This is a genomic window from Treponema sp. Marseille-Q4523, assembly GCF_016901105.1.
In the GTDB taxonomy this organism is placed as follows: domain Bacteria; phylum Spirochaetota; class Spirochaetia; order Treponematales; family Treponemataceae; genus Treponema_D.
Map to the genome: position 1 here is coordinate 1 of NZ_JAFEVM010000019.1, position 57,671 is coordinate 57,671.

The following is a 57,671-nucleotide window of genomic DNA, read 5'->3' on the forward strand; positions in this document are numbered from 1 at the left end:
TCGGTCAATTTCTTTTTCGTTTTCATGTCTAACCCCATCTTGCCCTTCCTTCGGGCTTCTATTTTGGGTTAGATTTTTACGTGATGAACAGCTTTTTTTTCGGTTAGATTTAACGTGAGGCAATGCGCCCGCTGGAAATATTCGGGGAAGCGTGTTACAATCGCCTTATGAAAAACACACGAAAACTCTGTTTTGCCCTTGTCGTTTGGGCGTGCGCGTTTGTTTCGGTTTACGCGCAGACTATTTTGGAAAGCACCGTTTTGCAAAAAGTGCAGGCGGCGGTATTTGAAGTTGTCGTCGAAAAACCGGCGGAGGGAAATCTCACATACGAAAAAAAACTTCCGCTTGAGCGCATTCCGTTTGCGATCCGCAACGATGCGTACTTGCCGATCGGTACGGCGTTTTTGATGAACGACGGAAAATTTTATTCTGCGGCGCATGTATTTTCGCTGTACAAAGAAACGCTGTATACGAATTATTTTTTGCGCGGCAAAGACGGTAAAACATGGAAGATTTCGTCGGTTACGAAATTTGCGACCGACCGCGATTTTATCTGTTTCGATGTAGAAAATTTTACTGCGGATAAAAGCAAGGGACTTTCCGTCGCGCCCGATGCGGCGTTGAACTCGACCGTGTTTTCCGTCGGCAACGCACTCGGTGAGGGTATCGTCATCAGAAACGGTGTGCTCACGAGCCGTACGCCAGAACAGGAAAACGGCGCATGGCAGTGGCTCCGCTTTTCGGCGGCCGCAAGCCCGGGAAATTCCGGCGGACCGCTTATCACGGAAAAAGGCGACGTGCTCGGCATCGTCGAAATGAAAAGTCAAAACGAAAATCTAAATTACGCGCTGCCCTTTGCGGAAACGAAAAACGTCGCCGACAACACCGGCGTCGTACACATCCCGTTTTACTATCGGCTGCCGACGATTTTGACGGAACGCTTTTATCATGTTTTCGATGAAAAACTTTCGCTGCCGCAAAATCTCGGATCGCTCCGCGCGGAGATCACGTCGCGCAACAGAAACAATACCGACAAGCTCGTACACGACTTGGGCGAACGCTTTGCGCCCGACGCGAACGAAGGCTTTGCCCGAGCTGCCGGGGCCGCGGAAATGCTTTCGAATTCGTATATGAGCGGCTTTCCGTACACGATTTATCTGTCGGATGCGGGCAAGTGGGATTACGCGAAGCCGAAAGAAATTTCGACGCATCAGCTCGGCGACGACGGTTTTGTCAATTTCGGAGCCATGCTCGGCTATACGTTCGCATATATCGTCAAGCCGGAATCGGTCGCGCTGAAAGACCTTATCGCCTCTCCGAAAACTTACGTCGACTATATCCTCTCGGCGAGCAAAATCACGCGGAACGTTGCCGGCGAAAATATCGCGATCACATCTTTCGGTGACCCGTGCAAAACCGACAAGCACATCGACCGCTTCGGACGCACGTGGCTTGTCAATTATTGGGAACTTCCCTTCGTCGATTATATGGCGATCGCGTACGCGCTTCCGATGCCCGACGGCGTATACGTTATGCTCAAATTCGATTCGTACGGCGACGTTTTAAACGGGCACCGACAGGATATGGCCTTTATCACCGACTACGCGTATCCGTCGTATTCGGCGGAATTGAAAAATTGGAAAGAATATCTTGCGCTCTCCGAAGCGGAAGTCGGAAAACGCGATCCCGTTATCGCTTCCGTTTCGCTCGATTATTCCAAAAAGCATATCGCGCTCAAAACCGGCGCGTATTCCCTTGATCTGCCGTCTTCGGTTTTGACTCCGGCGGACGACACGACGCTCGGCCTTTCGATCGGCTATGCGTTCAAAGACGGCAAACTCGTGCAGGAAGAAAGGGCGTTGAGCCTTGATACGAATAAGCGCACGGAAAATTACCGCTTTTTGTTTATTTCCAAACAGCCCAAGCCGGATGCAAGTGCGCTGAAAACGACGACGGAAAGCTGGGAGCAAAAACGTGACGGCATTGCCCCTTATGACGGAAAGCCGTACGACAGTGAACAATACACGATGATCGATAAAATCATCTATCCGCACGGCATCAGCTACAAGACCCGCAGCGGTGCCGACTGCATCTATATCCTCGGCGGAGGATTGGGAGGACAGGGGAAAAAGAGCGAAGCGCTGCGCTTTATCGCCGCTGCTGAAAAGGCTGTCCGAGTACGGTAAGAGTTTTAACAACGTGCAGATCATTCCGAGAACGGATCGATCTGCACGTTTCAGCCGGGATACCTAAAACTCGAAATTGAGTCTATTTAGAAATTAAGTCTATTCGATCGATAGAACGATCCCGCCGCTTTATGTGAGATAATTCTTCGCACGAATACGATTGAGGACCTTTAAATAGCAGTTTTTAGAAGCAACTTTGAAAAGGCGATTCTGCGGCGGATATTTATGCGCTCCCGCTCCACGAATCGACAATCGATTTGATCTGCGCTATATCGGATAGGATATCGCCGCGATTTTTTTCGGAATAAGAGGCGAGTTTTTGCCGGAGCTTTTTTAAAACGGGAACCAGCGTTTGCAAACGTTCGAGCGGCACGCCGTCAGGATCGTATGTGATAAGCACGCTGCCCGTTTTTTCGTTGTACTTCGGATCGGCTGCGGGGCAAATCGAGTGTAATACGGCGAGGGCGGCCGACCGTATCGCTTCGTCGCGGAGAGCGGGATCGCGCAAACGCAGTCTGCCCGGAAAATAATTGATCTGCATCATTCTTTTTTCAATAACGGCTGCATCGCCCGCACGGCAAATGCGATCGTCGACGAATTGTGCAAAACGGCTGCGAGCGACGGCGAAATAAAGCCGAACAAACCCGCTGCTATCAACGCGGAATTAACAATTATTATATTTTTATTGTTGCCGTCGATTTTTTTCATCAAACGCTGACCCATGACCCGCGTTTTCAGCAGCGCCGCAAGTCCGTCGCCCGACGGCAGCACGATGTCCGCCGTCTCTCCGGTGATTTCCGCGCAGTCGCCCATGGCAACTCCGGTATTCGCAGCGGCGAGTGCAGGGGCATCGTTTATACCGTCGCCGATCATGATGACGGTGTGCCCTTCCCGCTTTTGTTTTTCGATGTATGCGACTTTGTCTTCCGGCAGCGCGTGCGCAATATAGTGATCGATGCCCGTAAGCTCCGCGGCAGTCTTCGCCGCACCCGCATCGTCGCCCGTTATCATCGTACAGTTGACGATGCCCGTACCGTGCAGGCGGCGGACGATCTCTTTCGCATCGGCTCTCACGGGATCGGTGATCGCGAAAGCGGCGAGCAGCCCTTTTCCTTCGGCGAGGTACAAAAGCGATTCGCCCCGATCGAGCGCGTCTTTGGCGATCGCATCGAGATGTTCCGGACGCAGTACCTTTTCGTCGTCAAATATAAAGTGCCTGCTGCCGATCGAAAGGCGTTTACCGTTCAGCGTCGTTACGATGCCGTGCGCGACGATGTATTCGACTTTTGCGTGGCGTTCGGGATGCTTGAGTCCTTTGTCGACGGCGGCCTGTACGATCGCATGGGCGACGGGATGAGTAAAATGTTCTTCCAAACACGCGGCCGTTGCAAGCATCTCATCTTCGCTCTCTTTGCCGAACACGATGATGCGCGAAAGTTTCGGTTCCGCCGCCGTAAGCGTGCCGGTTTTGTCGAACACGACGGTATCGGCGCGGGATGCGTCTTCGAGAAATTTTCCACCTTTGACGAGGATGCCGTGCTCGGCTGCTTCTTTCATCGCGCTCAATACCGCAAGAGGAGCTGCGAGCTTCATCGCGCACGAATAATCGACCATAAGCGTCGACAGCACCTTTGTCATATTTCCCGTAAAAATAAAAGTCAAAAGCGAAAGCAAAAAATTATATTTGACGAGCTGATCGGCAAGGTGCTCCGAACGTACTTGCGACGAAACTTTCAGCTGCTGCGACGAATCGATCATTGCGAGGATATTCTGCACTTTCGTCTGACTGCCCGTCGCGCGTACGAGCACGAACAGCTCTCCTTCCTGCACGATCGTTCCGGCAAATACGCTGTGTCCTTTTCGCTTTTCGACGGCGAGCGGCTCTCCGGTGATCGACGCCTGATTGACAAGCGCTTCGCCTTTGACGACTTCGCCGTCCGCCGGAATGAGCGAACCCGTGCGCACCGCGACGATGTCGCCTTTTTTCAGCGTATACAGAGGAACCTTGCGTTCGGTATCCCCTTCGACGAGCTGCACTTGATCGTTTTCGGAAAACAGCGTCGATGCCAGATCTTCATAGGATTTCTTTTTCGTGTATTCTTCGATCGTTTCGCCGATATCGAGCAAAAAATTGATATTCGACGCGGTCGTCATATCGCCTGTCACCGCGGCTGCCGTAATGGCCGTCGCATCGAGAATGTCGGCGCAGAACACTCGTCCGGAAAAAATCCGTTTTCCGCCTTTTAAAACCCGCGGCGCGATCGAAGTGAACTGCAAGATCAATCGTAGCGGCGGAGGTAAAAGTCGTTTTGCATAATGCCATGCCGCCATCGAAATGAGCGATCCCAAGAGGCTTGTCTGTTTCGTGGGGAGTGCGACGGAGGCAAGCATATCGTCGTCGTTGAGATATTTGTCGGAAAGAGCGGCAAACAGCGCTTTGATGCTCTGTTCGGATTGTTTTGTTTCGTCGTAATAGATAAGGAATGAACCCGTGATGTGATTGACCGTTACCTGGTTCATCCCTTCTTGAACGGACAACAAATTCTGCGCCAGAACAGCCTGACGCAGATTCACTTCAGATTTGTCGTACCGTATTCGGATGCGCCCCGGAAGAGAATGTTTTATATAAAAATTCATAAAGTATGATTATGCTTTTGCAGCGGTCTCTTTTTTGTGTTTCGCTTCGGCATCCGCATCTTCGGCGTCTTCTTTTACCGATTCAAAAAAAGCGGAAGCGTCGTCTTTGAGCTGCAAGCCGGCGACCATCAGTTTGGAACAGCCTTTGCGGAAAGCATCCGTTTTGATAAGCGACACCGCTGCCGCACCGACAATCGCACCCAGTAAAAATTTTTTCATGCCTTCTGACATCGTATTCTCCTGCCGAAACCCGCCGGTCTTTCATTTGTATTGAGTTTTATAATGTATGTATATGATACCGCTATGAGTGGGAAAATGCAAGAGTAAATAATTCCGAGCAGTACGCAGGAATTATTTACGTCTCCTATGAGAGAAAAACGTGTTGAGCGTTTTTCGCCTCTCGACTTATATTGATCAAATCCGAGCAGTGCGCAGGAATTATTTACGTCTCCTATGAAAGAAAAACGGCTCGGCCGTTTTTCTCCTGCGGACTTATCAGCGCGATCCCGAGCACGGAGTGCGAAGTTCCCCGCGCGACTTGCAACGAGCACGAAGTGCGAAGTTCCCCGCGCAACTTGCAACGAGCACGGAGTGCGAAGTTCCCCGCGCAGGAATCGCTTTCAGACTTACAGACCTATCCCCTGCCGGTTTGATTAAAAGGCAGCAATTGTTGCAATTAGTCCGAAGATAACGCCGGGCAAATTTGCCGCCGATAAAGGATAGTCGCGTTTCTCTTTTAAAAGTCCGTAAGCCGTCCATATAGTGCAGTTGACCGCGGCAGCTAAAGGTTGTATAAACGGCGTTTTGTGTCCGTGAACGTCGCCCCATATTTGGGGAATGTATGATACATACATAAACACTGAAAGTACCGTTCCGATCCAGCCTAAAATTTTTAATTTCTTTTCGCTCATCTTGTTCCCCTTGCGGATCCTGTGCCCGCATATATGCGCCACTATATCGTAATTGAAAAAAAGACACAATCAACAATCCCGACGCAGAGTGACGGGGTATGAAATCCTCCGCACGAATAAATCGTGTTATCGTTTCGACTCGCACCGGCTGTATGCTCGGCAGCAGTCCTGCCGTTTGCCGCGAAATATTTATTATTTGCTGAATTCGCGGTTTAAAAAACGGTTTTTTCAGCCGATGTCCGAAATTTACACTGGCAAAATATACGATATGATTTATACTGTACGCACAATCAAAGAAACTGTCCGAAAATCGAAGCTTTTGGACAGCCACATCGATCACGTTTTAGGAGAATGATATGCACAAGCGAATCGCAGCCGTATCGGCGGCAATCCTATTGATCGCGGGAATAATCTCGTGTTCGAAAAAAAGCGCGGAATCCTCCGGGAAAGCGACATCTTCGTCGCAGTCCGGATCGGTCATGTTGTATTCGTCGCTGAAAGAAGCGCAGCTCATCGCGGTAAAAGAAGGGTTTACCAAAAAATACCCGAACATCGTTATGGATTATTATGCTGCGGGAACGAGTAAAGTCGCGACGAAGATGGCTGCGGAAAAGCAGTCGGGGCAAATCGCCTGCGACTTGGTATGGGTCGGCGATCCGTCGAACTATATTACGTTCAAAGAGCAGGGCATTCTCGAAGCCTATGCGTCTCCCGAAGCCGCTCACGTCGACGCGTTGTATAAAGATCCCGAAAATTATTATTGCGGCGGCCGCATGGTCGTCATGGGTTTCGCATACAACACGAATACGGTAAAACCGGAACAGGCGCCGAAAACGTGGAACGATCTGCTCGATCCGTTTTATAAAAATCAAATCGTTATGACCGATCCCGGCGAATCGGGAACGACGTTTTACGCGGTTGCGGGCTTGCTCGCCGACGCGAAATACGGCGAAGCCTATTTTAAAAAATTAAAAGCGGCGGGCACCGAACTTGAAAGCGGTACGACGTCGACGCATACGAAAGTCGCTGCGAGCGCATACAAAGTGTGTATCGCCGTCGACTACGTTACTCAGACGCTCGAAAGCGACGGTTCTCCGATCAAATTCGTGTATCCCGAAACCGATCTCGTCGCCATTTCAAGTCCGATCGCGCTCATTAAAAATTCCGCGAATCAGGAAAACGGCAAACTTTTGTACGATTACATCCTGTCGGAAGAAGGTCAGAAGATTTTGAGCGAACACGGCTGTGCGTCGATCAGAGACGACGTTCAAAAAGAGGGCAGTCTCTCTCCGTCGGAAATCGCCAAGCGCGCTATGAAAATCGACGACGCGGAAATTGCAAAGCACAGCGGCGATGTTCTCGCCGTCTTCGACAAAATCTTCAAATAAAAACTGCACGGCGGCGTTGCTCGTTATCGCGGCCGCCGCCGTATGTTGCGGTTTTCCATAAAACCGATTCGGTACGTATATGGCTCAGATAAAATTCGATTCCGTTACATTCAGATACGGAGGGCACACGATATTCGAGGATTTTTCGCTCACGGTGGACGAAAGCCAAATCCTCGGCGTCGTCGGTCCGTCCGGCTGCGGCAAAACGACGCTCATCCGCTGTCTCTGCGGATTTATTAAACCGGAAAAGGGCGAAATCTATATCGGCGACACATGTGTGTTCAGCGCAAAAAAGCGCATCAACGTTGCGCCCGAAAAACGCAATATCGGCGTCGTCTTTCAGGATTACGCGGTGTGGCCGCATATGACGGTGTGGGAAAACGTCGTCTATCCGATGAAAAAGAAAAAGATGCCGAAAGACGAAATACAAAAAAAAGCGGAGTTCGCGCTTTCTCAAGTGCGGATGGAAAAATATAAAAATCACTTGCCGTCGCAGCTGTCGGGCGGACAGCAGCAGCGCGTTGCGATCGCGCGTTCTCTCGTGTCGTCGGACGACGTTATCGTGCTCGACGAGCCGATCACGAACCTCGACGCAAAGCTCCGCGAAGAGATGCTCGTCGAAATACGGCAGATCCAGCGGACGGTCGGTACGACGATTTTGTATATAACGCACGATCAGCAGGCGGCTTTGCAGCTCTGCGATAAAATCGCGGTGATGGATCCCTCCGGTGCTTTAAGCCAAATCGGCACCGACGAAGAGATACTGCTCACCCCCGCCGATAAATTCGTCTTTACGTTTATCGGCGTATCGAATTTTATTCCGGTAAAGAAAAAATCAGACGGCATGTATTTCGATCTGAACGGCAAAGAGATACGCTACGCCGATGTCCCCGAATCCGCTTTGCCGTCCGATGTGACGAACGGCGAATACGATATGGGCATCCGTCCGTCCGACATCGTTTTCGACGAAGCTTCTGCCGTGCGCGGTACCGTAAAGAGTTCAAGTTTTCTCGGAAGCGAAAGCACCTATTTCGTCGATTTCGAAGGCAAGGAAATACGCGTCGAACAGGGTACGCTCGACATGCTCAATTCCCGCGAATATGTGCCCGGCGACGTTGCGGGGCTGAAGTTCATCGATCCGAAATACTACGCGCGGGAAAAAACCGCCCGGGCGGCGGAGGCTGTATGATGTTTAAAAACCGCAATGCCGATTTGGCAAAGCTCGACGGTAAACGTTTTGCCTTGAATCTCGACGGTGTTATGACGGCGCTCAGCTTTGTGATTTTGTTTATCGTTGTCATCATTCCGATCTTTATGATCATCTACAACGCGTTTTTTTACGAACACCGATTCGACTTGGGTTTGTTTGCACGCGTCATCGGCAACAAAGACAATATCGGCGCCATGTGGAATACGATCGTCATCGCGTTTTGGGTGACGGTGCTCGGTACGATCGTGGGGCTTTTTTACGCGTGGCTGCTCGGCAGAAGCGACATCCCGCTCAAAGGCCTCATGCGCAGCCTCTTTACGATCCCGTATATGTTTCCGCCGTTTTTCGGAGCGATGGCGTGGGACTTGATGCTTTCCGCTCGCGGCGGCTATATCAACAATTGGATCATGGCGACTTTCCATTTGCAAAAGGCGCCCGTCAACATCAATTCGGTGTGGGGTATCATATTCGTCGAAGTGTCGTATTATTTTCCGTTCGTGTTTATGCAGGTCGTCAGCGCGCTTGAACGCATGGATCCGACGCTCGAAGAATCCGCGCGCATCGCCGGTGCAAAGCAGGGCTACGTTATCAGGAGGATCACGCTTCCGCTCGTGCTGCCTGCCATATCGTCGGGTGCGCTGCTCATCCTCATTTCATCGCTCGCGCATTTCGGCGTTCCGTCGATCCTCGGATTTTCGCAAAATATCTATACGCTGCCGACGAAGATTTATCAGTTGATAAACCGTGCGGCCGGCGATTTCAACGGCATCCGCGAAGGGGCGGCTCTTTCGGTTTTGCTCGTCATCGTCGTGTCGATCGCTCTCGTTATTCAAAAGCTCGTGCTGCGCTCGGGCAGTTACGATATCATCAAGGGAAAGAGCATGCGCCCGACGCTGATCAAATTGCGCCACGGAAAATATCCGCTGCTGGTTATCGCATTTTTGTCACTCATCGTCATCGTGCTCGTACCGCTCGTCATGATTTTCCTCGTCGGATTTTTGAAAGCGTACGGACTGCCGCTTACGTTTGCAAACTTTACGTTTAAAAATTATGCGAACATATTGTTCGGCAATAAAATGGTGACGGATTCGATCCGCAATTCGCTGTTCCTTTCCGTTTCCGCCGGCGTATTGAGTATGTTCCTCGGCGTTATGATCGCGTACGTTGTCAACAAAATCAAACCGAAGGGCAAGGGCATTTTGGAAATCGTTTCGGTGCTTCCGTATTCGATTCCGGGAACGGTACTCGCCATCGGCGTTATCCTCGCGTGGTCGGGCGTCATCTTCCATATCAATTTATACAATACGATTTGGATCATCCTCATCGCGTACATCGCGCGTTATCTGTCGTTTTCGATGAAGTCCGCGTCCGCATCTCTGCAGCAAGTGCATCCGTCGCTTGAAGATGCTGCGCGTTCGTGCGGGGCGTCTCACAGCGAAGCGCTCAAAGACATAACGCTGCCTCTTATCCGGCCGGCGATGGTGTCGGGATTTTTCCTGATCTTTTTGCCGGCTATGCGCGAACTCACCACGTCGGTGCTGCTCTACGGTCCGTATACGCGGACGCTCGGGGTGGCGATTTACTCGCTGCGCAGCGACGGTTATATCCAGAGAGCTTCCGCGCTCGCTTCGGTAGCCATCATATTGATCATCGTGTGCAATACGATCGTCACGCAGATTACAAAAGAGAGAAAAGGAAGGTAGAGCCGTGGCTCAAGTCGTATTAAAACACGTTACGAAAAAATTCGAAGAAAAATCGATAGAGTCGGTTGTCGCGGTAGACGACTTCAATCTCGAAATTGAAGAGGGCGAATGCTTTTCGTTTCTCGGCCCGTCGGGCTGCGGCAAAACGACGACGCTCCGCATGATTGCGGGCTTTGAAGATTTAACCGAAGGCGAAATTCATTTGTGCGGGCGGCCGGTGTCGGTCAAAAGCAAAAACTTGTACGTGCCGCCGGAAGAACGCGGATTGGGTATGGTGTTTCAAGCGTTCGCGGTGTGGCCGCACATGAACATTTTCGAAAACGTCGCGCTGCCGCTCAAAGTGCAAAAAGTTGCACGGAACGAAATCAAAGAGCGGGTTGCCGCAGCTCTTTCGTATACGAATTTGGACGGATTGGAATCGCTCTATCCGGGAAATCTTTCCGGCGGACAGCAGCAGCGTATCGCTCTTGCGCGCGCGATCGTAACGAATCCGAAAGTCATGCTGCTCGACGAACCGCTTTCGAATCTCGATCCGAAACTGCGCGAGTCGATGCGTTTCGAAATCAAAGAACTGCAGAAAAAATTCAATTTTACGATCATCTTCGTCACGCACGATCAGTCCGAAGCGATGGCACTGTCCGACCGCATGATGGTCATGGACATGGGAAAGATCGTCCAAATCGATACGCCGCGCAATCTTTACAACAAACCGGTGAACAGATTCGTGCACAGCTTTTTGGGAAAATCGACCTTTGTCAAAGTCGAAATCAAAGACGGCAAAGCGTATCCCGACGGCGATTATTCGCAGGCCATTCCGTGCCGGCTTCCCGACGACGCATCGAACGGGGAAAAGCGTTTTATGGCGGCGCGCCCGAATGCGATCAATCTGAATAAATCGGTCGGATATAAAACGAAAATCGAAAAGCGCGTGTTCCTCACCGATTGCACCGAATACTACGTAAAAGTCGGCGGACAGATGCTCCTCGTGCAGACGCCGCACCGCGTCGTATTCAGACAGGGAGAGGAGTGCCGCGTCGATTTGGTCGGCGTCATGTGGTATAAAGACGACGATAAAAACTCCGAAGAAGAGCGCGCTCGGCGTCAACTCGTCTAATTGCGCGGAGTGCTTGCGTAAAGCGCTTCCGACGGCACAGTGCATTTGCATCCAAGTTTACAGCTTTTCCACTTCCGCTTCGCTGAGACCGGTCATTGCGCAAATTTCCGCCACTTGATAATTGTGAGCGCGCATCAACTTTGCCGTTTCAAGCTTTGCTTGGCGCGCGCCATCGGAAAAGCCTTTATCCCGGGCATCCATTTCAAACCCCGACATAAAGCGGTATTCCTGCCGTGCCTGTTCACTTTTTTTTACAGTTTGTATCATCGTTTCTATCCTCCCTGTATATTCCGTATTTGCGGCTCCTGTCTTGAGATATTCCAAAAAACCTTTGAGCTCCGTGTCCTTTGTTTTATTAAAAGCTTCCGCGTTTATTATAATCTTTTTTGTGCCGTCTTGTAAGGGCGTTTGCCGGTTTTCAATGCAGATGTTTTCAAAGGTGTAAAGCGGCCGGCCTTTCCCGACTGCATCGAAAAGGCAGACGAAAATAATGTAGCAGTCGTTTAAGGCTTTGTAATGCGTTCCCTTGTCCAAGAATGCTATGTCAATCGCTGCTTGATAGTATCGCATACGTTTCGGGATATTGTGTTCGTTCGATACCTGCATTTCGATATCGTAAGATTTGCCCGCTTCGTCTTTTACAAGTAAGTCGAGGCGTACCGACTTTGCTGCAACGCCGGTCGCTACGGTGTTTTGCGGCGACAGGTAGGCAATCTTCCCGATTTCGTTTACCAAGACCATTTCGAGGAATTCTTTACAAATACCTTCATCCTGCATGATTTTACAGAACATAAAATCGTCGGCGATAGTCAGATCGTCAAAACTTTTGTGCATAAGCGTCCTCCGTTATATATATCGCGGAGATATTGCGATTTCGGAGTTTTTTGTAAAATGTAAGTTTCCTGTGCCGTACGATCGTTGCAAGCTGCGCGCTCGTCGCCAACTCGTCTAATTGCGCGGAGTGCTTGCGTAAAGTTTATGCGCAAAGCGCTCCCGACGGCACAGTGCCGGATGCGGGAGTCGAGTGCTGAAAAGGCGGCGCGTTTGTGCTATACTTATTAAAAGCAGATTTTTGCTTTCGATGAGTATGAAAAGTTCTACTTCGTATTACGCGGCATTTACGTGGCTGTTTCACTTTCTCACTGCAGCTCTGTCCTTTGTCGTCGTCGTCGCGATTTTGAGCGCGGCGCACGAAAAAATGGTACTGCGCGCCATTTCCAATATGACCGGCGAACTCGTGCAGTATGCCGACAGCACGGCAAAACAAGTGCACACGATGCTGACCGCCTGCACATATCAGAACTTTTACAATCCCCAAGTAACGAAACTGCGCACACAGGCCGACGTTTCCAATTTTGATGCGATACTCGCGATCAGGGTATTGAATTCGTTTACGAGCTCGAACGGCTTTATCGATTCGGTGTACGTGTACAACGCGCGCCGCGCATACGTCTATTCGACAAAGGAAACGGGTTCCGATACGTGCGGCGATTTTCCCGACAGGGGGGCCGTCGAATTGCTGACCTCAAAGGACGCGAGTTATCCGTATTTGATTTGGAGGGGCGATGTGTATTCGCTTATCATTTCGGAAACGGACGCCCGTGGCGTATGCACGAATGCGATGATGGTCAATTTCGACGCAAAAGAATTTAATAAATTGTATTTTCAATTTCCGTACGACAACTGCGTGCTCTACCGCCTCGATACCGATGAAATCGTGTTTCCCGATGTCGTTTCCGAAAATACGGCTTCCTGCGATTTTTCGGCGATACGGAACGCTTCGGCACTTTCGGGCTACATAACGGTAAAACCGCGCGCATCGGGGTATGCGGCGGGAAAGAAGGTGAGAGACACATCGTTTATCTATTCGTATCTTGCAGACCCGCAGCTCTACTATATACGCTGCATCGACGCCGACAGGCTTTCGTACGAACTCGAAAGTTTTCGGACGACCGCCGTACAGGTTGCCGCGATTATTCTCGTAAGCTGGCTTTTCGTTTCGCTGCTCATATTGATACGCTTTTACGTTCCGCTCAAAAAAGTTGTTAATTTTTTTGCCGTACAAACAGGGCAGAACGCTTCCGGTGAAGATGCGGTTTTTAATAATATCGATCAGTACCTTCAAAAAGAGCTCGTAAGCAAAGAAGCATCCGCTTCCATATTAAAGAGGGAATATCTGAAACAGCTGCTTACCTCTCCCGCTCCGGACGATGTCGATTTGCAAACGGCTTTCAGCGGCTGTGAAACCGAGCTCGATACATTGCATCCGCTGTACATCGTTTTGACCGCGTCCGAACTTTTGCCGGGTGTCGAACGAACGGCAGTGCAACCGGCATCGACGGCGGCAGAAAAATCCGCCGCCGAATCTGTAAAATGTGCGCCGGCGGAAACCGCGCGGCAAGGGGATGCTCCGTGTGCAGCGGAACGCGTTGCCGTCGACGATCTCTTTGCGTTTATCGTTCAGTTTTCGAGCGAAGAAAAAGCGTCCGCATATTTTGAGCGCATCGCGGGGAACGAAAAAGCCTTTGCGGTTATTTCCGAAAAAATCTGTGGCGCGTGCGATATGCACCGTTCTTTTACACGGCTTCGGGAATTGTATGCGGCGCGCATCTTTTACCGCGAAAAAGGGGCGGCGTATGAGCGTTATATCGATACGCGGAAAAGCGGCATGCGCTATCCGGAAGCGATCGAAGCAAAATTGATGCAGGCGCTCCGGGCCGGTAACCGTGTGGCGGCGGAAGCCTCTTACGGCGATACGGTACGCGAACTCTGCGAATACCGATACGCCGCGATCGTGTTTAATTTGAAGCGCCTTTATGTAAACCTTACGGCCTCGTTGGACGGTACGCCCTCCGCCGAAAAAGAGGAACGGCTGTACGACAGCGCCGACCGCATCGCTTTAGTCATCGAACAGGCGAAAGATATTTCGGACATAGATGCGGAGTATTATGCGCTTATGGAAAAGATCTGCGCGCAGAGCGAAGAGCAACATAAGCAAAAGCAAAAGAAAACGGCCGAGCGGATCAAACGGATCGTCGACGAGCAATTGTACGATGCACAGCTGTCTTCAAAGGCGATCGCGGACAGTCTCGGCCTGTCCGATACCTATGTTTCGAAATTGTTTAAAGCATCGGAAAATATTTCGATCGCAAATTATATCAATGAAGCGCGGATGGCGCATGCAAAGCGGCTTTTGCTGGAAACCGATTTGACGATAAAAGAGATCGCCGAGCGGATCGGCATATCGAACGGACAATATTTTTACGTGCTGTTTCGAAAATATTTCGGCGCATCTCCGGCACAGTTCAGGATGCGGCCGGAGCAGCTGACGGAAAAAGCGTATGGCGACGATTAAAGACATTGCAAATCTTGCAGGCGTTTCTCACGGAACCGTTTCGAACGTGCTCAATAAAAAAGGAAACGTCAGCGTACAAAAAATCAATCTCGTCGAAAATGCCGTGCGGCAGCTGGGATTCAAACCCAATGCGCAGGCGAAGCAGCTGAAACAGGGAAAGACGAACAGAGTCGCAATCATCGTACCGAAGCTGCATATAAAACGATACGGCGATCTGTATGCGGGCGTCGCCTTTGTGCTGAACGATTCCGATTACGATCTTACGATTTACAGTACCGACGATTCAGGCGAAAAGGAAACGAAGCTCGTCGATACGATATGCGCGGAAAATCCGAGCGCGCTCATCGTCATAAGCGCTTCTCTGCAGCGTATTGCACGGTATAAAGATTCGATGCTTTTTTATGTGGAACGCCGCGTGCCCGATCCCGACGCGTTTTTTTACGCTTTCGATTTTGAGCGTGCGGGTACGGAGCTTGCCGAAAGCGCCGTAAAAAACGGACGGCGGAAGGTTGCCGTGTTTTGCGGCCCGGCACGATACAGCTGCAACGAAGACTTCGTCCGCGGCTGCATTTCGGTTTTAAAAAATGCCGGCTGCCGCTGTTCGGTTTTTTATTCGGAAGAGTCGATGTGTGCGAATACGGCGTTTGCGATCGTATCGGATGATGCCGCGTTCGACGCCGTACTCGTTTTCGGACATGAAAACGAAGAATACGTGAAAACCGCTCATGCGTATTACAATCCTGCTTCTCCTTTGCAAATTTTTACCGTAACAAATAAATCGATGATGCACGGATTCGAAACGTCAGCGTATGAATTGAATTATAAATATCTCGGCTGTCGAATCGCACAGCGTATTTTACATAAAACGTCGGAGACGGAAAAAGAATGTATCCTTCCGGCCGACGGTTTTTTAAATCCGAGCGAAGCTCCTCGCCGCATCGCAAAGCGCGAGCAGATCAATTTGCTTACGCTGAACAGTCCTACGGCCTATGCGCTGAAAGCTCTCGCTCCCTCTTTTGCCGCGAAAACGGGAATCGCGCTGAAAATCATCACGATGCCGTACGACGAATTGTACAAAGCGGCATTGGAGAGCAGGGACAGCAAAGCGTACGATTTGATACGGCTCGATATGGCGTGGCTGACCGAAATCGGCGGAGCGATTTTTTTGCCGCTCGATCTTTCGTCCGATCCGTATAAAACGATCTCCGAATCTTTTTCGACAAAAATTCCGCGCGATTATTATTATTCGGACAATAAAATCGTCGCCTTGCCCTTCGATATAAGCGCGCAGATGCTGTACTATCGGAAAGATCTGTTTGAAGACAGTCTCATACGCCGCTCTTTTTTTGAAACGACGAAGCGGCAGCTCACCCTTCCGAAAACCTATGCGGAATACGATGAAATCGCGTCGTTTTTTACGAAATCGCGGAATAAAAAATCTCCGACCGATTACGGCACATCATTGGTGATCGGTTCGTCCGTAACGGCCGCTTGCGAATTTTTGCCGCGTTATCGTTCATACGGCGGACGATTCTACGACGATGCGGGGCATATAAAGGTTACCGATCCGCTCTTTCGCAAAACCTTGATCGAGCACATAAAAAGTGCCGAGTGTATTCCGAAGCATACGCTGAACTGGTGGTCGGAAGCGATGAACGAATTCGCGTCGGGAAATACGGCTATGACCGTCGTCTTTTGCAATCACGCATCCGCGATCATGCACTATAAAAATTCCGAATTTGTCAATAAAATCGGTTTTTCGCAAGTGCCCGGCGGCTTTCCGCTTTTGGGCGGGGGCAGTATCGGCATTTCCAAAAATACCGTAAAGCTCGATGCCGTCCGCGAATTTTTTTTATGGCTGTATTCGGATCACACCGCTTCGATGATTTCGTATCTCGGCGGCTATATCAACAATAAAAAATTATTGTCCGATATCGATATTTTGAGTTTGTATCCGTGGATAGCGGGGGTCGACGCGGCGATGGCCGACGGACGGCGCCATGACGAAGTGCCGAACGCCGCATTTAACGAATATCGATTTGAAAAGATACTCGGCTCGTCCATCCGTTCGGCGCTGTTCGGTATTTTGGACGTCGATTCCGCGATCGCCGAAGCGCAAAAAAATCTCGATGCCGCATTTAATCGACCGAAATAGCAAAAAACGCAATTTTATATTGAACGTTCCAAATATATTTAAGATATTTATCCGATTTATGCTAGAAAAATCGTAAAAATTTAAAAAATACTATAAATTTATAGATATATTTTAAAAATCGACGATTTTTTAAAATATAATTTGACACGTACCAATTATTAGTATATACTATTCTCATAACGGCAGCGGTACGGATAAAAATCATGAACACGACAAATACTTTATTAAAAGCGGCACAAAAAAATCGCATATTGATTGCGGCGCACAGAGGAATATGCGGCGGCAATATCATACAAAATACGTATCTGGCATATAAAAATGCACTGTTACATAAAGCGGATATCGTTGAAATGGATATTATTAAAAGTACGGATGGCGTGTTTTATGCGTTTCATAACGGTGAAGAAAACAAAGTGCTCGGAACGGAAAAAGATATACGTACGATGAGCGCCGCAGAAATCGATTCGTACCGATGCAAAAATGCGGACGGGCATACTGTCGGTCAACATCTTGAAAAGGTGAAAGGCATTCTCGAAAAATTACGAGGACAGTGTTTTATCAATATCGATCGCTCGTGGTTTTATTGGAAAGAGACGATCGCGTTTCTTGACTCTTTGAAAATGTACAATCAGATTATTTTAAAATCGCCGGTAGAAGAAAAACTCTTGGAAGAACTCGAACAAAGCGGCTCGCCTCTCATGTATATGCCTATTGTCAAAACACCTGCGGAATGGGAAACCGTAAGGCGGTATAGCATCAATATCGTTGCCGCCGAATTGATTTTTACGAATCTCGATTCACCGTTTTTGGCGGACGGGTATATCGAAAACTTACATAAGGAAGGGATCCTTGCATGGGTAAATGTCATAACGCTCAACGATGAAATCGTTTTATCGGGCTTGCTTGATGACAACAGGGCAATTGCCGACGGTGTCAACACGATATACGGTAAACTCCGTGATTACGGGTTTGACATTTTTCAAACGGATTGGCCTTCGTTGGCGGTCGGCTTTCGAGATGAAATCCGTCGCCGTGCGGTACGGATGTAAACGGTGCAATAAAACGCGGAATTAATAATTTTTCAGAGGAGGTATGGTATGAAAAAAATCGGAGTAATTGCGATACTGCTGACGATCGCGGCGACATCGACTTTCGGTATGGGGTCTGCGGAATCGGGAGACGGAAACGCGGCAGCGGACAGAAGCCGGCAGCTGCTCATCTATTCCAATTCGGCTTCCGACGGCAGAGGTGAATGGATTACGGAACTGGCAAAAAACGAAGGCTTTAATATCGCCGTGGTTCCGATTCCGGGAGGAGAGTTGACTAACCGCCTCATCGCGGAAAAAAACAATTCGCAAGCGGATCTGGTTTTCGGCTTGAATAATTTGGAATACGAAAAGCTTAAAAAAGCGAAATTGTTGCAACAATACAAACCGGTTTGGGCAAATGAAGTCGATATGACTCTCGGAGATAAAGACGGTTATTATTATCCGATCGTCATTCAGCCGCTCGTACTTATTTACAACAATCAGCTCAAAGATGTGCCAAAAGATTGGACGGATCTTACAAATCCTAAATATAAAGACAAGTACAATATTTTTTCACTGAACGGCGGTACGGCAAAAAATATTCTTTCCAGTATTTTGATTCGATATAAAGATCCCAAAGGGGAACTGGGGATTTCAAAAGAAGGTTGGAATGTTGCGAAAGCCTATATACAAAACGCGCACATAGAGATAAAAGGCGAAGACTATGTCGGCAATGTCATCAACGGTTCACGCCCGATGACGATGATGTGGGGCAGCGGCGTTTTACAGCATCAAAAAGAACGAAAGTATAAATTCGGTATTATGAGTCCGGCTATAGGCGTACCCTATGTCGTAGAACAGGTCGGCATTATCGCAAACGGCAAAAAGACGGCTTTGGCGATCGACTTTGCGAACTGGTTCGGCTCAAAAGAAGTGCAAGCTGCGTGGAGCAATAAATTCGGAACGATACCCGCTCATCCGAAAGCGCTTGAACAGGCAAGTACGGATTTGAAAGAATTTATGGGCGCAGTACACAGTCAGAATATGGATTGGGCGCTCGTAGCGGAAAATATCGATGCATGGGTTGAAAAAGTCGAATTGGAATTTATCAAATAAGTACATACGGCAGTGTTTTGCAGGCATCCGCAATACGATGCCTGCAATTTTCAATTATCGTAAAGTAGAAAAAAAGGTACCGAAAGATGATAGAATTTAAAGATGTGGAGATATCATACGGAAGTTTTACCGCAATAAAAAATCTGAACCTTGTTATTAAAGAGGGCGAGTTTTTTACATTTTTAGGACCTTCAGGATGTGGAAAAACGACGACACTGCGGGCATTGGCCGGTTTTTTGTCACCGTCAAAGGGAAGCATTTTTATTAACGATAATGATGTGACGTCGATGCCGGTTGAAAAAAGAGGTATCGGTATGGTTTTTCAGAGTTATGCGCTATTTCCGACAATGACCGTATATGAAAACCTTGCGTTCGGCTTGAAGATCAAAAAAAATTCGAAAGAAGAAATTAATAAAAAAATTGCGGATATAGCCGAAAAGATTAAGATCAGCGGAGACCAGCTTAAAAGAAACGTATCTGAATTATCCGGTGGACAACAGCAGCGAATCGCATTGGCTCGTGCGCTCATACTTGAACCGGATATCCTGTGCCTCGACGAACCTTTGTCCAATCTCGATGCCAAGCTTCGGGTTAATTTGCGCGGAGAATTAAAAAGACTTCAAAAGGATTTGGGAATTACAACGCTGTATGTAACGCACGATCAGGAAGAAGCGTTGACACTGTCTGACAGGATCGCCGTGTTCAACGAGGGATGCATTGAACAGGTCGGAACGCCCGTTGAAATTTATAATAATTCGGCTTCCGCCTTTGTGTGCGAATTCATAGGAGATATAAATTCAATCGGAAACCGGATTCTCGGTGAAATCAATAAGAAAACTGCAAGTACGAAATTTGCTCCTGATAAAAAAGCGTTTATCAGATTGGAACGTGTATTGACCGAAGAAAAAGACGGCTTTTTGTCTTTGCCGGCAACCGTTACCGATATCGAATATAACGGAGTTTTTACAAAATATTCTTTGGCGGTATGCGGCGAAGAGATAAAATGTTTGGAAAAGAACGACGGAAGGAATATCCGCGCTCATGATTCGAAATTGACGGTATATGTCAATCCGTCGGATATCATGCAATTCTAAAAAGCCGCTATACGTTTTTTTGCTGCCGGTTGTCGGTTTTATATGATTTTTATTTTGCGAGGAAAGAATGTTAAAACGAACGGGAAAAGATCTAAACGTCGCATTGATCGTATTGAAAGCAATTCTCATTTATTTGATAACCGTCTTTATTTTGTATCCGAATATCAATCTTTTAATAAACGTTTTTTATAAAAACGGCAGCTTTTCCACACAGGCGTTCAGCAAGATTATAAAATCGCAACGGGCTTTGAAAAGTATGACGAACAGTTTTGTTCTTGCGGTATCGATGATCGTTACGGTCAATATCACGGGAATCTTCTGTGTTTTTCTAACCGAATATTGGAAAATTCGCGGCGCAAAGATATTAAAATTGGGTTATATGAGTTCGCTTGTTTACGGCGGCGTAACGCTTGTGACCGGCTATAAATTCATATACGGCAGCAACGGTATTTTAACAAAATTTCTTATAAAGCTTATCCCGTCGCTCGATCCCGGTTGGTTTGTCGGATATTGGGCGGTTATTTTTATTATGACATTCGCCTGTACAAGCAACCATATTATTTTTCTCACCAATGCAGTTCGGGATTTGGACGGACACGTTATCGAAGCCGCAAAAAATATGGGTGCGAACGGTTTTACGATTTTATTTAAAATCGTGCTGCCTATTTTAAAACCGACGCTGTTTGCAATCACTATTTTAACGTTTTTGACCGGCTTGAGCGCGATGAGTGCTCCGTTGATTGTCGGCGGTACGGATTTTCAGACGATCAATCCGATGATTATAAGCTTTGCAAAGTCTCCTTACTCACGAGAGATAGCTGCTCTGTTGGCGGTTATTTTAGGTACGGCGACTGTCATCCTGCTTTCCATTATGAACAAAATAGAAAAAGGCGGGAATTATATTTCCGTTTCAAAGACAAAAATTCCTTTGGAAAAACAACGCATACATAATCCGTTTTGCAATATTCTCGCGCACGCCGTCGCCTTTATCCTTTTTTGTATATATATGGCACCTATTAGTTTTGTCGTTCTTTTTTCTTTTTGCAAGCCGTTGAACGTAAAACAAGGCAGGATCGATTTTTCGGCACTGACATTTGAAAATTATAAAACCCTGTTTACGAGTGCTCAGGCGTTTAAACCGTATCTTGTGAGTATTGCGTATGCATTATCGGCCGCCGTCATTGCCGCAGTGTTGGCCGTTATCGTCGCAAAAATTGTTCACAAAAGCAAAAATAAAGCGGATGCGTTTTTTGAATACTCGATTCTCATCCCGTGGCTTTTACCGAGTACCCTTATTGCTCTGGGCTTGATGCTGACGTATGATACTCCGCAGTTTATTTTGGGAAATAAGGTTTTAATCGGAACGCTCGGTATTATGCTGATAGCGTACATCGTCGTGCGGCTGCCCTTTACGTTTAGAATGATCAAGGCGGCGTTTTTCGGCATCGATGATAATCTCGAAGAAGCGGCTCGGTCTATGGGATCGGGAACACTATACACGATGTTGCACGTTATTGTGCCGGTTATCCTTCCTGCAATAATATCCGTTATCGTTTTGAATTTTAACAGTCTTCTCAGCGATTATGATATTTCTGTGTTTTTATATCATCCGCTGTTTCAGCCGCTCGGTATAGTCATCAAAAGCGCAAGTGATGAAACAGCGACGACAAATGCCGAAGCTATGACATTCGTATATTCGGTTGTGTTGATAATTATTTCATCGGCGGCATTGTATTTCGCTCAGCGATTAATGCAGCGGCATAAAAAAGCGAAGTAAAAACGGCGGTAACTTTCAGCTATAGCGGATTGTATCGCTAGCTGTCGCCGGGCGTTGACGCGCGCCGGAGGATGGGCGTATACTGATCTTGTATGACGATCGACGGATGCAATACGCTGCAGATAATCCGGCACGTTTATATTCCGAATGCGCGGACGGCGTATATTTCATTCGGACTGATTTCGGTCAGTTATCATTGGAATAATTTTTTGTGGCCGCTCATCGTTACGAATTCGGTCGAAAACAGAACGCTTACCGTCGGGCTTGCCCTGTTCGCAAAAAGCAAAGAAGCGGTATTGCAGTGGACAAACGTATGCGCCGCGACGTTTATCATAAGCATACCGCTCGTAGTTTTGTTCTTTGTTTTCCAGAAAAAATTTATTGAAAGCTTCGTTGCTTCGGGAATAAAATAATGGCAAAAAGAAACGTACTTCATTTTACAGGCATCGGTTCGGCATTCAATGCGTCGTTCGGAAACACGAATGCTTATTTTATAGACGGTACGACGCTTTTCATGTTCGACTGCGGCGAAAGCGTATACGCTCGTATGCTGAAATTTTTGCAATCAAAGCGTATTCGACGGGTGATAATAATAATTACGCATCTTCACAGCGATCATATCGGGAGCTTGGGAACGGTTCTTTCGTTTTGTGCTCACATAGTGCCGAAGCCGGTGGACATATTCTATCCGACGCGGGCGATAGAGCGATTTTTAAAATGTATCGGCATAAGCGACGATAAGTATACGCATCACCTTTCGGTACCGGAAGATTGGAACTTGTCCATCACCCCTTACCGTGTCGTTCATTCCGATATGATTGCATGCTTCGGTTACGAAGTTTCGTTTAAGGGCGCGAGCTTTTATTACAGCGGTGACGCGCATGATATTCCCGATCCCGTGCTCAAAAAATTTCTCGATAATAAAATCGATCTTTTGTTTCACGAAGCGACGATCGATACCGCTGCGGCGGGGCATTGCAGTTATACGACGCTCGAACGGAAAATCCCCGTGTCGGAACGGAAACGCGTGTATTGCATGCATCTCGGAAGCGAAAAGCTTGCCGCGCTTTTGATAAAAAAAGGTTTTCAAATTCCGAAAATCGAAGTGCCGTAATTTACGGAAACAATCCTTAAAATTGCACAGCGAGTAAATCTTCGGATTTAGGAGCCGTGCAATTCGTGCGCGCAAGCGCACAGTTAATAAGCGACGTTTGCCGAAAGGCAAACTCGAAGTTAAACGAGACGCGCTATTTTAGCGGCTCGTTTAACCGTTTGTACGATCTCGGTATAAAAAAAGAAAAAGCTGCGGTAATTTTCAGTGCCGCGCCGGTTTTATCGGCGGTCGTTGACGCGTGCCGGAAGAGAGGCGTATACTGATCTTGCATGACGATCGAAGAAGAAATCTTTGCGCGCTCGATCCCCGATTTTGCAAAACTTGTGAAATTCGGTTTTGTTAAAAACGGCTCGAAGTATTCGTTTTCCGGAAAATTTTTGAACGGCGATTTTACGGCCGACGTCGTTGTCACAAGCGGCGGAGATGTCAGCGCTTCGGTGTTCGACGTGCAGGCGGGCGAACGCTATCTTCCGCTCAGGGCGAAAAGCCGACAAAGCGCGTTCGTAAACGAAGTGCGTGAAAGTTACCGAGCGTTTTTGCGGGAAATTAAAAACGCGTGCTTTGTGCCGCAGCCGTTTTTGACGGATCAGGCGAACCGGATCGCGCGCGAAGCGGAAAAGCTTTTCGGCGATAAAATCGATTTTCCGTTTTCGACCGCTCCCGAGTACGGCGTATTCAGAAATCCCGAAAACCGCAAGTGGTACGGAATCATTATGAATATATCGAAAAGCAAAATCGAAAAGCAGGGGCGCGCTGCCTCTCTTTCGGCGGACGATGCGATCGTCGAAATAATCAACGTAAAAATCGATCCTGAAAAAAGTATCGAGCTGAAAAAGCGGCGCGGTTTTTACGATGCGTATCACATGAGCAAAAAAAATTGGATAACGATTGCGCTCGACGGCAGCGTTTCCGACGACCTTATCGTCGATTTATTAAAAAAAAGCCGTGCGCTCGTGTCGCCCCGCCCTTGTCGTGCGCGCTCATAAATACGTATATTTAAAGCATGGAACGATACGACATCGCGATAATCGGGACGGGGCCGGCAGGTTTGTCCGCCGCGCTCACCGCAAAAATCCGCAATAAAAATTTCGTGCTTTTAGGCAGCAAGCGTTTAAGCGAAAAAATCGAAAAAGCGCATACGGTGCAAAATTATCTCGGTTTGCCGAATATTACCGGAAGCGATATGCGAAAAGCGTTTTATGCCCACCTCGATGCGATGGGGATCGAGATTACGGAAGCGCGCGTGCAGGCGGTATATCCGATGGGCACTTATTTCGGCTTACAGACGTCGATCGGTATGCTCGAAGCGGATGCCCTTATTTTGGCGACGGGCGTCGTCGCAACAAAACCCTATCCGGGAGAGGAGCGCTTTCTCGGCAAAGGCGTAAGCTACTGTGCCACCTGCGACGCGCCGCTGTATAAAAATAAAACAGTTGCCGTCATTGCGTTCGGCGCGAATGAAGAGAGCGAAGCGAATTTCCTCGCTGACCTTGCGGCGAAAACGTATTATATTCCGATGTACAAAGGAGATGTGCGCGTGTCGGATAAAATCGAAATCGTGCGCGAAGTGCCGAAATCGATCGAAGGCGATACTTCCGTGCAAGCGTTGGTAACCGACGAGGGAAAGATCCGCACGGACGGCGTCTTTATTTTGCGCGAAGCGATTTCTCCGAGCCGGCTCGTATCGGGCATCGAAGTCGACAACAACCACGTACGCGTAAACCGCCGCATGGAAACGAGCGTCGCCGGCTGCTTTGCGTGCGGCGATCTCGTCGGTCCGCCGTATCAGTACAGCAAGTCGGCGGGCGAGGGGACGATCGCGGCTCTTTCTGCGGTAAGCTATCTCGATGCGAAAAAACGGGGCGCGTAAATCGTACGGTTTTTCGACGCGGATTTCGATATATATCGGCTGTTCGGGAAAATGAAATTAAAAAATATTTTTAATTACAGAGAGGCGATATGACCTCTGCGACTATTCGGTACGGGACGTGAACGGGGACGATATTCCGCTCGATTCCCGCACGATCATCGACGGTGCGTACACGGTGCCCGTTTGCACATCTTTTTTCGAGATGATGTCGAGGAGTTTTTCCGCAGCGGTTTCTCCGATCCGGAATGCGTTTTGCGAAACGGTCGTCAGCGCGACTTTGCACAGTTTTGCGAGCTTTATGTCGTCGTAACCGATGACGGAAACCTGTTCGGGGATCCGTATGCCGCTTTCGATCAGTTTGTGCAGCGCTCCGATCGCAACGTTGTCGTTCGTGATAAAGAGCGCGGTTTTTACCGTATCGATGCGATCCTTTTTTATTAAAATCGGAACGAGATTTTCTCCGTCTTCAAATGTACTTACGTGTTCATAACGGACGGCGCGCTTCGATTTCAGCGCGGCAAGGCAGCCGTTTACTCTGTCCGTAATCGTTTGGTGTTCGAAGCCCGACACGACGATGTACTGCTTTACGCCGAGGGTATTCATGTATTCGCCTGCGAGTGCGCCTCCTGCAAAATTGTCGGATGCGACGTAGGGGCATCGGTGCGAATCCGGGATGCAGTTGAATACGACGAGCGGTATCTTCGCTTTTAACAGCATATTGATGCTTTTGCTCGAACTCGAAAGCGGGGCGAGCAGCACGCCGTCCGCACGTTTGCTTATGAGCGAGCGTATCTGCGCGCTCTCTTTTTCGGCGATCCATTGTGACGAATGGATTTCGAGCGAATATCCGTGTGCGGAGAGCACGCGGTCGACTCCTTCGAGAATTTCGACGAAAAAGAAATTTGCCATTTCGTTGATGACGATGCCCACGGTTTTTGTCGGCGTACCGCTGAGGTTTTGTGCGATCGTACTCGGCACGTAATTTTTTTTGCGGATGACGCGCTGCACTTTTTCTCTCGTTTCCGCTTTGACGATCGACGGATTCGTCATAACGCGGGAAACGGTCGATTTCGATACGCCGGCTATGTGTGCAACATCGTTGATGGTGATCATAGGATTATTATCACCCGTATTTTGCCGTTTTGCAACTTAAAATTTTTTATTGACAGACGGCCGGACATACCCTATGATTTAATGAAACCGGTTTCATTAAAAAGGTGAAAATATGACACTTTCGTTTTTGGATCAATTCGATGAAGCGGCTTTGGAAACCGCATCCGTTGCCGTTATCGGCGATATCTGTATCGATCATTATTATTTTACCGATTCGGCGGTATCCGAAATTTCCGTAGAAACGGGGCTCGAAACGGTATCGGTAAAATCGAGCGAGTATTATCTCGGAGGCGCGGGCAATGTTGCCGAAACGCTTCGGACGCTCGGCGTCGGCAAAGTCGATCTCTACGGCATTTCGGGTTCTGATACCGAAAGTGCGATTTTGGAAGCGCTGTGCAAAGAATGCGGAATTTCGACTTCCGGCATCATCGTACAAAAAACGGACTGGCAGACGAACATGTACCACAAAATCATCAAAGACGGAAAAGAGCTGCCCCGTTTCGATTTGGGAAATTTCAATGTCGTTTCCGAAGCGACGCAAAACGCGCTCCTCGAAAAACTCGATGCGTCGCTTTCCGAATACCGTTGCATCATCGTAAACGAACAGCTGCTTTCCGGTTTGACGACCGACCGTTTTATACGCGAACTCAATAAACGTATCGCTTCGACTTCGGGGCAAATCGTGTGGCTCGTCGATACGCGGCACCGCATCGGAAGTTATGAAAACGTCGTCTACAAGATGAACGAGCGTGAAGCGCTCGCGTATTATAACGGAAAAACCGGAAGCGAACGCTCGGTCGAAAAAGCCGCCGCCTCTCTTTCGGCGCGTTGGAACCGGCCGATCGCCGTAACGCTCGGAAAGGAAGGCGCGCTCGCGGTGCAGGACGGTAAAAGCCGCCGCGCACTCGGCATAGATTTTACGCAGCCGATCGATACGGTCGGAGCGGGAGATGCGTTTATCGCTTCGATGGCCGCGGCCCTCGTTTCGGGGCTTTCGTTTTTCGATGCCGTCGATGCCGCAAACCTCGGCGCATCGGCAAGCGTTTTGACGATGTATCGGACGGGGCATCCTTCGCTTTCCGATATGCGTTCCGTCGCGCACAATGCGATGTTTCGCTATCATCCGGAAATTGCGAATTATACGGAAAAGCCGCGCACGCTTCCCGATTCGCACATCGAAATCATCGACGAGGCGGCATTCGAAAATCGCCGTGTCTATCCGCAGGTTGCGATCTTCGATCACGACGGAACGATCAGCGTACTGCGGCAGGGCTGGGAAAGTGTCATGGAAGCCGTCATGGTCGAAGCGGTGACGCAGGATGCGAGCGCGGATGAAGGTATGCGGAAGCGTATTACGGACGATGTCAAAGAGCTTATCGATAAAACGACCGGTATTCAGACGATCATTCAAATGCAGCTGCTCATCCCGATCATAGAAAAATACGGGCTTGTAAAAACCGTCCGTTCGGCGGAGGATTACAAAGCGATATTCGTCCGGCGCTTAAAACAATCGATGCAGGAAAAAGTCGATGCGCTGAGCCGCGGTGAATTGAACACCGACGACGTAACGATAAAAGGAGCGCGAGATTTTTTGCAAACGCTTTTTGAAGCGGGGACGAAATTGTATTTGGCGAGCGGCAGCGATCACGACGACGTCATGCGCGAAGCGGAACTGCTCGGCTATGCGCATCTGTTTACCGGAGGCATCTGCGGTTCGGTCGGCGATCCTGAAAACGATCCGAAAAAAATCGTCATTCAAAAAATTATTAAAGAGCTTGCAGGACGGGGTATCCGTCCGGAAGGCTGCGCGGTTTTCGGTGACGGGCCGGTCGAAATGCGCGAAGCGCACGAAAACGGATTTTTTGCAGTCGGCGTTTTGTCCGACGAAAAACAGCGCTTCGGCGTCAACCCTGCAAAGAGAGCGCGCCTCGTGCTTGCGGGGGCGGACGTATTGATTCCCGATTTTTCGCAGATACGCCGCATTTACGGCGGGGCGTGATCGGTGTGCGATTTTCGCTATCCGTTTCGTACATCGATTGAATAGCATGATTTGAAAATAAATAAAATTATGCGGAGACAGCGTTGTATCGATTGGGATGATATTTTTATCGGTTAATAATTTTTAATAAGGAATGCCATGAGTGCGATGAAATTGTTCGACAGGTCGGAGATGCGCTATTTCCCGCTGTCGGAAAGGAAAAACAAAGTTTTCATCGAACGCGATTACGTCGATGAAAAAACGTATAAAAGCAACGCGTCTCCCGAATTGCGCCTTCGCGCCGAACGCATTGCGGACGAATTGCGGAAAGCGAAAGAGGCGGGCGCTTCCCGTATGTGCGCATTCGGCGCGCACGCGATCAAAAACGGGCTCGGTCCGCTGCTTTCGAAATTCGTTGCGGAAGGATGGTTTACGCACCTCGCGACGAACGGCGCCGGTGTCATCCACGATTGGGAATTTGCGTTTCAAGGACAAAGCAGCGAAGACGTCCGCGCGAACGTCGTGCTGGGACAGTTCGGCACGTGGCAGGAAACGGGCTTTTCGATCAACGCGGCGATCGCCGCAGGCGCATACGAAGGGCTCGGTTACGGAGAGGCCGTCGGCAAAATGATTTCGAAAGACGGCATCGATATTCCGTCGGCAGAAGAGCTCGAAAAGGTCATCTGCGATAAAAACGCTCCGCTTTCAAAGCGCGCTGCCGCCGCCGATTTTCTCGATGAAATACGTTCCCTCGATCTGCCGGAAGGGCGCTTTTTGGCGATAGCGCATCCGTATAAGCGTTTCAGCGTGCAGGCTGCCTGCTATGAAAACGGCGTGCCGTTTACCGATCATCCGATGTTCGGTCACGACATCATCTATACGCATAAAGCGAATAAGGGAGCTGCGATCGGGAGGACGGCGGAAGTCGATTTTTTACGCTATGTTGCATCGGTGAGCGGTTTGCAAAACGGCGTGTATTTGTCGATCGGATCGGCGGTGATGAGTCCGATGATTTTTGAAAAAGCGCTGTCGATGGCGAGGAACGTTGCGATTCAAAACGGGCAAGAGATCCGGAATGCCGCGATCCACGTATTCGATTTGCAGCGCGAAACATGGGATTGGGGAAAGGGCGAGCCGCCTGCGGATAATCCCGCATATTACCTGCGCTTTATGAAAACGTTCAGCAGGATGGGCTGCCCCGTCGATTACACGTCGGCCGATAATCGCGACGTATTGGTGGAGTTGTACAGGGCGCTGCAACGGTAGCCGGCGATTTGTTTTCCGGCCGCCGATTCGATGTAAAAAAATTCTTTGACTTTTCGAAAATGAAGCCGTATAATTTATGGGAACGGTTTCATAAATCGGAGACTGTTTCAGAGAACGAGGGACTGTGATGGATAAAAAGGTAATTGTGGATATGCAGCATATCTATAAATCGTTTTTCGGCGTGCACGCGCTCGACGATGTGTCGTTCGAATTGCGAGAAGGCGAAGTGATGGCGCTGCTCGGCGAAAACGGCGCAGGAAAATCGACACTTGTCAAAATCATCTCCGGTGTCTACACGCGCGACGAAGGCAGCATGAAGCTTTTCGGCAAAGACGTCGAAATAAATCTTTCGCCGAAAAAAGCGCAGGAACTCGGCGTTACGATCATCCATCAGGAACTAAATATGTGCGGGCATCTGACGGTCGCGCAGAATATTTTTTTGGGGCGGGAACTGTGCAAGGGTTCCGTGCTCAACGAACGGGAGATGAAAAAGCGCACGCAGGAAGTGCTCGACGAACTGCAGATGGACGACATCACGCCGGATACGGTTGTCGGCAATCTTCAAGTGTCGAAGCAGCAGATGGTCGAAATCGCAAAGGCGTTTCACACAAATGCGAAGATTTTGATCATGGACGAACCGACGTCCGCGTTGACGAGCAAAGAGATCGATCGGCTGTTCGGTATTATTAAATCGCTGAAAGAAAAGGGTGTCGGCATCATCTATATATCGCACCGCCTCGAAGAACTGCAGGACATCGCCGACCGCGTGACGATCATGCGTGACGGAAAATTTATCACACGCGGTAATTTTAAAGATATGCGTATGGACGAAATTATTAAAAATATGGTCGGCCGCGAAATCAAAGAAAAATTCCCGCGCATATCGACGCCGAAGGGCAAAAAAATATTTTCAATTAAAAATCTTTCGTCGGGTAAAATGGTGCGCGACGTATCGTTCGACGTATACGAAGGCGAGATCCTCGGCATTGCGGGGCTTATGGGAGCGGGGCGGACGGAATCGACGCGCGCGCTGTTCGGCGTCGACGCGAAAGACGGCGGAACGATCGAACTCGACGGCAAAGAGATCTTCGTCAACTGTCCGACCGATGCGATCAGACAGGGCGTCGTGCTTGCTCCCGAAGATAGAAAAAAAGACGGACTGTGTACGAAGCTTTCGATCAAAGAAAACATCGCGCTGCCGAACCTCGATATTTTGTGCAACCGTTTCGGTATCATCGACCGGAAAAAAGAAGCGGCGATGCTCAACAATGCGGTAAAGCGGCTGTCGCTGAAGATGGCAGGCGGCGATAAAGACGCGGCATCCCTTTCCGGCGGCAACCAGCAAAAGCTCGTTGTCGCGAAGTGGCTGTTGCGGGAAAGCCGCGTTATCATATTCGACGAGCCGACGCGCGGTATAGACGTTGCGGCAAAAGTCGAAATATACAATCTTATGAACAAGCTCAAGCAGGAAGGAAAGGGCGTCGTGTTCGTGTCGAGCGAACTTCCCGAAATTTTAGGCGTGGCGGACAGGATCGTCGTTCTGTGCGAGGGACGTGTGACGGGAGAGATGCCCGCATCGGAAGCGACACAGGAAAAAATATTATATCTTGCGACGCGTTTTCTTAATAAAAAAAGCGAAAAAGAGGAAAAAGCAGTATGAGTGAAATGCAAAAACAAAATCCCGTAAAGCGTCTTTTTGAAATTCGCGGCATGGGACAGGTACTCACTGTCACGGCGGGGCTTATCGTGCTGAGTATCGCGTTCGGCATCGTAAACCCCGTATTTTTCAGCAGCCGCAACGTCGGAAACCTTTTGCGCCAAATCGCACCGATACTGCTTATCGGTATAGGGCAGTCGTACGTACTCATTACCGGCAACATCGATTTGTCGATAGGCTCGCTCATCGGCATGAGCTGTATGATCAGCGCGACACTTATGACCAAAGGTGTGAACCCGTGGGCGGCTGTCGTGATCACGCTCGTGTGCTGCCTCGCCATAGGTGCCGCAAACGGATTGCTCGTCGCGCTGTGCAAGCTGCCTCCGTTTATCGCGACACTCGGTACGATGACGATCGCGCGCGGCATTGCGCAGATCGCGAACGGCAACTACAATACCGATTCGATCGGAGAAGCGGCGGAAGGCTTCCGCAATTTTTTCTATTACGGAAAAACGCTCGGCTTTTACAATACGATTTGGATAGCGATCGTACTGTGGTTCGCTTTTAATTTTATATTGACGCGGACGCGGACGGGCCGCCATATCTACGCGATCGGATCGAATGTCGAAGCGGCGCGGCTTTCGGGCGTCAACATCGTGTCGACGACGCTGAAAGCGTATCTCGTGTCGTCGTTCGTTTCGTGTGTAGTCGGCCTTATCACGTGTGCGACAAGCGGCATGGGTACGATGGACAGCGGAAACGCATACGAATTGTATGCGGTCGCGGCGTCCGTTATCGGCGGCGTGTCGACACTCGGCGGGCAGGGACTTTTGTTCGGTACGGTTATCGGCGCGTCGATTTGGGGCGTGCTGCAAAACGGATTACAGTTTGCGGGTGCACCGGTCGCGATCAGAAATATCGTTATCGGCATTATCGTTATCCTTTCGGTATTGCTCGATATCATCGTGCGTACCGGTCGTCACGTCGGCAAAAAATCGGCAAAGAATTCCGCTGCATAAAATGCAGAGAATATATTATTAATTATTATTAATAATAATAGACAATCAGGAGGAAATTATGAAAAAAGGTATTACCTTTATCATCGCAACGCTTCTTTTGGCGGGATCCGTATTTGCAAACGGCAAACAGGATGCGGGTTCGAAAAAAGTTTATTTGATCACGATGGATCAAATGGACCAGCACTGGGTCAACGTCAATCAGGGTTGCGAAAAGGCGGTAAAAGAAATCGGCGGCATCACGTACAAGTGGCTTGCTCCCGATGTAAAAGACGACAACAAACAGATCGAGTGCATCAACAATGCGGTCGCCGACGGTGCGAATGTTATCCTGCTTGCGGCAAACGGTCCGACGGCTGTGCAGTCCGCGTTGAAAGAAGCGGTCGCGGCGGGCGTTAAGCTCATTTATGTCGACAGCCCTGCGAATTTTCCCGGAGAGCAGACGCTCGCGACGGACAATAAAGCAGCAGGCGTAACGGCGGGCAAAGAGCTTATCAAAGCGCTTTCGGCAAAGGGTATTACGTCGGGCTCGATCGGCATCATCAACACGAATGCAGCAACGACGTCGACGCTCGACCGCGAAAACGGATTCCGCAGCGCATTTGCCGGAACGCAGTTCAAGATCCTTGCAACGCAGTACTGCGAAGGCGACGCAGCGCGTTCGAAAGATGCCGCGTCGAATTTTATCGCGCAGGGTTGTGTCGGTCTTTTCGGTGCGAACGAAGGTTCGACGGTCGGTGTGGGAAGCGCGATCGCCGAGTCGAACGGCGCTGCAGTCGGCGTCGGTTTCGATAAATCCGATATGATCATGAATTTGATCCAGCGCGGTTCTCTCATTGCGACGATGGCGCAGAACCCCGACGTGATGGGATACGAAGGTATGAAGAGCGCTGCAAAAGTACTCAACGGTGAAAAGGTCAGCCCCGCCTACTATGATACGGGCGTTTCCGTTTTGACGAAAAAATAAGCGTGTCGAATGCACGTCGATTATTTAAAAATATCGTAATGTAATCGATCCGCCCCGGCGCTCTGCGCCGGGGCATTGTATTTTAAACGCTTGCACGAATATGCGTTTGACAAGTGCCGGTTATTGTATTCCTGTTGCAAAGTGTGAACCGCTGCTCCCGTCAACAGCTGCGCCCGCAAAATTGCGACAGTCGCTTCCAAAGCGCGGTATTCAAATACGCGGAGTTTTCTTCTCGATCCTACGCCGGATGCGGAGGGCGCACTCGCAGATCTGCTGCGAGTGCGGTGCGGCAGCACGGAAACCCCGAAGCAAGCCGGTTCTTCCGAAAGTCCCGTCCTAAAAAAAAATTTATTCGTGAGGCGACACATCCGTATCCGATCGCGTCAGTCCGCACCCGTTCGATCGGGTTGTATATGCTCCCGAACCCGAACAATTCGCTTATCCGTTTTTGCAAGCGGCGGCTATCGCGGCATAATCGCCGATGGCGTTTCCGAGCGCGGCGGGTACGATGCGGCAGCTTTTTCGCGGAACTTCGAGCGTTTCTCTTTCTACGGCGAGCTCCATCGAAGGGCGCAAAAGATTTTCCGAGCGTGCGAAAATGCTTCCGATAACGATACATTCGGGATTTAATAAATCGATCAAAAGGGCGAGTCCGCGTCCGAGGTATTCTCCGGATCGCGCGTAGATGCGCCGTGCGAGTTCGTCTCCGGAATCGGCCGCCTCCGCGATCGTTTTTGCGGTGATCGCTTCGTCCGGTACGGCAAACAATACCGATCGTTCGCCCGATTTTTTTGCATCCGACACCATCGATCGACCGAGACATGCGATGCCGCCTCCGGAACAGAATCCCTCAAACGATCCGCGCTTTCCGTAACCGAGCGGTCCTTCTTCCGCAAGTCTGATGTGTCCCGCTTCTCCTGCGAGTCCGTTCGTACCTTCATAGAGCCTGCCGTCGAGGATGAGTCCCACTCCGAGTCCCGTACCGAAGGTCAAAAATATGAGATTGCGCGTACCCTTTCCCGCACCGAATTTCCACTCGGCGACGGTGCATGCGTTCGCATCGTTTTGCAAAAATGCGGGAACGGAAAGTCGTTCGGAAATATACTCCGTGACGGGGACTGCATCCCAGCCGGGAAGATTCGGCGGCGACATGACAAGCCCCGCCTTTTCATCGAGCGGGCCGCCGCAGCTGATACCTGCCGCTGCCGGATGCAGCGAGTGTTCGGCGATGATGTGTTTTGCCGCAGCGATAAGCGCATCGAGCGTTTTTTGCCACGGTACGCGGCCTGTGGCGATCTGCTCCCGTGCGATAATCGTACACGCATCGTTCGCCCAATCCGCACGTGCGGCGACGACCGCGCATTTCGTTCCGCCGATATCGAATCCGATGTAATCGTTCATAATATAGAGTATAACGTAAAAAGAAAAATCGTTATATAGTCAGGGCTTACGCATGAGAATCTATATTTCCCAAAAAATAACCATTACCGTAAAAAATCGGCTGCACTCCCGACAGCAGCCCTGCCGTTCGCCGCGGCAGACCGTGATTGGAATCGGACTGCGCGAACTTTTTTACCAAAAAGTTCGCTTGCCATCGGTCTGAGCGGCTCGGCGGCATTGCCGCTGCCTCGCGTTCCGCCTTTTTTATTTTATATTATGTCTCTTTTCTGTGTATACTTTTTTCATGCGTAAGCCCTGGTTATATAGCCCGTACTTGCCGTATAAACGCACAAAGACGGATAAGACGGTTTGCAGTGAGGTTTGCCGCTTTTGTCCGATGCCTGGTGAGAGCGTAAAGGAAGTATAGAGAATAAAATACAGCCGGTATTTTAACGACTGTCAAAATCCGGCTTGACTTCTGCAACGGAGGGTCGTATTATTCAGGAAAAGGTAAGCGAAGGTAGAAGTCAATATAGGAGCGGACATAGGGTCTTCGGACATGCTACAGGCAGTGCGGTTCAACTCCCACCGCCTTTGCTTACCTTATTTTTTTAGCTTTATGATCTCATTGAATTTATTAATTTCTTTAGTGGACATAATATGATTCCTATATTGTAATTCAAAATCGCAATGGTTTCGGACAACTTGTATGAATACGGTATCGGCGAAAAAAGGCTTGTCAAAATTCGACGTCCTCAATCTCGTAATCGGATCGATCATCGGATGGGGTTCGTTTATTTTGCCGGGTACTTTTTTTCTGCCGAAAGCGGGCGTGGTGAGCACGGCAATCGGTCTTATCATCGGCGGATTTTTTATCGCGATCATTCAAAAAGCATATCAAGTGATGCTTTCGTGTCACGTCGGCGAAGGCGGTGAATTTTCGTATGCGCTTTCGAATCTCGGAAAGGTTCACGGCTTTGTCGTCGGCTGGTCGCTGAGTCTGTGCTATTTGAGTATGATACCGCTCAACGCGACTGCCTACGTTCTGATTTTGCGCAAAATTTTCGGCAGCGCGGTGCTGTGGGGGCACCTGTATACGATCGGCGGGACGGACGTGTACGCCTCGGACATCATTATCGCTTCAATACCCATCATCGTTTTTACGCTTGTCAATTTGTGCGGCTTGTCGCTGAGTGCCCGCATTCAAAACGTCATGAGCACATCCCTCGTCGTCATTGTCATTGCTCTCTTTTTTATCATCCTCACTAAAAGCGATTTGGAAAATTTTTCACACAATTATTTCGGGGCATCGCAGATCGCGCCCGCAAAAATCGCTCCGGTCGTCGCCATCGTTCCGTTTTTGTTCGTCGGTTTCGACGTCATCCCGCAAGTGTCGAACGATCTCCGTTTTTCGCCTGCAAAAGCGCATGCGACGGCAGTCGTCGGGATCGTGTTCGGCGTCGTCATCTACGCGCTTTTGAATATGATCGCAGGCTTGAGCTACGACCCCGAAAAAGCGTCGAAGCTTGAATGGGCGGTTGCATCTTCGGTGACGGAAAAAACGGGGACGGTCGGTTTTGTGTTTATGTTGATCGCGCTTTTTTCGGCGGTTACCGGCGGCATAAACGGCTTTATGATCGGCAGCAGCAAACTGCTCGGTGCCATCGCAAACGAAAAATTGAGTCCCGCGTTTTTGGGAGAAAAAAACGCAAAGGGTTTGTATCCGAAGGCGATTTTATTTATCGCAGCCGTCAGCTTGATCGGACCGTGGATCGGCAGAGAAGTGATCATCCTTATCGTCGATATGGCCTCCGTACTCGCGGCGTTAGCGTACGGATACGTCGGTTTCGTCGGCATAAAAAAAAGCGTTTCCGCTTTCGATAAAGTATCGAGCGCTCTTGCGTGCGGCATCGGTTTGCTGTTTATCGCACTGCTCCTCTGGCCGACTTCTCCCGCACGGCTGAAAAACGGCTCGATCGTCTTTTTGATCGCATGGACTGTATTGGGGATATTGTTTTACCGTTTCGGTGCGAGCCGGAGATCGAAGGCATAGCGTAAAAATATCGGCCACTCATCGTGCCTTTCGGCGGGTATTTTTGCCGTGTCGAACGGCGGAGCCGGCGGATTTTGTTTTTTACAACAGCGGACATTTTTTTCTCGACATTTGATCAAATACTTTGTACAATATATCCGTAAAAGTTTTTATGGAGGTTATATGAAAAAGCTATCGGTATGGGCTCTTGCGCTCTGTGCCGCCGTGCTGTGTTTTTCGGCGTGCGGCAAAAAGACCGCTTCAGGCGCCGAGTTTATTATCAGCAACGGTGCCGAGCCGCAGTCGATCGATCCGACGCAGATCGAAGGTGTGCCCGAACATCGCATTTTTTTGGCGCTGTTCGAAGGTCTTGTCGGCTATGACGTAAAAACATGCGAAGCCGTTCCGGGCGTTGCGGAAAGCTGGGAGCGCAGTGCGGACAATACGGTTGTGACGTTCCATCTGCGCAAAACGACGTGGAGCGACGGTACGCCGATCACGGCGAAAACCTTTGTCGATTCGTGGCTCTATTATATGTCGCCGAAAACGGCTGCAGTCTACGGCTATATGCCGGCTTTGGTTATCAAGGGTGCAAAAGAATACAACGAAGGAAAGGCTCCTGCGAGTTCCGTCGGGATCCGCGCCGTCGACGATTATACGTTTGAAGTGACGCTCGTCGGTCCCGTTCCCTATGCGGTCGATATGATGGCGCACTATGCATTTTCGCCGCTTCCGATGCATGCGATAGAAAAATACGGTTCCGAATGGATCAAAAAAGAAAACTTCGTCGGCAACGGTCCTTTCGTGCTCGAATCGTGGGTGCCGCAGGATAAGCTTACCGTCGTTCCGAACGATAAGTATTGGAACAAAGAGAATATATTTTTGTCGCGCATCACGTTTTTGCCGATCGAAGACAGCGTTACCTCGTACAACAAATACAAAAACGGCGAAATCGATTGGAACTCGTCGAGCGCTCATATCCCGCCGGATTTAATCGACGAAGTTGCGCTCCGCGACGATTATCAGTGTGCGCCGTACCTCGGTTCGTATTATGCGTTTTTCAACGTAAACAATAAAACGCTCAAAGACGTCCGCGTGCGCAAAGCGCTCATCCTCGCTCTCGATACGAAAGAACTCGTCGAAAAAGTAACGAAGGGCGGAGAGCTTGCGACCGGTGCTTTCGTTCCCGAAATGGCAGGCTATACTCCGCCGAAGGGTTTTTCGTTCGACCCCGATGAAGCGAAAAAGCTGCTTGCCGAAGCCGGTTATCCCGACGGTAAGGGCTTCCCCGTGCTTACATATATTTTCAATACGAACGAAAAGCACAAAAAAACCGCCGAATGGGTGCAGCAGCAGTGGAAGAAAAATCTCGGCATCAACGTCGAACTGCAGAACATGGAATGGAATTCGTTCCTGACAAAGCGCCAGGCGAACGACTTCGAAATCGCGCGCGCGGGCTGGATCGGCGATTATAAAGATCCGTCGAACTTCCTCGAACTTTTGACGACGGGAAGCGGAAACAACGACGGACGCTACAACGTTCCCGAATTCGATAAGCTCGTCAGCGATGCCGCCCGTATGCCGGCGGGACCTGAACGTATGAAAGTGCTTGAAAAGGCCGAATCGATTGCGATCGGACGGGACGCTGCGGTCATCCCGATGTACATCTACGTTTCGCAGTGCCTTATCGATTTGAATAAATGGGACGGCTGGTACTCGAACGTCCTCGATATTCACTCGTATGTGGGCTTAAAACCGAAAAAATAAAAAAAAATAAATTGCAGAAAATGTAATTTTCTGGTACAATAGACGGAACGGTCTAAAACGGCTGTTCCGTTTTTTTTTATACCGGAGTACTGTATATGGGAAAATTTATTATAAAACGTTTACTCGGTCTCATTCCGACGCTTTTCGTTATCATTACACTGAGTTTTTTTATCACTCGGCTCGCACCGGGCGGCCCCTTTGCAAGTGAAAAAAAAGTACCTCCGGAAATCCTCGCAAATCTCGAAAAGCAGTATCACATGGACGAACCGCTGCTTAAGCAATATATCCGTTATGTTGTCAGTGTCCTCCACGGCGATTTGGGACCGTCGTTCAAAAACAAGGATTTTACGGTCAATCAGCTTATCGGCTCAAGCATGCCGAACTCTCTTCTGCTCGGCGTCATCGCGCTTGCCCTCGCTATGCTCTTCGGTATTACGTTCGGACTCATTTCCGCAGTAAAACAAAACACGTGGGTCGATTACACGACGATGTCCTTTGCGAGCGTAGGTCTTTCGGTGCCGCTTTTCGTTGTGGGGCCGGTCGCGGTGTTTGTCTTTGCGCTTACGCTCAAATGGCTTCCGACCTCCGGCTGGATCACGGGGCGCTACGGATGGAAAACGCTCATCATGCCGGCTTTTACGCTCGCTCTTCCCCGCTTTGCGTCGATCGCCCGACTCACGCGCGCGAGCGTGCTTGAAACGCTCCGTTCCGATTACGTGCGTACCGCTCGTGCAAAGGGTTTGAAAAATTCAGTCGTCATGGTAAAGCACGTGCTCAAAGGCGCTCTGCTTCCGGTCGTCAGTTATCTCGGTCCCGCGTTTGCAGGCATCGTTACCGGCTCGGTCGTTATCGAACAGGTGTTTCTCGTGCCGGGTATCGGAAACTTTTTCGTCAAATCGGCGCTCAACCGCGATTATACGCTCATCATCGGTACGGTCATCGTATATTCGGGCATCCTCATCGTTATGAATCTTATAGTCGATATTTTGTACGGATTCCTCGATCCGAGGATCTCTTATAAATAACGGGAATATTAAAACGCTATGATTAAAAAACAAAAAAAAGCGACGAACGAATTCAATCAGGAAATGAAATCGGTGTCGCTGACGGCCGATGCGTGGAACCGCCTGCGAAAAAATAGAATGGCGTATGTGAGTTTTTGGATAGTCGTCGTCTATGCGCTCATCGCGCTTTTTGCGCCTGTGCTGCCGTTTTATCCGTATGCGCAGCAAAATCTCAATCATACGAATCTTCCGCCGTCGTTTCAAAAAGCGGGAGCCGTCGAACTCGTAACGCGCAAAGCGTATTTTGCAAAAGTGATGGCAAAGGAAAAGCGCAGCGAATACAACGCTGAAGAACGGGCGGCGATCGCTGCGATCGAAGAACGCAATAAAACCGATCCCGAACAGAACCGGAGATATTTGTTGGGCACCGATTCTCTCGGACGCGATATGCTGTCGCGCACGGTGTACGGCGGACGCATCTCCATGATGGTCGGTCTCATCGGCACGGTGACTGCGCTTCTCATCGGCATCGTTATCGGTGCGATCGCGGGCTACGCCGGCGGAAAAATCGATTCGTTTCTCATGCGCTTTGTCGATGTCATGTACGGACTGCCGTATATGCTCGTCGTCATCATTATGATGGCGATCGTCGGGCGAAACGTCGCCATCCTCTTTATCGCGATCGCGCTCGTGTCGTGGCTCACGATCGGACGCGTCGTGCGCGGACAGGTGATGAGTTTGAAAAACATGGAGTTCGTTCTTGCCGCCCGTTCGATGGGAGCCCGTCCGTGGCACATCATCATGCATCATCTCATTCCGAATACGGTCGGCATCATCATCGTGTATACGGCGCTGTCGCTTCCGTCTTTTATCATGAGCGAAAGTTTTTTGTCGTTTTTGGGACTCGGCATTTCTGCACCGCTTGCGTCGTGGGGTTCGCTCATTGCGGACGGCGTGCAGGGTATGGCGCTCTATCCGTGGTGTCTGCTTGTGCCGGCAATCGTTATGACGGTGTTTTTATTTGCAATGAATTTTTTGGGCGACGGCGCGCGCGATGCATTCGATCCGCAGTCGAAAAACAGGGTGTGAGGCATATATGACGGACGAAGTGATTTTACAGGTAAAAGACCTCCGCACCTATTTTTACACCGACGCGGGAGTCGTAAAAGCCGTCGACGGTTTGACTTTCGACCTGCACAAAGGCGAAACGCTCGGACTCGTCGGCGAGTCGGGTTCGGGAAAGAGCGTTACGAATCTTTCCATTATCAATTTGATTCAAACGCCGCCGGGAAAAATCGAAGGCGGGGAAGTGCTGTTTAACGGCGAAGATTTGTTAAAGATGAGCGATGCGCGCCTGAGAGAGATACGAGGCGACAGGATCGCGATGATCTTTCAGGATCCGATGTCATCTCTCAATCCGTATCTCCGGATTTCGACGCAGATGATCGAAACGATATGCCTGCATCAGGGGTTGAACAAAAAGGCTGCAAAAGAAAAAGCGATCGAAATGCTGAAGCTTACCGGCATCCCTGCGGCGGAAAAACGTATCGACGGATATCCGCATCAGTTTTCAGGCGGTATGCGTCAGCGCGTCATGATCGCAATGGGGCTGTCGTGCAATCCCGACATACTCATCGCGGACGAACCGACGAGCGCACTCGATGTGACGATCCAGGCGCAGATACTCGATTTGATGCAGGATTTGACCCACCGTCTCGGAACCGCCGTCATTTTGATAACGCATTCGCTCGGCGTCGTTGCCGGAGTGTGCGACACGATCGTCGTCATGTACGCCGGCCGCATCGTCGAACGCGGTACGACGGAAGATATCTTTTACGATACGAAACATCCGTATACGCAGGGGCTTATCAAATCGGTGCCTCGTCTTGACCGCGACGACGAAGGCAGGCTCTTTTCGATCGAAGGACAGCCGCCGAATGTGGTCGATTTGCCCGACTGTTGCCCGTTTTATCCGCGCTGCCATAAGGCATTGCCCGTGTGCAAAAACCGCTATCCGCCGGTCGTGCAGTTTTCCGGTACGCACCGCGCGGCGTGTTGGCTCTATGCGCAAAAAGACGGCGGAACGTTTACCGCAGAGGACACGACCAAATGAGCGACAATATCCTTGAAGTACATGATTTGAAAATGCATTTTTCCGACGGGAGCGAAGGCCTTTTCGGCGGCAAAAAAAAGTATATCTACGCGATCGACGGCATCAGCTTTGAAATAGCGAAGGGCGAAACGCTGGGACTCGTCGGCGAATCGGGCTGCGGAAAATCGACCGTTGTGCGGGCGGTTTCGCACTTGTACAAACCGACGGCGGGAAAAGTGCTGCTCGACGGAAAAGATTTGACGAAGATGAAAAAGTCGGAAATGATCGCGGTCCGGCGCGATATGCAGCTCGTGTTTCAGGATCCCTATTCGTCGCTCGATCCGCGCATGACGACGTCGGAAATCATCGCCGAACCGATGCGCATTTACAAAAAATACGGACTGCTCGATATAGCCGAAGCCGATATCACGTCCCGCGTCGAACACCTCATGGAACTTGTCGGTCTTTCGAAATTTTTCAAAAACAGATTTCCGCACGAATTTTCAGGCGGTCAGCGGCAGCGTATCGGCATCGCACGCGCGCTTGCGCTGAAACCGCGTCTCATACTTGCCGACGAACCCGTTTCCGCACTCGACGTTTCGATCCAAGCGCAAGTGTTGAACCTTTTTAAAGACATTCAAAAAGAGATGGAGCTGTCGTATCTGTTTATCGCGCACGATTTGGCGGTCATCAAATACATTTCCGACAGGATCGCCGTCATGTATCTCGGCAAGATCGTCGAAACGGGCGGCTATAAAGACCTCTATGCGAATCCGCTACATCCGTACACGAAAGCGCTGCTTTCCGCCGTTCCGATCCCCGATCCGAAAGTCGAACGGCAGCGTCAGCGCATCATATTGAAAGGTGACGTTCCTTCTCCCGACACGCAGCGACCGGGCTGCTATTTTTACGACCGCTGTCCGAACCGCATGGAAAAATGCAAACGGTGTCAGCCGAAATTCGTTCAGCCTGCAGGGGCGGCGGCCGATCACAGCGTCGCGTGCTTTTTGTACGAGTGAGCGGAGCGGCGTGCGGGCAGCCGATTCCACTCGGCGTGCACCATGCTTTGCCATACGGTTGATGATTTTTTCCAACCGTTTCGCGCATTGATTGAATGGTAAGTTTCGAAAATAAATAAAATTCTGCGGAGGTCTGTAATGAGCGTAGCGATTACGGTACAGCATGCGCTGAAAAAATTCGAAGACGGCAGCGTCGTTATCCCCGACCTTTCGATCAAAGTCCGTAACGGAGAATTGTTTACGCTGCTCGGTCCGTCGGGCTGCGGCAAAACGACGCTTTTGCGGATGATCGCCGGTTTCAACAGCATTGAAGGCGGCAAAATTTATTTTGACGATCGGGAGATAAACGATGTCGATCCCGGCAAGCGCAATATCGGTATGGTGTTTCAAAACTATGCGATTTTTCCGAATATGACGGTGCGTAAAAACGTCGCATTCGGACTACGCACTCGGAAGCTTCCGCCCGAGCAAATCAAAAAAGAAACCGATACGTTTTTAAAACTCGTGCACGTCGACCAATACGCCGATCGAATGCCCGACAGATTGTCGGGCGGACAACAGCAGCGTGTCGCCCTTGCCCGCGCTCTTGTCATACAGCCCGATGTTCTGCTTATGGATGAACCGCTGTCGAATCTCGATGCGAAGCTGCGGGTTGAAATGCGCTCCGTTATAAAAGAAATACAAAAAAATGTCGGTATAACAACGGTTTATGTAACCCACGATCAGGAAGAAGCTATGGCTATTTCCGACAGGATCGCCGTTATGAAAAGCGGTGTCATACATCAGTGCGGCCGTCCGCAGGATATCTATATGCGTCCTGCAGATACCTTCGTTGCGGGTTTTATCGGAAAGTCGAATATGATGGAAGCTTCGCTGAGCTGGAACGGAGAAGACGCGCGACTGGAATTTGCCGGCGGTTACGCCGTTTCCGTTAAAACGATCGATCCCGCGAAAAAGCTGACGGGTAAAGTTCTCGTTTCCTGCCGACCCGAAGAGCTGATCATCAATCAAAATAAAGACGACAGCGGCATATCGGCGGAAATCGTCGACAGCGTATTTCTCGGATTGAACACGCATTATTTCGTGCAGTTTGCGACGGGAGAGCGTACCGAAATCATCCGCGAATCCGATGTCAATAAAATGATTCCGGTCGGAACGAAAATATCGCTGAAAATCAATACCGAAAAAATCAATATTTTCGATGCGGATTCCAAAGAAAGCATTATGCAAGGCGTAAAACGAATAGACGAAGGAGAATGATCAAAAGTGCCGGCTGAAATATCGCCGTCACTTTTGATTGCGAGTTTGCGCGGATGTTTGCGGAAGATATGTACACGTATCGTTTCGATGAAAATCAAATGAATACGATATAGTATGATTTCGCAAACTCGATTTATTGAACGTGTGCGCCTGTGCGCACGGCTAAAAACTTTTTCGGATGTCGAGACATTCCTGCAAAAGTTTTTATGGGAGATATGCATGCATAGACGGAAAGTGTTCGAATTTTGGAATATTATCGCGGTCGTCATATTTTTCCTTTTTGTTTTATTTCTTATCTATCCGATCGGAGGATTGCTTCGTGAAGCGGCTTACGTAGACGGCAGCCTTTCGTTCGATGCGTTTGCCCGTTTTTTTGCCAAAAATTATTATTATTCGACCGTATTCAACAGCTGTAAAATTGCTGCGGTAGTCATGCTGTGCTGCCTTTTGCTCGGCATACCCTTCGCGTATTTTTATACGTTTTTCAATTTGCGCGGCAGGAAATTTCTCTTTGTGATGAGCCTGCTCTGTACGATGTCCGCGCCTTTTATCGGCGCGTACGCATGGATTTTGCTTATGGGCAATAACGGACTTGTAACGCGCATACTGCAATCCTTCGGCATTCCGCACGTTACGATTTACGGTTTCGGCGGCATCGTGTTCGTACAGACTTTGAAGCTTTTTCCGCTCGTGATGATTTATATGAACGGCGCTTTCCGCGATATAGACCGCTCGCTTATGGAAGCTGCGGAAAGCATGGGCTGTAAAGGAGTCGATCGCTTTTTCCACGTACTCATGACGCTGACCATGCCGACTATTTTGGCGGCGGCGCTCATCGTGTTTATGCGCTCTTTTGCGGACTTCGGCACTCCGCTTCTTATCGGGCGGGGATATACGACTTGTCCCGTTTTGATTTACAACGCGTACCTCGGCGAAAACGGTGCGGACAATCACTTTGCTGCGGCGATCAGCGTTCTCGTCGTGCTTATAACGGCGGTCATTTTTCTCATTCAAAAACTTGCGACGAATAAATTTAAATTCACGATCAGCGCTATGCACCCGATCGAAGTGAAAAATTGCCGCGGCGTCAAAGGCGTGCTGATGCATATCTATTGTTACGTGCTCGTTGCGATCGCCATGCTGCCTCAGTTTTACATCATCTACATATCGTTCAGAAATTACAACAACAGCATTCAGCTGCCGGGTTATTCGCTTATTAATTATCAAAAAGCGTTCCAAAAAAATTTATTTCGCGCTACCGGCAACACGCTGGTAGTCGGTTTTTTTACGCTCGCGATCATAATACTTATTGCGGTGTTGATTGCGTATCTTGTGGTGAGACGCAGCAGTATCATGAGTCACACGCTTGATACGATTTCGATGCTGCCGTATATCATGCCGGGTTCCGTAATCGGTATTGCGCTTGTCATTGTGTTTTCCAAGCCTCCGTTTGCCATTGCCGGTACGCTCGGCATTATGATCGCGGCTTTGGCTATACGAAGGCTGCCCTTTACGAGTCGATCCGCCGCCGCCGCCATGATGAAGATAACGCCGAGTATCGAAGAGGCGGCGCTGAGTCTCGGAGCGACTAAAATAAAAACATTTGCGGGAATTACCGTGCCTATGATGTCGAGCGGCATCATTTCCGGTGCGGTTTTGAGCTGGGTGTCGATTATTACCGAAATGTCGAGCGGTGTCATTTTGTATAATAACAGAACGATGACGCTTACGATCGGGACCTATGTACAGATCAATAACGGCGTTTACGGAGTGGCCGCCGTGTTTGCGTCCGTTACTACGATTTTAACAATTATTTGTTTGGCGGTATATTTGCGTTTTACGAAACTCGAAGACGTGCAGGTGTAATATACCGCGATTTGTTCTTTGTTGATTGATCGGAAGTTTTCCGGTTATTATAATAAACGGATGTTGATTCGAAGTCCGCGAAAGCGGACATGTAGAATCGGTTCTTTACAGAACGAGCCGCAGGCTCTAACATCCTGTAAAAGTTTTTATAGGAGGTGATACAAAGCGCCGTCTGAAATATCGCCGTCGCTTTGTATTTCGAGTTTGCGCGGATGTTTGCAGAAGATTTGTATACATATCGTTTCGATAGAATCGTATGCGTATGATACAATTTATTTTGCAAACTCGTCTATTAAACGAGTGCGCCGCTAGAAACGTCGGAGCAAAGCTCCTCGTTGCGAGGCTCGCGCACGGCTAAAAACTTTTTCGGAAATTGATATTTCCTGCAAAAGTTTTTATAGGAGGCTTTATGAAAAAAACATTGTTCGCTTTTATGCTGCTTGCAGCGGGAATGTGCGTGTATGCACTGGGTTCGAACGATTCGAAGGCGGCGGAAAGTGCAGGTCCTCGCCCCGCATGGGCAAAGAGCGCCGACGAAGTCACCGGTGTCGTAACGATCTATACGACCTTTGAAGAAACGCAGCAGCAGATCATTCTCGATCTCTGGAACAGACTCTATCCGAAATGCAAAGTCGAAATCGTAGCCGATTCCGTCGGTACGCTTGTAACGAAGATACGCGCGGATGCGTCGAGCAAGGCGGACTGCATCGTGGGCGGTATGTTCGCCGCGGACGGAACGAAGTATCACGATGTGCTTCAGCCCTATACATCGACCGTCGAAAACGAACAGCTCTTTCATGACAAGTCCGGCTACTATACGTATTGGGACGTTCAGCTCATGTGCCTCGTCGTGAATCCGAAGATCTTAAAAAATTTGGGTGTTACGGTAAAAGGTTATCAGGATTGTCTCAATCCGAAGCTCAAGGGTAAAATCATCCTGGCAGACCCCGCGGCCGCTTCATCCGGCTGGCGGCAGCTTCAGACCATGCTCGCGTGTATGGGAGATACCTTTGACGACGCGAAAGGCTGGGCCTATGTCGAAAAAATTATGGGGCAAAGTTTTAAAACCAATTCTTCAAAGGACGTGTTCAATCTTGTAAACGAAGGCGAATATGCGGTAGGGCTTTCGTACGAATCGACTCCGGCAGGTATCATTTCTCTCGGCGGCGCGGTTATGGAAATCGTCTATCCCGTCGAAGGAAATACGGCGATGGCGTCCGGCGGTGCCGTGTGCAAAAATTCTCCGAACCTTACGGCCGCAAAAGCCATGATCGATTTGTGCGCATCGAAAGAATTCCAAGATGAACGTGCAAAGATCTTCGGCCGCCCGACCAACAGCAGGTGCAAGCCGACGAATATGCCCCCGACGGACAGCTTTAAGCTTATCGAACTCGATCACGATTACTTGAGTAAAAACAAAGATAAGATGATCGAGCACTGGAACGATTTGTGGGCGAAGGTCAAAGGCCGTTAATTACATACTGCCGTCTCCGATAGGTTTTCGGAGACGGCGCATAAAATCAGTATATCGGACAAATTCACTTTTGAAAAGTGAATTTGTCCGCCCTGTCCGATCGTCTGTCGCTGTGTCGTTGCGAATGCGACCGGTATCAAAGGATAATGCGACCGTGCCCGGCTGTGTGATATGCCGGGTCTGTCGATTGACACAAGTTCGCTTCGCCGATACCATTCGTTCATGATGCACGAAAAACTGCCGCACGGGAAACTTGCCGTCAAACTCATCGCACTCGATTTGGACGATACGCTTTTAAACCGCGATTTGACGATTTCGCCGCGTACGGTTTCCGCGCTGCGCGCCGCCGCTGCACGGGGTATCTTTGTTGTCATCTGTTCCGGCCGCGCGGAAAGCGGCATCCTTCCGTTTGTCAGGCGGCTCGATATCGCGGGTTTGCAAACCGGCAGATACGTCATCGCGCTCAACGGAGCGGTCGTATTCGATTTGCACACGCGCGAGCCGCTCTTTTCAAAAAATCTTGACGGCGACGTGCTGCTCGAAATATTTTGCGAAGCGGAAAAACGCGGACTTTGTGCGCAAGTGTACAGTGCTTCTACGATCTATGCTTCCGTCGATACAAAATGGTCGCACCTCGATTCGGACATTTCGGGACTTCCGCTGAAAGTCGTCGACGATTTTCCGTCGTTTTTGAAGTGCGGATATGCAAAGATGCTGATTTCCGCGGATCCGAAAGATATCGATGAATTTATTCCCTTTCTGCGTGAAAAATTTCGCGGTAAAGCCGACTTCTTTATCAGTAAGCCGTTTTTTCTCGAAGTGATGCCGCCGGACTGCGGCAAGGGCGAAGCGGTGCTCTACCTTGCGCAAAAGCTCGGCATAGAGCGAAGCGAAACGATGGCGTTCGGCGACAGCATGAACGACGAATCGATGCTGCGCATGACGGCGCACGGAGTCGCGATGTCGAACGGTCTTCCGCAGATTCGGGAAGCGGCCGCGTACGTGACGCGCAAAAGCAACGACGAAGACGGCATCGCCGATTTTCTCGAAGCCTTTGTATTGTAGCATGTCCCTTCGTGATCGCTGTAGCTCGGCGAAAATCGACAAACGCGCCGCAGAGTTCCGGAATAATTAACCGCTCCGCGCGAATAAATCGAAGCGGGTATCTAAAAGCCGATCTGTCCTCGTTTGCTCGAAACGTGCTATACTTTCCGTATGCTCGATTATATTTTGATCGGATGTGCGGCATTTATTATTATCTTTGCGCTGCGGTATTTTATTAAATTGACGGAACGCGATAAGCGTAAAACGGCCGGTACGCGGCAAAAGATGTATTCGTTTGCGAATTGTCCGCTTTGCGCTTTTCCGTTGTATAAAGAAGACTTGTATTCGCGCGTATTTCGGCCGATGACGGTAAGCGACCAGCGCTGCATCATCCTCGGCTGCCCGCATTGTTATCCGAAAACCGAACCGGGCGTAAAACGGGTATGTCCCGTATGTCATAAAGAAGTTCCGCCGGAGGGACACCTCGTCGCACGACTTTTTAATAAAACGAAGGACGGTAAAAAGCACGTCATCGTTACCGGCTGCTCTGTGTGCTGCAAATACGAACCGTCGTGAAGCGGATGCATTGTCCTCGATAACGCAGTGTCCCGAGCTAAAGCTTTCAAAATGATATACCGATAATGAAGGGAATAGACGGCTTTATCGGTCAATATTGTTTAAAACCGTCGTTTTAAAATCGTTTATCGGTTATAATTAAATATATAAGGGAGTTTTATGAAAAAAATTATATTCGTCGCCTGCTTTTACTGCGCATTAGTAGGTGTATACGCAGCCGGCTCCAGAGATATAACGAAAACCGAATTTAGCGCTCCGGAAAGCTGGCAGGAAACGGTCGATATTTCGGCGAAAAAAAAGGGAAAATACAATATCCTCGTGACGGCTCGCGATATTGCCGGAAATGTCGGCTATGCGGGGCCTTTTAATATGTATATAGATCCCGCTTCGGATTTACCCGTAACGTCGATCGCGTTTCCGAGTTCGGGCGCGGCCGTAAACGGTAATGTGGATATCGTCGGGACATGTTATGATGACGATAAGGTTTCGCAGGTTTCGCTGCGTATCGACGGCGGCGAACAAACGTATACGGCAAAGGGCACCGAATTTTGGTCGTACTCTCTCGATACGGCGTCGTTAGACGAAGGTCTGCACATCGTCGAAGTATGGGGTGTCGATGTAAACGGTGTTCAGGGGAAAAGCGTAAAGACTTCGTTTAATTTGGACAGACGGCAGCCCGTCACGAATGTTACGAATACCGGAGCAGGTTCTTTGGTATCGGGTACCGTACAGCTGGAAGGAACGGTTGAAGACGGCAACGGTATAGAGCGCCTTTTTTATTCGCTCGACAACGGGAACAAATTCGAAGAAGTGCGCCTTTCATACAATAAAAAACTGAACCGCTCAAATTTCAAACTTCCCGTAAAAACGACACTGCTTTCCGACGGGCCGAACGTATGTTGGTTTAAAGCGATCGATAAACAGGGTTCGACGGGAATTTATACCTTTTTGTTTTTCGTAGACAATGTTGCACCGACACTTTCGTTTATCTATCCGGACGATGAAAACGAAACCTTTCCGAGCGTTTTTTCCGTTGCGGGAAAGGTCGCCGACAGTACGGAACTCGAGTCTCTTTCGTGGGTATGCGGCAAAGCGAGCGGCGACATTCCCGTAACGCCGGGCAACGATTATTGGGTCAAAGAATTCGATTTCAGCGGCACGAATACAAAATCGCTTCTCATCGAATTCGTTGCAAAAGATGTTGCGGGAAACGTCGTGCGCGCGAAAAAAAAGATCGCGATCGATAAAGCGAAAGACAAGCCCGGTTTGGAAATCGTCAGTCCGAAAGCGGGCGAAAAGATAGACGGTGCTCTTTTTGTCGCCGGTTTGGGATACGCAAACGCGTCGGAAATCCGTTATCGGATCGATAAGGGTGAAGAAAAAACCGCTGCTGTCTCCGGATCGTCGGGTACATTCACCGCAACCGAAGACGAACTTCCGGCCGGAAACCATACGCTTGTCGCATACGCCGTACGTGCCGACGGAACGGCGGGAAATGCGCATACCGTTCAATTCTCTTCAATAGGAAAAGCGCCCGTCATCTCGTTTGAATCGGGCGGTTCCGTCATTCCGTTATACGGTGCGCAAAATAAAGTTTCGACTGCCGTCCGCATCAAAGCGGAAGCGGGCTTGCACGAAGTGCTTGTCGGTTTTAACGGCGAAGAAGAAAAAGCGCTCGTCGTAAAAGAGGGTCAAACCGAATTTACCGTGCGCCCGCCCGTAAACGAAAAAATGCCCGGGGGAATATATTCGATATCCGTCAGCGCGACTGATACGGCAGGCCGCGCCGTCCGCCAAAAACTGCTCATAGGCATTGCCGGTAACGCCGCTTCAAGCGACTCCGCCGCGTTTGTGTGGGCGGGAAGGAGAATCGGAAATGCTGCCGTTCTCGAAGCGGGCGAGTCTTTGACCGGTTTGTATTATTCGGCCGACGGTGCGCAGATCGAAAGCGCCGAATTGACCGGCTCTGCGGAGCTCAGTTGCGAAGCTGAAGGCAACGTCGTAAAAATCAGTGCGGCAAAAGACGGCACCTATAACGGCATACGCTTAATGATACGTACAAGCGACGGTAAAGAAATGACGAGCGAAAGCATCGATATGCTGGTCGATACGGCCTTTCCGAGTATAACGCTCGAACGAGCCGCGTCATCGTCATACGTAAAGGATTCGATCGTGTTTTCAGGAAGCGCGAGCGGTACGCTGCTCCCGCCCGAATATCGCCTGTCGTCCGCATCTTCGGATGAAGTTTTAACGGGAACGCTCGAAAGCCGTTTCGAAAAAACGCTCGACGTAAAAGGCTTTCCCGACGGAGCGCTCCTGCTCACCGTCGTCGCCGTGGACAGCGTCGGTAAAAGAACTGCAGAGCACGGAATTTTTATAAAAGACACCGAAGCGCCGGACGTGCGTATGGTGATGCCCTCATCGGGCGATAAGGTAAACGGTTCGGTAACGGCGGCTTTTAAAGTCGATGAAAAATTCGGCGGCGTAAAAGCCGAATATAAATCCGACGATAAAAATTCCGTGTGGAAAGAATTTCCGTATGCATCGCTCTCGAACGTCGTTATCGGCACGGCATCGGAACCGATAAGCAAAAACATGCAGTTCCGCTTTACCGACGATGCCGGAAACGTAAAGCTCATCGATACATACGACTTCGATATCGATACGGCTGCGGATGCGCCCGTCGTCGAAATACATTTACCGTTTGAAAATCAGATCATTGTCAAAGATTTCGAGATTTCGGGTATCGTCTACGACGACGACGCTCCGGCGAAAATTTATTATAAAATCGATAATGCGCCGTATACGGCGATCGACGTTACGCATACATTTTCTATTCCGATCGCGCTTTCGTCTTTGACCGACAACGAGCACACGATCAGCATATACGGCGAAGACATTTACGGCGTAAAAGGTACGCCGGTCGAACGCAAGATCAGAGTGTCGCTCGAAAAGCCGTCGGCGCAGATGACTTCGCCCGATATCAGCGAAACGGTAAAAGGTCTCATAACGATAGGCGGTACGGCTTCCGACGGCAACGGTATCGGAGAAGTGTACATATCGGTGAATAACGGAAACAGTTTTTTGCTTGCCGAAGGCGCGGAAAAATGGACCTATTCGCTCAATACTCAGGTTATCGGCGACGGCACTCACGTCGTCCTCATCAAAGCGATCGACAAGTACGGGCAGGAATCGATATCGTCGACCTTGATCAATACCGACAATACTCCGCCTTCATTGGAAATCGAATATCCTTTGGCGGGTTCCGCGCTCGATAAAGATTTATTTATATCCGGTCAGGCATGGGACAATATTTCGCTTGAAGGCGTAACGCTCAAAGTAAAGAGCCTTTCGAATACGACCGTTCCCGCATCTCTTGCACAGATAAAATTGAAGACGGAACTGCTTATCGCCGAAAGCATCGATATCGCTCCGCTGCCTGAAGGGCGCTACAATTTGGAAATATCCGGCATCGACAAAGCGGGCAATACGAACGAAGCCGCCGTAAATTTCGATGTGTCCCGAAAAGCCGATAAAAATAAAATCGAACTGCTGTATCCTCTGAACGGACAAACGCTCTGCGGCGAGTTCAACGTGTACGGACGCACGGATCCGGCGTCGAACATACAACAGGTATCGCTGTTTATAGACGGAAAACAGATAGCGACGACCGATGTGTCACCGACGTATTATTCGTCGTTCCGGCTGAATCCCGAACTTATAAGCGACGGCACGCACACGATCGAAATAAAAGGGATACTTCCCTCAAGCCAGACGGTTATTTCAAGCGGCGTTTCCGTGCAGTACAAAGCGGACGGCCCGTGGATCACGATCGATAACCTTGCGATGGGCGACTTCGCGGTCGATCGTCCGTATCTGAAAGGCAGTGTCGGCTATTCCGTTTCGCAAGAAGAAAAAGATGCCGTCTTTGCAAAGGGCGCATCCGCGGATGCGAAACGACTTTTTGCGGGAAAACGTCTCAAATCGGTTGAAGTGAGCTTCAATAACGGACGAACCTTTGTTCCGGCAAAACTCAAAAAAGGCTGGCAATACCGTATCGAAACGGAAGACATGGTTGAAGGCAATCATTTTTTGCTCGTCCGTGCCGTCATGGAAAATAAAGAAGTTGCGATATGCAGGACGATCGTAAAAATCGATAAAACAGTCCCGAATATAACGCTTATCTCTCCCGGTGCCGGCGGCCGTTATAACGAAAGTATAACGTTTACCGGTTTGATATCGGACAATATCGAAGTGCAGGATGCAAACGCCGCGCTCCGAAAAGGCGACAAAGCGACGTACGGGGTGCCCAAATTCATACAGGGTCTGCATTTCGAAGCGGGCTTTTGGGGCGCAACGCTGTGGAATATGGGCGTCGGTTTAAGCTTTTTCGACGACAACGTAAAGCTGCAGTTTCATTACGGGCAGTTTACGCAGGATCAATTCGACTGGTTTTATAAAACGCAAGACCGCTCGCTGCGGCAAATCCGTTACGGCGGACACGTCGGGTCTATAAAACTTTTGGCGAACGTATTCGAACTGCCTTTCGGCTACTATTTCGGTCCCGATTGGCACTGGCTGTATTTGAATGTAGCCGTCGGAGCGCAGTTTTCGCTGTTCAGCGAAACGCAGAGCGGAAAACCCCAAGTGCTTTCCGCCGGTTTGGTACAGCTCGAATTCCCGCGCGTAAAGCTGTACAAACGAAAATACTTCAGCTCGTTCTCCTTTTTTACCGAAGGGCAGCTGTGGTTTATTCCGTCCGATGTCGGCGGATCGTCGATCAAATCCGTTATGCCGCACATAAGCGGCGGCGCGCGTGTAAATGTATTTTGAACCGGAAGACAATATGAATCAAAGCAGTTGTCCGAAAAAATCGGGCAATAACTTTTGGAGGCGGGTTATGAAAAATATTTTATTATTAAAAAATAAAAATGTCAGGATGAAACGCGGTCTCTTATTTTCGGCAATACTTTTTGCCCTTATGATCCTGTATACTGCGTGTCCGCAGTACGTTGCACTCGGCGGGGGTGTGGATATTTTACCGCCGAGCGGCGAAATCACTTACCCCGATGCGGGGGAAACTCCGATCCGCGGAAGCTTTGTGCTCAAGGGAACGGCAAAGGACGACGAAGGCGTACAAGCCGTCTCGATCGTGTTTGAAAACATAGATACGAAAGACCGAAAAGGTCCGTTTTACGCCGAGGTTTCAAACTCCGGCTCATACGAAACATCGTGGACTGCAAACATCACTAACGAATCCACGGGAACGGTAGACAATCATCCTCTCGTAAAAGTGTACCCGATTCCCGACGGTGAATACACGGCCATCGTTACCGTTACCGACAGCAACGGTAAAACGTCAAACTTTACGAAGAACTATAAAATCGATAATACACCTCCCGTGTTCATCGTTTCGCGCCCGTCGACGATTATCTTAAACGATGACAGTACCGCACAGGCCGACCCTTACGGTTCGGTTTTTACGGTTGTAGGACAAGCGGAAGATCGAAGCAAAATAGAGGATCTTACTTTAACAGTTGACGGGACGAATATAAGCGTTTCGAAAAAATTTGTCGGAAAAAATATAAACGAAGAAATAGCTACTGCTACAAAGAATGCTACCGAGTTTACCGATCCCTTGTATAAATATAACGCCGACAATGCGAGTCCGAAAATTAAAGCGCATATATCTTTAACAGACAATGCGCGTTTTTTTAAAGGCGACGGAAATGAAGGTGAGGGAAACACTTCGGAATGGTATTATTTGCGGGATAGGGATATCCGATCGGTTTTGGACAAGGGGTATACCGCCGATGTTATAAACGATTATTTTGCCGGAAAAAGAGGTTCGGCTTCTTCATCGAATAAAACGCTGAAGCTTTTGGCAAAATTATATGACGACAATGATCCTGAGGGACAGTCTGTAAAGCAGATATTGTTTAATGCCCGCATCATGACCAAAGCTGACCCTGTCATTACCGATCAAAAATTTTCCTTTTTTACGCTCGATCCGAATAAATCGCCCGGTTTTAAAGTAACAAACGGAACCAATTTTCCTCAATCCTTTCCCGCGGCGACTCCAGATGCAAATTTGCCTCATCCCGGTGTAGAGTTTTTCAGCGGTTCGGTGCGGCCTAAAGTTTTTCTCAAGCTTATTCCGAATAAAAACGGCACTCGGTTGGTTGACCCTTTCACTTACAACGGATACAGAGCGAGCGGTATTGTCATCAATATGTATAAATGCAACGATGATGTTGCGTACGTTACTTCCGGCGATAAAAAAATATTGAATTTGGTGCAGTCGGCTACCCCTGCTTATTCTTTAAAATTTGCGGATCTATCGACACAGGACGAGGCCGATAACGTTGTTACCGGCACAAATGAATTGACTGTACAATGGCAGCTGCCGAATCCTGCTGGTTTTTCCGCCGGATATTATGTAATAGAAGTGGAAGGAAAAGATACCGAAAATAATGATTTTGTTGCTTATGACGGAAATAATTCGCCCGGAGGCTCTTTCGTTATCAAGTTTGAAGCGGCAGGCAACAACCTTATGATACTTCCCGGTGCTCCTTCCGGTTTTGTAAAAGAAGCTTTTCATGTCATTGCAAATGTTTCTTCCGGGCAGCCGGTTACCAAAGTATGTTATAAATTTGATGGAGCGGCAGGAGAAAGCGATACGGAACTTCCGCACTCTTCCGGAACCGAATGGAAAACCGCTGCGCCTGTTTCGATTACTTCATTATCGGAGGGAGAACACAAAGTTCATTTTTGGGCTAAGAATAGTACGAATCAGACTGCTAATGCCGAAATAGCATTTATTAAAGATACAATAGCTCCCATACCGGATTTAAAATATCCTCATGCCAATGCCGAGCAGGCGGGAACCGTAAGAATTATGGGAAGCGTTAGCGATGCCTATGCCGGCGTAAACAAGGACGGTACGAAGTACATCATAGGAAAACAGACTTCCGTGCCAACCATTAATACTACTACCGGTTGGCGGGTTATGGATAAAACCACTCCGGTTTCATGGGAGTTTACGTATAACTTGGATAATTTTTCGTCAAATCCCGCCTCTCACGGTGATTTGGTTAGCGCGGGTGTGTACGATATTCCCGTCTATATTTTGACCGAAGATACCATAGGAAACAAAGCTGTTAAAGACTTCACTATACGCTATGATTCGAACGGCGACAAGCCGGTTATTACAGTACTTTCACCGCAGCAAAATCAAACTTTGGGCGGTACCGTCCAAATATTCGGTACGGCAGCTGCCCGATTAGGCACTCCTGCAGACATCGGTAACGTATATATTCAGTTTTCAAAAAACGGTAACTTTGGAGATACTGCAAACGGGAATATGACTTTCGGAACATCCGGCGGCGGTTATGATGCCGATTGGCATAAAGGCGGCAACGGACAGCTTGTACCGGGTACTGACGGTACTAGCGGAGGATCGAATTGGCAAATTCCGATAAATGAAAACGGCGCGTTTAATAACCCGAACGGGTCGAACTGGGCGGTTTATTTCAGAGTCCGTGCCAAAAATAAAACTACTAATAAATACGGTCCATGGTCAGAGCCTGTAAAAATCTTCATAGATGAAAATTATCCGACTATCGGCAGCCCGGATCCCTTAAAGCTGGTAAATAAATCGGACGGTTCAAACCCGATAAATTATACATCGGGTATGTGGATCGCCGACGGGAAAAAACTTATCGGTTCTTTATACGACGACTCCGGAATAAAAACCGTCGAGATTTCATCTCAGGAACTGTTGGGCAATCAAAAATATAATTTGTCACAAGCGTTGTCAAACCATTGGATTGCCGAAGATACCGCGCATGCGCCTGCTTCTCCCGGTGCAAAAAATTATACGCTTCAAATTCCGCTGGATTTAAGTACGCTCAGCGAAGCGTCGAAACGCAAAGGCGAGATATCGATAAAAATCAAAATAGTTGATGTGGGACAAAACTTGTCGAGAGAAGAAACCGTAAAGCTGAACTTCGATATTACAGCTCCGGCAGGTGATGTAGGAGAATTTATCTACAGATACAGCGGAAACGTCAGAGTATCTTCCATAATGGACTCCAATCTTGCACAAAAAGTAAAAGAATATGCGCCCGGCCCGACTCCCGATTACAGCAAGCTGCACCTTTTAATTAACGATAAGATCCGCACAGTAACAAACGTCAGTGTAAATACCGTGTCTTTTGCTCCCAATCTTGATAGAGCGGGCATGTATAATTGTCTTTTATATAAAGCACCGTATATTATACGGAACGACGGCGGAAACTGGATTGTGCGCGGTGTTGCAAACGACGACGGCTCAGGTATAAAAAAGATCGAAGCGACTGTTACTGTTGACGGGCAGACGGCACAAAGCGGTGAAATCACAGGAGATAAAATAACGCAACATCTCGGTGGGCAAGTCAGCTGGGAAGGAGAGATCGATTTAAGCACCCTAAAGGACGGTAAAGGAAAACTGAGCTGCAAGATTTATGATGAGCAGGGTAACGTATATAACGTTCCCGATGTCGATATAGTCGTAAAAAACAAGCCGATTGTTGTTTCTAAAGTTACGCTCTCTACCGACATAGCCGGAAGCCCTGAGAGCTTTGAAAACAACACTACAAATAAAGCGCTTAAAAACGTAAAGACTGACAGTAATCTTGACTTTACCGCAGATTTTGCGAGTACCGAATTTGCCTTTAAGAATAAGGATAATTCAAAGATAAAGGTTGACTTTACCGGCGGATACGGTACGGTAAAATATCAGCTTAAAAAAGAAAACGGTACTCTATTAGGAGGACTTACCGCTATTACAAGCGGCGGTGAAATCGATTTAAAGAATCATTTTGGCACGACTACAGATAAAATCAACAATTCAAACGGTACGCCGACAAAAATTATCCTTGAGTTGTGGGGCGAAGCGGCGGGTTATACACAAGGCACGGATTCCGCTTTTGCAAAAGTCAATATTACTACGCTTTTTGAAGCTATCGATACTGAATCGCCGACGGTGGTCATCCTTCCGTTCCATTGGAACGGCGAAAACGATAACTCGCTATACGAAAACAAACGCACCAACGGGCATGTGGAAATTGCAAAGATTAACAGCTTAGGCAACGATCACTCTTCCGTTTCGGGTAAAGTTACCCTACGAGGTTTTGCGTATGACAATGTTAAAATCGATTCAATTAAGGCGGAAATATCCGGTAAAACGTTAACAGCTGCGCTTTCCGGCAATGGGCCGTGGACGGCCGGAACAATAACTTCGGCAGATGGTATTGTATTAAAGGTAAAAAAACTCGGTGCCGACTATCTTGGCTATTACGTTACATGGCAGATTGATTGGGACACTGAAAAAGCGGGCGTAGGGCTTGCGAAAGACATTAAAGTAACGGCTAACGATGGAACAACGACATTTTCCGACACCGGAGTGACTACAGCCAAAACAACAGGCGTTATCCGGAGTGAAAAAAGGTCCGCAGAAAAC

General features: G+C 49.2%; 40 protein-coding genes (1 of these 40 running past the window's edge). 33 read left to right on the plus strand and 7 right to left on the minus strand.

From position 1 onward, the window contains the following. Positions 1–167: 167 nt before the first annotated feature. On the plus strand, positions 168–2,186 hold the full coding sequence (locus JSQ97_RS07325; protein WP_205075453.1) for a S1 family peptidase: 2,019 nt from the start codon (positions 168–170) through the stop codon (positions 2,184–2,186). Between the two features lie 223 nt (positions 2,187–2,409). Here the strand turns inward: JSQ97_RS07325 and JSQ97_RS07330 are convergent, their stop codons facing one another. The 4 genes from JSQ97_RS07330 to JSQ97_RS07345 all read right to left on the minus strand — a co-directional run bounded on the left by JSQ97_RS07330 (position 2,410) and on the right by JSQ97_RS07345 (position 5,734). Further along, the gene (locus tag JSQ97_RS07330) at positions 2,410–2,730 is read right to left on the minus strand and encodes a hypothetical protein (RefSeq protein WP_205075454.1); all 321 of its coding nucleotides are present in this window, start codon (positions 2,728–2,730) and stop codon (positions 2,410–2,412) included. After that, on the minus strand, positions 2,727–4,823 hold the full coding sequence (locus JSQ97_RS07335) for a heavy metal translocating P-type ATPase (RefSeq protein ID WP_205075455.1): 2,097 nt from the start codon (positions 4,821–4,823) through the stop codon (positions 2,727–2,729). Before JSQ97_RS07335 ends, JSQ97_RS07330 begins: the two co-directional genes overlap by 4 nt. A 9-nt stretch (positions 4,824–4,832) precedes the next feature. Then, positions 4,833–5,054, minus strand: coding sequence for a hypothetical protein (locus tag JSQ97_RS07340; protein WP_239447021.1), 222 nt, complete (start codon positions 5,052–5,054; stop codon positions 4,833–4,835). A 422-nt stretch (positions 5,055–5,476) separates the two neighbouring features. Further along, on the minus strand, positions 5,477–5,734 hold the full coding sequence (locus tag JSQ97_RS07345) for a SemiSWEET family transporter (RefSeq protein ID WP_187384243.1): 258 nt from the start codon (positions 5,732–5,734) through the stop codon (positions 5,477–5,479). 356 nt (positions 5,735–6,090) lie between these two features. Between JSQ97_RS07345 and JSQ97_RS07350 the strand changes: the two genes are divergently transcribed. The 4 genes from JSQ97_RS07350 (at position 6,091) to JSQ97_RS07365 (ending at position 11,149) form a co-directional block, all read left to right on the plus strand. Next, positions 6,091–7,122, plus strand: coding sequence for an ABC transporter substrate-binding protein (locus JSQ97_RS07350; RefSeq protein ID WP_187384244.1), 1,032 nt, complete (start codon positions 6,091–6,093; stop codon positions 7,120–7,122). 79 nt (positions 7,123–7,201) lie between these two features. Beyond that, a complete protein-coding gene (locus JSQ97_RS07355; protein WP_205075456.1) occupies positions 7,202–8,311 on the plus strand; it encodes an ABC transporter ATP-binding protein in 1,110 nt (369 codons plus the stop codon). Beyond that, positions 8,308–10,035, plus strand: a complete 1,728-nt coding sequence (locus JSQ97_RS07360; protein ID WP_205075457.1) for an ABC transporter permease — start codon at positions 8,308–8,310, stop codon at positions 10,033–10,035. The genes JSQ97_RS07355 and JSQ97_RS07360 overlap by 4 nt, the downstream gene beginning before the upstream one ends. Before the next feature lie 4 nt (positions 10,036–10,039). Next, positions 10,040–11,149: an ABC transporter ATP-binding protein gene (locus JSQ97_RS07365; protein WP_021331606.1), complete on the plus strand. Its 1,110-nt coding sequence runs from the start codon at positions 10,040–10,042 to the stop codon at positions 11,147–11,149. A 57-nt stretch (positions 11,150–11,206) separates the two neighbouring features. Here JSQ97_RS07365 and JSQ97_RS07370 read toward each other — a convergent pair whose 3' ends face one another. Beyond that, positions 11,207–11,983 (minus strand): Rpn family recombination-promoting nuclease/putative transposase, encoded by a 777-nt coding sequence (locus tag JSQ97_RS07370; protein WP_205075458.1) that lies wholly within the window; start codon positions 11,981–11,983, stop codon positions 11,207–11,209. Between the two features lie 253 nt (positions 11,984–12,236). On the opposite strand from JSQ97_RS07370, the gene JSQ97_RS07375 reads away from it, so the two are divergent. The 10 genes from JSQ97_RS07375 (at position 12,237) to JSQ97_RS07420 (ending at position 24,658) form a co-directional block, all read left to right on the plus strand. Next, entirely contained in the window at positions 12,237–14,504 is a 2,268-nt protein-coding gene (locus JSQ97_RS07375; protein WP_205075459.1) for a helix-turn-helix transcriptional regulator, read from the plus strand. Beyond that, entirely contained in the window at positions 14,491–16,659 is a 2,169-nt protein-coding gene (locus JSQ97_RS07380) for an extracellular solute-binding protein (protein WP_205075460.1), read from the plus strand. Before JSQ97_RS07375 ends, JSQ97_RS07380 begins: the two co-directional genes overlap by 14 nt. Positions 16,660–16,862: 203 nt before the next feature. Then, positions 16,863–17,708, plus strand: a complete 846-nt coding sequence (locus JSQ97_RS07385) for a glycerophosphodiester phosphodiesterase family protein (RefSeq protein ID WP_205075461.1) — start codon at positions 16,863–16,865, stop codon at positions 17,706–17,708. Positions 17,709–17,756: 48 nt separating this feature from the next. Beyond that, positions 17,757–18,803: an extracellular solute-binding protein gene (locus JSQ97_RS07390; RefSeq protein WP_205075462.1), complete on the plus strand. Its 1,047-nt coding sequence runs from the start codon at positions 17,757–17,759 to the stop codon at positions 18,801–18,803. An 86-nt stretch (positions 18,804–18,889) separates the two neighbouring features. Then, a complete protein-coding gene (locus tag JSQ97_RS07395) occupies positions 18,890–19,897 on the plus strand; it encodes an ABC transporter ATP-binding protein (protein WP_205075463.1) in 1,008 nt (335 codons plus the stop codon). Between the two features lie 67 nt (positions 19,898–19,964). Further along, positions 19,965–21,674, plus strand: a complete 1,710-nt coding sequence (locus JSQ97_RS07400) for an ABC transporter permease (RefSeq protein ID WP_205075464.1) — start codon at positions 19,965–19,967, stop codon at positions 21,672–21,674. A gap of 92 nt (positions 21,675–21,766) precedes the next feature. Further along, positions 21,767–22,087 (plus strand): ABC transporter permease subunit, encoded by a 321-nt coding sequence (locus JSQ97_RS07405; RefSeq protein WP_180487610.1) that lies wholly within the window; start codon positions 21,767–21,769, stop codon positions 22,085–22,087. After that, a complete protein-coding gene (locus tag JSQ97_RS07410) occupies positions 22,087–22,788 on the plus strand; it encodes an MBL fold metallo-hydrolase (protein WP_205075465.1) in 702 nt (233 codons plus the stop codon). The genes JSQ97_RS07405 and JSQ97_RS07410 overlap by 1 nt, the downstream gene beginning before the upstream one ends. A gap of 269 nt (positions 22,789–23,057) precedes the next feature. Then, positions 23,058–23,774: an MmcQ/YjbR family DNA-binding protein gene (locus tag JSQ97_RS07415; RefSeq protein ID WP_205075466.1), complete on the plus strand. Its 717-nt coding sequence runs from the start codon at positions 23,058–23,060 to the stop codon at positions 23,772–23,774. Between the two features lie 17 nt (positions 23,775–23,791). Next, positions 23,792–24,658 (plus strand): NAD(P)/FAD-dependent oxidoreductase, encoded by an 867-nt coding sequence (locus JSQ97_RS07420; protein WP_205075467.1) that lies wholly within the window; start codon positions 23,792–23,794, stop codon positions 24,656–24,658. 102 nt (positions 24,659–24,760) lie between these two features. On the opposite strand, the gene JSQ97_RS07425 is transcribed toward JSQ97_RS07420, so the two are convergent. Beyond that, positions 24,761–25,771 carry a LacI family DNA-binding transcriptional regulator gene (locus JSQ97_RS07425; RefSeq protein WP_205075468.1) on the minus strand — a complete coding sequence of 337 codons (1,011 nt, stop codon included), beginning with the start codon at positions 25,769–25,771 and terminating at the stop codon, positions 24,761–24,763. A gap of 112 nt (positions 25,772–25,883) precedes the next feature. Here JSQ97_RS07425 and JSQ97_RS07430 point away from each other — a divergent pair, with 112 nt between their 5' ends. The 5 genes from JSQ97_RS07430 to JSQ97_RS07450 all read left to right on the plus strand — a co-directional run bounded on the left by JSQ97_RS07430 (position 25,884) and on the right by JSQ97_RS07450 (position 32,655). After that, positions 25,884–27,770: a PfkB family carbohydrate kinase gene (locus JSQ97_RS07430; protein WP_205075469.1), complete on the plus strand. Its 1,887-nt coding sequence runs from the start codon at positions 25,884–25,886 to the stop codon at positions 27,768–27,770. A gap of 138 nt (positions 27,771–27,908) precedes the next feature. Beyond that, complete coding sequence (locus tag JSQ97_RS07435; RefSeq protein ID WP_239447022.1) at positions 27,909–29,015, plus strand: GSU2086 family protein; 1,107 nt, start codon at positions 27,909–27,911, stop codon at positions 29,013–29,015. A 127-nt stretch (positions 29,016–29,142) separates the two neighbouring features. Then, positions 29,143–30,675, plus strand: a complete 1,533-nt coding sequence (locus tag JSQ97_RS07440; RefSeq protein WP_205075470.1) for a sugar ABC transporter ATP-binding protein — start codon at positions 29,143–29,145, stop codon at positions 30,673–30,675. Positions 30,676–30,680: 5 nt separating this feature from the next. Beyond that, a complete protein-coding gene (locus JSQ97_RS07445; RefSeq protein ID WP_370590043.1) occupies positions 30,681–31,691 on the plus strand; it encodes an ABC transporter permease in 1,011 nt (336 codons plus the stop codon). A 58-nt stretch (positions 31,692–31,749) separates the two neighbouring features. Beyond that, a complete protein-coding gene (locus tag JSQ97_RS07450) occupies positions 31,750–32,655 on the plus strand; it encodes a substrate-binding domain-containing protein (protein WP_205075472.1) in 906 nt (301 codons plus the stop codon). A gap of 438 nt (positions 32,656–33,093) precedes the next feature. Here the strand turns inward: JSQ97_RS07450 and JSQ97_RS07455 are convergent, their stop codons facing one another. Then, positions 33,094–34,056, minus strand: a complete 963-nt coding sequence (locus JSQ97_RS07455) for an ROK family protein (RefSeq protein ID WP_205075473.1) — start codon at positions 34,054–34,056, stop codon at positions 33,094–33,096. Positions 34,057–34,744: 688 nt separating this feature from the next. On the opposite strand from JSQ97_RS07455, the gene JSQ97_RS07460 reads away from it, so the two are divergent. The 13 genes from JSQ97_RS07460 to JSQ97_RS07520 form a co-directional block, all read left to right on the plus strand. Beyond that, positions 34,745–36,088, plus strand: a complete 1,344-nt coding sequence (locus JSQ97_RS07460) for an APC family permease (protein ID WP_205075474.1) — start codon at positions 34,745–34,747, stop codon at positions 36,086–36,088. 162 nt (positions 36,089–36,250) lie between these two features. Further along, entirely contained in the window at positions 36,251–37,834 is a 1,584-nt protein-coding gene (locus JSQ97_RS07465) for a peptide ABC transporter substrate-binding protein (RefSeq protein WP_205075475.1), read from the plus strand. Between the two features lie 95 nt (positions 37,835–37,929). Beyond that, positions 37,930–38,859 carry an oligopeptide ABC transporter permease OppB gene (gene oppB / locus JSQ97_RS07470; protein ID WP_187384264.1) on the plus strand — a complete coding sequence of 310 codons (930 nt, stop codon included), beginning with the start codon at positions 37,930–37,932 and terminating at the stop codon, positions 38,857–38,859. Between the two features lie 18 nt (positions 38,860–38,877). After that, positions 38,878–39,927, plus strand: coding sequence for an ABC transporter permease (locus JSQ97_RS07475; RefSeq protein ID WP_205075476.1), 1,050 nt, complete (start codon positions 38,878–38,880; stop codon positions 39,925–39,927). A gap of 7 nt (positions 39,928–39,934) precedes the next feature. Then, on the plus strand, positions 39,935–40,951 hold the full coding sequence (locus JSQ97_RS07480) for an ABC transporter ATP-binding protein (protein ID WP_205075477.1): 1,017 nt from the start codon (positions 39,935–39,937) through the stop codon (positions 40,949–40,951). Beyond that, positions 40,948–41,949: an ABC transporter ATP-binding protein gene (locus tag JSQ97_RS07485; RefSeq protein ID WP_205075478.1), complete on the plus strand. Its 1,002-nt coding sequence runs from the start codon at positions 40,948–40,950 to the stop codon at positions 41,947–41,949. Before JSQ97_RS07480 ends, JSQ97_RS07485 begins: the two co-directional genes overlap by 4 nt. A gap of 138 nt (positions 41,950–42,087) precedes the next feature. Then, a complete protein-coding gene (locus JSQ97_RS07490) occupies positions 42,088–43,209 on the plus strand; it encodes an ABC transporter ATP-binding protein (RefSeq protein ID WP_205075479.1) in 1,122 nt (373 codons plus the stop codon). A gap of 219 nt (positions 43,210–43,428) precedes the next feature. After that, positions 43,429–45,075 carry an ABC transporter permease gene (locus JSQ97_RS07495; RefSeq protein ID WP_205075480.1) on the plus strand — a complete coding sequence of 549 codons (1,647 nt, stop codon included), beginning with the start codon at positions 43,429–43,431 and terminating at the stop codon, positions 45,073–45,075. A 409-nt stretch (positions 45,076–45,484) separates the two neighbouring features. After that, positions 45,485–46,549, plus strand: coding sequence for an extracellular solute-binding protein (locus JSQ97_RS07500; protein ID WP_205075481.1), 1,065 nt, complete (start codon positions 45,485–45,487; stop codon positions 46,547–46,549). A 222-nt stretch (positions 46,550–46,771) separates the two neighbouring features. Continuing rightward, positions 46,772–47,614 carry a Cof-type HAD-IIB family hydrolase gene (locus JSQ97_RS07505; protein ID WP_205075482.1) on the plus strand — a complete coding sequence of 281 codons (843 nt, stop codon included), beginning with the start codon at positions 46,772–46,774 and terminating at the stop codon, positions 47,612–47,614. Between the two features lie 150 nt (positions 47,615–47,764). Continuing rightward, positions 47,765–48,169: a hypothetical protein gene (locus JSQ97_RS07510; protein WP_205075483.1), complete on the plus strand. Its 405-nt coding sequence runs from the start codon at positions 47,765–47,767 to the stop codon at positions 48,167–48,169. 159 nt (positions 48,170–48,328) lie between these two features. Next, positions 48,329–53,002: an Ig-like domain-containing protein gene (locus JSQ97_RS07515; RefSeq protein WP_205075484.1), complete on the plus strand. Its 4,674-nt coding sequence runs from the start codon at positions 48,329–48,331 to the stop codon at positions 53,000–53,002. A gap of 67 nt (positions 53,003–53,069) precedes the next feature. Continuing rightward, positions 53,070–57,671, plus strand: the 5' portion of a protein-coding gene (locus JSQ97_RS07520) for a hypothetical protein (RefSeq protein ID WP_205075485.1). Its footprint extends 1,932 nt past the window's final position; only the first 4,602 of its 6,534 coding nucleotides appear in the window; its start codon is at positions 53,070–53,072; its stop codon lies beyond the right edge, outside the window.

Excerpts from the sequence above, each read along its gene's own strand:
- JSQ97_RS07360 (WP_205075457.1), top strand. The coding sequence starts at position 8,308 with ATGATGTTTAAAAACCGCAATGCCGATTTGGCAAAGCTCGACGGTAAA.
- JSQ97_RS07405 (WP_180487610.1), top strand. The coding sequence starts at position 21,767 with ATGACGATCGACGGATGCAATACGCTGCAGATAATCCGGCACGTTTAT.
- oppB (WP_187384264.1), top strand. The coding sequence starts at position 37,930 with ATGGGAAAATTTATTATAAAACGTTTACTCGGTCTCATTCCGACGCTT.
- JSQ97_RS07390 (WP_205075462.1), top strand. The coding sequence starts at position 17,757 with ATGAAAAAAATCGGAGTAATTGCGATACTGCTGACGATCGCGGCGACA.
- JSQ97_RS07515 (WP_205075484.1), top strand. The coding sequence starts at position 48,329 with ATGAAAAAAATTATATTCGTCGCCTGCTTTTACTGCGCATTAGTAGGT.
- JSQ97_RS07345 (WP_187384243.1), bottom strand. The coding sequence starts at position 5,734 with ATGAGCGAAAAGAAATTAAAAATTTTAGGCTGGATCGGAACGGTACTT.
- JSQ97_RS07340 (WP_239447021.1), bottom strand. The coding sequence starts at position 5,054 with ATGTCAGAAGGCATGAAAAAATTTTTACTGGGTGCGATTGTCGGTGCG.
- JSQ97_RS07495 (WP_205075480.1), top strand. The coding sequence starts at position 43,429 with ATGCATAGACGGAAAGTGTTCGAATTTTGGAATATTATCGCGGTCGTC.
- JSQ97_RS07375 (WP_205075459.1), top strand. The coding sequence starts at position 12,237 with ATGAAAAGTTCTACTTCGTATTACGCGGCATTTACGTGGCTGTTTCAC.
- JSQ97_RS07450 (WP_205075472.1), top strand. The coding sequence starts at position 31,750 with ATGAAAAAAGGTATTACCTTTATCATCGCAACGCTTCTTTTGGCGGGA.
- JSQ97_RS07370 (WP_205075458.1), bottom strand. The coding sequence starts at position 11,983 with ATGCACAAAAGTTTTGACGATCTGACTATCGCCGACGATTTTATGTTC.
- JSQ97_RS07385 (WP_205075461.1), top strand. The coding sequence starts at position 16,863 with ATGAACACGACAAATACTTTATTAAAAGCGGCACAAAAAAATCGCATA.
- JSQ97_RS07445 (WP_370590043.1), top strand. The coding sequence starts at position 30,681 with ATGCAAAAACAAAATCCCGTAAAGCGTCTTTTTGAAATTCGCGGCATG.
- JSQ97_RS07465 (WP_205075475.1), top strand. The coding sequence starts at position 36,251 with ATGAAAAAGCTATCGGTATGGGCTCTTGCGCTCTGTGCCGCCGTGCTG.
- JSQ97_RS07440 (WP_205075470.1), top strand. The coding sequence starts at position 29,143 with ATGGATAAAAAGGTAATTGTGGATATGCAGCATATCTATAAATCGTTT.
- JSQ97_RS07400 (WP_205075464.1), top strand. The coding sequence starts at position 19,965 with ATGTTAAAACGAACGGGAAAAGATCTAAACGTCGCATTGATCGTATTG.
- JSQ97_RS07355 (WP_205075456.1), top strand. The coding sequence starts at position 7,202 with ATGGCTCAGATAAAATTCGATTCCGTTACATTCAGATACGGAGGGCAC.
- JSQ97_RS07480 (WP_205075477.1), top strand. The coding sequence starts at position 39,935 with ATGACGGACGAAGTGATTTTACAGGTAAAAGACCTCCGCACCTATTTT.
- JSQ97_RS07420 (WP_205075467.1), top strand. The coding sequence starts at position 23,792 with ATGGAACGATACGACATCGCGATAATCGGGACGGGGCCGGCAGGTTTG.
- JSQ97_RS07435 (WP_239447022.1), top strand. The coding sequence starts at position 27,909 with ATGAGTGCGATGAAATTGTTCGACAGGTCGGAGATGCGCTATTTCCCG.
- JSQ97_RS07425 (WP_205075468.1), bottom strand. The coding sequence starts at position 25,771 with ATGATCACCATCAACGATGTTGCACACATAGCCGGCGTATCGAAATCG.
- JSQ97_RS07410 (WP_205075465.1), top strand. The coding sequence starts at position 22,087 with ATGGCAAAAAGAAACGTACTTCATTTTACAGGCATCGGTTCGGCATTC.
- JSQ97_RS07350 (WP_187384244.1), top strand. The coding sequence starts at position 6,091 with ATGCACAAGCGAATCGCAGCCGTATCGGCGGCAATCCTATTGATCGCG.
- JSQ97_RS07380 (WP_205075460.1), top strand. The coding sequence starts at position 14,491 with ATGGCGACGATTAAAGACATTGCAAATCTTGCAGGCGTTTCTCACGGA.
- JSQ97_RS07500 (WP_205075481.1), top strand. The coding sequence starts at position 45,485 with ATGAAAAAAACATTGTTCGCTTTTATGCTGCTTGCAGCGGGAATGTGC.
- JSQ97_RS07455 (WP_205075473.1), bottom strand. The coding sequence starts at position 34,056 with ATGAACGATTACATCGGATTCGATATCGGCGGAACGAAATGCGCGGTC.
- JSQ97_RS07490 (WP_205075479.1), top strand. The coding sequence starts at position 42,088 with ATGAGCGTAGCGATTACGGTACAGCATGCGCTGAAAAAATTCGAAGAC.
- JSQ97_RS07325 (WP_205075453.1), top strand. The coding sequence starts at position 168 with ATGAAAAACACACGAAAACTCTGTTTTGCCCTTGTCGTTTGGGCGTGC.
- JSQ97_RS07330 (WP_205075454.1), bottom strand. The coding sequence starts at position 2,730 with ATGATGCAGATCAATTATTTTCCGGGCAGACTGCGTTTGCGCGATCCC.
- JSQ97_RS07395 (WP_205075463.1), top strand. The coding sequence starts at position 18,890 with ATGATAGAATTTAAAGATGTGGAGATATCATACGGAAGTTTTACCGCA.
- JSQ97_RS07460 (WP_205075474.1), top strand. The coding sequence starts at position 34,745 with ATGAATACGGTATCGGCGAAAAAAGGCTTGTCAAAATTCGACGTCCTC.
- JSQ97_RS07415 (WP_205075466.1), top strand. The coding sequence starts at position 23,058 with ATGACGATCGAAGAAGAAATCTTTGCGCGCTCGATCCCCGATTTTGCA.
- JSQ97_RS07475 (WP_205075476.1), top strand. The coding sequence starts at position 38,878 with ATGATTAAAAAACAAAAAAAAGCGACGAACGAATTCAATCAGGAAATG.
- JSQ97_RS07510 (WP_205075483.1), top strand. The coding sequence starts at position 47,765 with ATGCTCGATTATATTTTGATCGGATGTGCGGCATTTATTATTATCTTT.
- JSQ97_RS07335 (WP_205075455.1), bottom strand. The coding sequence starts at position 4,823 with ATGAATTTTTATATAAAACATTCTCTTCCGGGGCGCATCCGAATACGG.
- JSQ97_RS07505 (WP_205075482.1), top strand. The coding sequence starts at position 46,772 with ATGATGCACGAAAAACTGCCGCACGGGAAACTTGCCGTCAAACTCATC.
- JSQ97_RS07430 (WP_205075469.1), top strand. The coding sequence starts at position 25,884 with ATGACACTTTCGTTTTTGGATCAATTCGATGAAGCGGCTTTGGAAACC.
- JSQ97_RS07485 (WP_205075478.1), top strand. The coding sequence starts at position 40,948 with ATGAGCGACAATATCCTTGAAGTACATGATTTGAAAATGCATTTTTCC.